56 protein-coding genes and 2 pseudogenes (1 of these 58 running past the window's edge) are annotated in these 55,037 nt (G+C 65.9%); 32 read left to right on the forward strand and 26 right to left on the reverse strand.

Annotated features, from left to right (window positions below):
- From ACT6UX_RS22655 to ACT6UX_RS22680, 6 genes are all read right to left on the reverse strand, one after another.
- Positions 1–729: translation initiation factor IF-2 associated domain-containing protein (locus ACT6UX_RS22655; RefSeq protein WP_444777416.1), on the reverse strand; the 729-nt coding region annotated here is incomplete at its 3' end.
- Between the two features lie 32 nt (positions 730–761).
- Entirely contained in the window at positions 762–1,388 is a 627-nt protein-coding gene (locus tag ACT6UX_RS22660) for an RNA-binding protein (protein ID WP_444777417.1), read from the reverse strand.
- A gap of 16 nt (positions 1,389–1,404) precedes the next feature.
- The gene (gene nusA / locus ACT6UX_RS22665; protein ID WP_444777418.1) at positions 1,405–2,943 is read right to left on the reverse strand and encodes a transcription termination factor NusA; all 1,539 of its coding nucleotides are present in this window, start codon (positions 2,941–2,943) and stop codon (positions 1,405–1,407) included.
- Positions 2,944–2,979: 36 nt separating this feature from the next.
- Entirely contained in the window at positions 2,980–3,489 is a 510-nt protein-coding gene (gene rimP, locus ACT6UX_RS22670; protein ID WP_444777419.1) for a ribosome maturation factor RimP, read from the reverse strand.
- A 206-nt stretch (positions 3,490–3,695) separates the two neighbouring features.
- Positions 3,696–4,424 carry a tRNA (guanosine(46)-N7)-methyltransferase TrmB gene (trmB, locus tag ACT6UX_RS22675; RefSeq protein ID WP_444777420.1) on the reverse strand — a complete coding sequence of 243 codons (729 nt, stop codon included), beginning with the start codon at positions 4,422–4,424 and terminating at the stop codon, positions 3,696–3,698.
- 19 nt (positions 4,425–4,443) lie between these two features.
- On the reverse strand, positions 4,444–5,988 hold the full coding sequence (locus ACT6UX_RS22680) for an acetolactate synthase large subunit (RefSeq protein ID WP_444777421.1): 1,545 nt from the start codon (positions 5,986–5,988) through the stop codon (positions 4,444–4,446).
- Between the two features lie 181 nt (positions 5,989–6,169).
- Here ACT6UX_RS22680 and ACT6UX_RS22685 point away from each other — a divergent pair, with 181 nt between their 5' ends.
- Positions 6,170–6,598: a hypothetical protein gene (locus tag ACT6UX_RS22685; RefSeq protein WP_444777422.1), complete on the forward strand. Its 429-nt coding sequence runs from the start codon at positions 6,170–6,172 to the stop codon at positions 6,596–6,598.
- Positions 6,599–6,628: 30 nt separating this feature from the next.
- On the opposite strand, the gene ACT6UX_RS22690 is transcribed toward ACT6UX_RS22685, so the two are convergent.
- Positions 6,629–7,822, reverse strand: coding sequence for a M20 aminoacylase family protein (locus tag ACT6UX_RS22690; RefSeq protein WP_444777423.1), 1,194 nt, complete (start codon positions 7,820–7,822; stop codon positions 6,629–6,631).
- Between the two features lie 114 nt (positions 7,823–7,936).
- Here ACT6UX_RS22690 and ACT6UX_RS22695 point away from each other — a divergent pair, with 114 nt between their 5' ends.
- The 4 genes from ACT6UX_RS22695 to ACT6UX_RS22710 all read left to right on the forward strand — a co-directional run bounded on the left by ACT6UX_RS22695 (position 7,937) and on the right by ACT6UX_RS22710 (position 10,781).
- Complete coding sequence (locus tag ACT6UX_RS22695) at positions 7,937–8,743, forward strand: glutathione S-transferase family protein (RefSeq protein WP_444777424.1); 807 nt, start codon at positions 7,937–7,939, stop codon at positions 8,741–8,743.
- Positions 8,744–8,815: 72 nt separating this feature from the next.
- Positions 8,816–9,544 carry a 1-(5-phosphoribosyl)-5-[(5-phosphoribosylamino)methylideneamino]imidazole-4-carboxamide isomerase gene (gene hisA, locus ACT6UX_RS22700; protein WP_444777425.1) on the forward strand — a complete coding sequence of 243 codons (729 nt, stop codon included), beginning with the start codon at positions 8,816–8,818 and terminating at the stop codon, positions 9,542–9,544.
- Between the two features lie 7 nt (positions 9,545–9,551).
- Positions 9,552–10,325 carry an imidazole glycerol phosphate synthase subunit HisF gene (gene hisF, locus ACT6UX_RS22705; RefSeq protein WP_444777426.1) on the forward strand — a complete coding sequence of 258 codons (774 nt, stop codon included), beginning with the start codon at positions 9,552–9,554 and terminating at the stop codon, positions 10,323–10,325.
- An 84-nt stretch (positions 10,326–10,409) separates the two neighbouring features.
- Positions 10,410–10,781 carry a phosphoribosyl-ATP diphosphatase gene (locus ACT6UX_RS22710; RefSeq protein ID WP_444777427.1) on the forward strand — a complete coding sequence of 124 codons (372 nt, stop codon included), beginning with the start codon at positions 10,410–10,412 and terminating at the stop codon, positions 10,779–10,781.
- Here ACT6UX_RS22710 and ACT6UX_RS22715 read toward each other — a convergent pair.
- The 4 genes from ACT6UX_RS22715 to ACT6UX_RS22730 are packed head-to-tail and all read right to left on the reverse strand — an operon-like array spanning position 10,778 to position 15,338.
- On the reverse strand, positions 10,778–11,629 hold the full coding sequence (locus tag ACT6UX_RS22715; RefSeq protein ID WP_444777428.1) for a hypothetical protein: 852 nt from the start codon (positions 11,627–11,629) through the stop codon (positions 10,778–10,780). The genes ACT6UX_RS22710 and ACT6UX_RS22715 overlap by 4 nt on opposite strands.
- Positions 11,626–12,291 (reverse strand): ABC transporter ATP-binding protein, encoded by a 666-nt coding sequence (locus tag ACT6UX_RS22720; RefSeq protein WP_444777429.1) that lies wholly within the window; start codon positions 12,289–12,291, stop codon positions 11,626–11,628. Before ACT6UX_RS22720 ends, ACT6UX_RS22715 begins: the two co-directional genes overlap by 4 nt.
- 3 nt (positions 12,292–12,294) lie before the next feature.
- Positions 12,295–13,506, reverse strand: coding sequence for an ABC transporter permease (locus ACT6UX_RS22725; protein ID WP_444777430.1), 1,212 nt, complete (start codon positions 13,504–13,506; stop codon positions 12,295–12,297).
- On the reverse strand, positions 13,503–15,338 hold the full coding sequence (locus ACT6UX_RS22730; protein WP_444777431.1) for a YncE family protein: 1,836 nt from the start codon (positions 15,336–15,338) through the stop codon (positions 13,503–13,505). Before ACT6UX_RS22730 ends, ACT6UX_RS22725 begins: the two co-directional genes overlap by 4 nt.
- 132 nt (positions 15,339–15,470) lie before the next feature.
- Here ACT6UX_RS22730 and ACT6UX_RS22735 point away from each other — a divergent pair, with 132 nt between their 5' ends.
- Positions 15,471–16,163 carry a hypothetical protein gene (locus ACT6UX_RS22735; protein ID WP_444777432.1) on the forward strand — a complete coding sequence of 231 codons (693 nt, stop codon included), beginning with the start codon at positions 15,471–15,473 and terminating at the stop codon, positions 16,161–16,163.
- A gap of 11 nt (positions 16,164–16,174) precedes the next feature.
- On the opposite strand, the gene ACT6UX_RS22740 is transcribed toward ACT6UX_RS22735, so the two are convergent.
- Entirely contained in the window at positions 16,175–16,483 is a 309-nt protein-coding gene (locus ACT6UX_RS22740) for a hypothetical protein (protein ID WP_444777433.1), read from the reverse strand.
- A 118-nt stretch (positions 16,484–16,601) separates the two neighbouring features.
- Between ACT6UX_RS22740 and ACT6UX_RS22745 the strand changes: the two genes are divergently transcribed.
- From ACT6UX_RS22745 to ACT6UX_RS22760, 4 genes are read left to right on the forward strand one after another with little or no spacing between them, the layout of a single operon-like run.
- A complete protein-coding gene (locus ACT6UX_RS22745) occupies positions 16,602–17,003 on the forward strand; it encodes a histidine triad nucleotide-binding protein (RefSeq protein WP_444777434.1) in 402 nt (133 codons plus the stop codon).
- Positions 17,000–18,052 (forward strand): alpha/beta hydrolase, encoded by a 1,053-nt coding sequence (locus ACT6UX_RS22750; RefSeq protein ID WP_444777435.1) that lies wholly within the window; start codon positions 17,000–17,002, stop codon positions 18,050–18,052. The genes ACT6UX_RS22745 and ACT6UX_RS22750 overlap by 4 nt, the downstream gene beginning before the upstream one ends.
- Positions 18,053–18,102: 50 nt before the next feature.
- Positions 18,103–18,969, forward strand: coding sequence for a TauD/TfdA dioxygenase family protein (locus ACT6UX_RS22755; RefSeq protein WP_444777436.1), 867 nt, complete (start codon positions 18,103–18,105; stop codon positions 18,967–18,969).
- A 26-nt stretch (positions 18,970–18,995) separates the two neighbouring features.
- Positions 18,996–20,588 (forward strand): FAD-binding oxidoreductase, encoded by a 1,593-nt coding sequence (locus tag ACT6UX_RS22760; protein ID WP_444777437.1) that lies wholly within the window; start codon positions 18,996–18,998, stop codon positions 20,586–20,588.
- A 10-nt stretch (positions 20,589–20,598) separates the two neighbouring features.
- On the opposite strand, the gene ACT6UX_RS22765 is transcribed toward ACT6UX_RS22760, so the two are convergent.
- The gene (locus ACT6UX_RS22765) at positions 20,599–21,090 is read right to left on the reverse strand and encodes a hypothetical protein (protein ID WP_444777438.1); all 492 of its coding nucleotides are present in this window, start codon (positions 21,088–21,090) and stop codon (positions 20,599–20,601) included.
- 137 nt (positions 21,091–21,227) lie between these two features.
- On the opposite strand from ACT6UX_RS22765, the gene ACT6UX_RS22770 reads away from it, so the two are divergent.
- The gene (locus tag ACT6UX_RS22770) at positions 21,228–22,019 is read left to right on the forward strand and encodes a bestrophin-like domain (protein WP_444777439.1); all 792 of its coding nucleotides are present in this window, start codon (positions 21,228–21,230) and stop codon (positions 22,017–22,019) included.
- Between the two features lie 3 nt (positions 22,020–22,022).
- Here the strand turns inward: ACT6UX_RS22770 and ACT6UX_RS22775 are convergent.
- Positions 22,023–22,988: pseudogene (locus ACT6UX_RS22775) on the reverse strand (YifB family Mg chelatase-like AAA ATPase); the annotation flags it as partial.
- Between the two features lie 277 nt (positions 22,989–23,265).
- Here ACT6UX_RS22775 and ACT6UX_RS22780 point away from each other — a divergent pair.
- From ACT6UX_RS22780 to ACT6UX_RS22795, 4 genes are all read left to right on the forward strand, one after another.
- Entirely contained in the window at positions 23,266–23,643 is a 378-nt protein-coding gene (locus tag ACT6UX_RS22780) for a hypothetical protein (protein WP_444777440.1), read from the forward strand.
- Positions 23,644–23,710: 67 nt separating this feature from the next.
- A complete protein-coding gene (locus ACT6UX_RS22785; protein WP_444777441.1) occupies positions 23,711–23,881 on the forward strand; it encodes a hypothetical protein in 171 nt (56 codons plus the stop codon).
- 114 nt (positions 23,882–23,995) lie between these two features.
- The gene (locus ACT6UX_RS22790; protein ID WP_444777442.1) at positions 23,996–25,396 is read left to right on the forward strand and encodes a hypothetical protein; all 1,401 of its coding nucleotides are present in this window, start codon (positions 23,996–23,998) and stop codon (positions 25,394–25,396) included.
- A 1,188-nt stretch (positions 25,397–26,584) separates the two neighbouring features.
- Entirely contained in the window at positions 26,585–27,265 is a 681-nt protein-coding gene (locus tag ACT6UX_RS22795; RefSeq protein WP_444777443.1) for a recombinase family protein, read from the forward strand.
- 2 nt (positions 27,266–27,267) lie between these two features.
- Here the strand turns inward: ACT6UX_RS22795 and ACT6UX_RS22800 are convergent, their stop codons facing one another.
- The gene (locus ACT6UX_RS22800) at positions 27,268–27,762 is read right to left on the reverse strand and encodes a hypothetical protein (protein WP_444777444.1); all 495 of its coding nucleotides are present in this window, start codon (positions 27,760–27,762) and stop codon (positions 27,268–27,270) included.
- Between the two features lie 562 nt (positions 27,763–28,324).
- Here ACT6UX_RS22800 and ACT6UX_RS22805 point away from each other — a divergent pair.
- The 7 genes from ACT6UX_RS22805 to ACT6UX_RS22835 all read left to right on the forward strand — a co-directional run bounded on the left by ACT6UX_RS22805 (position 28,325) and on the right by ACT6UX_RS22835 (position 33,686).
- Positions 28,325–28,522 (forward strand): hypothetical protein, encoded by a 198-nt coding sequence (locus ACT6UX_RS22805; RefSeq protein WP_444777445.1) that lies wholly within the window; start codon positions 28,325–28,327, stop codon positions 28,520–28,522.
- Positions 28,519–28,884, forward strand: a complete 366-nt coding sequence (locus ACT6UX_RS22810; RefSeq protein ID WP_444777446.1) for a hypothetical protein — start codon at positions 28,519–28,521, stop codon at positions 28,882–28,884. The genes ACT6UX_RS22805 and ACT6UX_RS22810 overlap by 4 nt, the downstream gene beginning before the upstream one ends.
- A 32-nt stretch (positions 28,885–28,916) precedes the next feature.
- The gene (locus ACT6UX_RS22815; RefSeq protein ID WP_444777447.1) at positions 28,917–30,860 is read left to right on the forward strand and encodes a hypothetical protein; all 1,944 of its coding nucleotides are present in this window, start codon (positions 28,917–28,919) and stop codon (positions 30,858–30,860) included.
- A gap of 368 nt (positions 30,861–31,228) precedes the next feature.
- Positions 31,229–31,756 (forward strand): hypothetical protein, encoded by a 528-nt coding sequence (locus tag ACT6UX_RS22820; protein ID WP_444777448.1) that lies wholly within the window; start codon positions 31,229–31,231, stop codon positions 31,754–31,756.
- Entirely contained in the window at positions 31,753–32,121 is a 369-nt protein-coding gene (locus tag ACT6UX_RS22825) for a hypothetical protein (RefSeq protein ID WP_444777449.1), read from the forward strand. The genes ACT6UX_RS22820 and ACT6UX_RS22825 overlap by 4 nt, the downstream gene beginning before the upstream one ends.
- Before the next feature lie 28 nt (positions 32,122–32,149).
- Positions 32,150–32,668: a virion core protein, T7 gp14 family gene (locus tag ACT6UX_RS22830; protein ID WP_444777450.1), complete on the forward strand. Its 519-nt coding sequence runs from the start codon at positions 32,150–32,152 to the stop codon at positions 32,666–32,668.
- 568 nt (positions 32,669–33,236) lie between these two features.
- On the forward strand, positions 33,237–33,686 hold the full coding sequence (locus ACT6UX_RS22835; protein ID WP_444777451.1) for a DpnI domain-containing protein: 450 nt from the start codon (positions 33,237–33,239) through the stop codon (positions 33,684–33,686).
- 1,232 nt (positions 33,687–34,918) lie between these two features.
- On the opposite strand, the gene ACT6UX_RS22840 is transcribed toward ACT6UX_RS22835, so the two are convergent.
- The 3 genes and pseudogenes from ACT6UX_RS22840 to ACT6UX_RS22850 form a co-directional block, all read right to left on the reverse strand.
- Positions 34,919–36,025, reverse strand: a complete 1,107-nt coding sequence (locus ACT6UX_RS22840) for a recombinase family protein (RefSeq protein WP_444777497.1) — start codon at positions 36,023–36,025, stop codon at positions 34,919–34,921.
- Positions 36,014–36,373, reverse strand: a pseudogene (locus ACT6UX_RS22845) (recombinase family protein); the annotation flags it as partial. The gene ACT6UX_RS22840 and the pseudogene ACT6UX_RS22845, both read right to left, overlap by 12 nt.
- Positions 36,331–37,176, reverse strand: a complete 846-nt coding sequence (locus ACT6UX_RS22850; RefSeq protein ID WP_444777452.1) for a magnesium chelatase domain-containing protein — start codon at positions 37,174–37,176, stop codon at positions 36,331–36,333. The pseudogene ACT6UX_RS22845 and the gene ACT6UX_RS22850, both read right to left, overlap by 43 nt.
- A 98-nt stretch (positions 37,177–37,274) precedes the next feature.
- On the opposite strand from ACT6UX_RS22850, the gene ACT6UX_RS22855 reads away from it, so the two are divergent.
- Together ACT6UX_RS22855 and ACT6UX_RS22860 are read left to right on the forward strand one after the other, a co-directional pair.
- Positions 37,275–38,219 carry an IS1595 family transposase gene (locus ACT6UX_RS22855; protein WP_444777453.1) on the forward strand — a complete coding sequence of 315 codons (945 nt, stop codon included), beginning with the start codon at positions 37,275–37,277 and terminating at the stop codon, positions 38,217–38,219.
- A gap of 58 nt (positions 38,220–38,277) precedes the next feature.
- Complete coding sequence (locus ACT6UX_RS22860; protein WP_444777454.1) at positions 38,278–38,439, forward strand: hypothetical protein; 162 nt, start codon at positions 38,278–38,280, stop codon at positions 38,437–38,439.
- A 7-nt stretch (positions 38,440–38,446) separates the two neighbouring features.
- On the opposite strand, the gene ACT6UX_RS22865 is transcribed toward ACT6UX_RS22860, so the two are convergent.
- On the reverse strand, positions 38,447–39,223 hold the full coding sequence (locus tag ACT6UX_RS22865) for a hypothetical protein (RefSeq protein WP_444777455.1): 777 nt from the start codon (positions 39,221–39,223) through the stop codon (positions 38,447–38,449).
- 262 nt (positions 39,224–39,485) lie between these two features.
- Here ACT6UX_RS22865 and ACT6UX_RS22870 point away from each other — a divergent pair, with 262 nt between their 5' ends.
- Genes ACT6UX_RS22870 through ACT6UX_RS22880 form a run of 3 tightly spaced genes read left to right on the forward strand, consistent with a single transcriptional unit; the run spans position 39,486 to position 42,994 of the window.
- Positions 39,486–40,685: an acyl-CoA dehydrogenase family protein gene (locus tag ACT6UX_RS22870; RefSeq protein ID WP_444777456.1), complete on the forward strand. Its 1,200-nt coding sequence runs from the start codon at positions 39,486–39,488 to the stop codon at positions 40,683–40,685.
- A 10-nt stretch (positions 40,686–40,695) separates the two neighbouring features.
- A complete protein-coding gene (locus ACT6UX_RS22875) occupies positions 40,696–41,985 on the forward strand; it encodes an aspartate aminotransferase family protein (RefSeq protein ID WP_444777457.1) in 1,290 nt (429 codons plus the stop codon).
- Positions 41,986–41,992: 7 nt separating this feature from the next.
- Positions 41,993–42,994, forward strand: coding sequence for a phosphotransferase enzyme family protein (locus ACT6UX_RS22880; RefSeq protein WP_444777458.1), 1,002 nt, complete (start codon positions 41,993–41,995; stop codon positions 42,992–42,994).
- 106 nt (positions 42,995–43,100) lie between these two features.
- Here ACT6UX_RS22880 and ACT6UX_RS22885 read toward each other — a convergent pair whose 3' ends face one another.
- From ACT6UX_RS22885 to ACT6UX_RS22910, 6 genes are all read right to left on the reverse strand, one after another.
- Entirely contained in the window at positions 43,101–44,108 is a 1,008-nt protein-coding gene (locus ACT6UX_RS22885; RefSeq protein WP_444777459.1) for an ABC transporter ATP-binding protein, read from the reverse strand.
- Positions 44,089–45,072: an ABC transporter ATP-binding protein gene (locus ACT6UX_RS22890; RefSeq protein ID WP_444777460.1), complete on the reverse strand. Its 984-nt coding sequence runs from the start codon at positions 45,070–45,072 to the stop codon at positions 44,089–44,091. The genes ACT6UX_RS22885 and ACT6UX_RS22890 overlap by 20 nt, the downstream gene beginning before the upstream one ends.
- Before the next feature lie 10 nt (positions 45,073–45,082).
- On the reverse strand, positions 45,083–46,780 hold the full coding sequence (locus tag ACT6UX_RS22895; protein WP_444777461.1) for an ABC transporter substrate-binding protein: 1,698 nt from the start codon (positions 46,778–46,780) through the stop codon (positions 45,083–45,085).
- Positions 46,781–46,812: 32 nt separating this feature from the next.
- Positions 46,813–47,712, reverse strand: coding sequence for an ABC transporter permease (locus ACT6UX_RS22900; protein WP_444777462.1), 900 nt, complete (start codon positions 47,710–47,712; stop codon positions 46,813–46,815).
- A complete protein-coding gene (locus tag ACT6UX_RS22905) occupies positions 47,712–48,668 on the reverse strand; it encodes an ABC transporter permease (RefSeq protein WP_444777463.1) in 957 nt (318 codons plus the stop codon). The genes ACT6UX_RS22900 and ACT6UX_RS22905 overlap by 1 nt, the downstream gene beginning before the upstream one ends.
- Before the next feature lie 224 nt (positions 48,669–48,892).
- Entirely contained in the window at positions 48,893–50,071 is a 1,179-nt protein-coding gene (locus ACT6UX_RS22910; RefSeq protein WP_444777464.1) for a hypothetical protein, read from the reverse strand.
- 59 nt (positions 50,072–50,130) lie between these two features.
- On the opposite strand from ACT6UX_RS22910, the gene ACT6UX_RS22915 reads away from it, so the two are divergent.
- The 5 genes from ACT6UX_RS22915 (at position 50,131) to ACT6UX_RS22935 (ending at position 54,592) form a co-directional block, all read left to right on the forward strand.
- A complete protein-coding gene (locus ACT6UX_RS22915; RefSeq protein ID WP_444777465.1) occupies positions 50,131–51,342 on the forward strand; it encodes a CaiB/BaiF CoA transferase family protein in 1,212 nt (403 codons plus the stop codon).
- Positions 51,343–51,446: 104 nt separating this feature from the next.
- The gene (locus ACT6UX_RS22920) at positions 51,447–51,836 is read left to right on the forward strand and encodes a DUF2946 family protein (RefSeq protein WP_444777466.1); all 390 of its coding nucleotides are present in this window, start codon (positions 51,447–51,449) and stop codon (positions 51,834–51,836) included.
- A 137-nt stretch (positions 51,837–51,973) separates the two neighbouring features.
- Positions 51,974–52,540: a hypothetical protein gene (locus tag ACT6UX_RS22925; protein ID WP_444777467.1), complete on the forward strand. Its 567-nt coding sequence runs from the start codon at positions 51,974–51,976 to the stop codon at positions 52,538–52,540.
- Positions 52,541–52,560: 20 nt separating this feature from the next.
- On the forward strand, positions 52,561–53,478 hold the full coding sequence (locus ACT6UX_RS22930; RefSeq protein WP_444777468.1) for an MbnP family copper-binding protein: 918 nt from the start codon (positions 52,561–52,563) through the stop codon (positions 53,476–53,478).
- A gap of 4 nt (positions 53,479–53,482) precedes the next feature.
- Positions 53,483–54,592 carry an MbnH family di-heme enzyme gene (locus ACT6UX_RS22935; RefSeq protein ID WP_444777469.1) on the forward strand — a complete coding sequence of 370 codons (1,110 nt, stop codon included), beginning with the start codon at positions 53,483–53,485 and terminating at the stop codon, positions 54,590–54,592.
- A gap of 12 nt (positions 54,593–54,604) precedes the next feature.
- Here ACT6UX_RS22935 and ACT6UX_RS22940 read toward each other — a convergent pair whose 3' ends face one another.
- Positions 54,605–55,037: the 3' portion of a response regulator transcription factor gene (locus ACT6UX_RS22940; protein WP_444777470.1), read on the reverse strand. Its footprint extends 101 nt past the window's final position; only the last 433 of its 534 coding nucleotides appear in the window; its start codon lies off the right edge, out of view; the stop codon is at positions 54,605–54,607.

Genomic DNA, 55,037 nt, shown 5'->3' on the forward strand with positions numbered 1-55,037 from the left:
GCGCACGGGGGCGGCCGGCGCCGTGGAGGTCGGGCCGGACGGACGGGCATCGCCCGTCTGCGCCGGACGTGCGGCAGGGGCAGCCGGCGGGGCGGCGGACGGCGGCGTCTGGTCGAGACGCTTCTGCACGAGCGCGTCGGCCTTGCGCTTGACCTCTTCCTCCGCCTTCTTGCGCGCCTCTTCCTCGGCGAGGCGCTTGCGATGCTCCTCCTCCGACTTCTTGCGCGCCTCTTCCTCGATCGCGCGGCGCTTGGCGTCCTCTTCGGCGCGCTTGCGCGCGATTTCGGCATCGCGGTTGGCGTCGACGAGGGCGCGGGCGCGCGCTTCCTTCTCTTCCTCGGTCAGCGTGCGCAGCACGATCCCGCGGCCACCCGGCTGCCGGGTCGGGGCCGGCGCGCGGTTGGCGGGAGGCGCGGACGGATGGCCACCGCCGCTGCCGCCGAGCTTCAGGGTCCGCCCAGCGGGCGGCGGGGCAACCTTCGGTGCCTCGCGAGCGGGAGCCGGCGCAGGCGCGGGCGCCGCAGGCTGAGGTGCGGGAGCGGCCGTCGCCGCGGGAGCGGTCGTCGCCCGCTTCACCGGCTTCTTGACCTCGACCGTCACCGCGCGCGTACGCCCATGCGAAAACTTCTGTCGCACCTGGGTCGCGTCTGACTTCGACGCTGCGCCCGTGCGCGTCGTCGAGAGGGTCAGCGGCTTGGTCGTCTTGTTCTGTTCGTTCTGTTCCGTCATGTCGGCTGTTGTCCTTGGTCCGCTCCGGCCCGTCAACCGGCGCCGTTCAGCCGGAACCCGCGCCAACGCGCCGCCCCGACAGAAATTCGTTCAATGAAGGCGCCGCCCGCATCATCGCGAGCGATCGCCACGTAGACCGCCTGTTCGCGGCCGAAGATTCCGCCCAGCGCGGTCGCATCGCCCAGCCGCTCCAGCGGCAGTCCGGTCGCCCGCAACTTCTGTAGCCCGTCGCCGTCCGCATCCTCGGCGACGACGAGAAGTCCCGCCTGGTGACGGCCGATCATCTGTTCGACCTTCACGAAGCCCGCCACCGCGCGGCCCGCGCGGCGTGCCCGGCCAAGATCGGCCAGTCCTCTTTCGAGGAGCAGCCGCTCGACCCGGTCGACGAGTTCCGCCGAAGCCTTCACCGGCGCGCGTGCCGCTCTGGAGAACAGCTTCTTCTCGACCGCCCGTTCGAGTGCGGCCCGCTCGGCCCGCACCCACATGCCGCGCCCCGGCAACCGCCGCGCCAGATCCGGCACGACCTCGCCGTCCGGACCCACGACGAACCGGATCATCGTCTCTGGCGCGCCTTCGACGCCGGTGGCGATGCAGGTGCGCATCGGACCGACGGAAGGAGCCGAGAGATGGGGTTCGTTCATGGCGAAGGCAAGGGCCAAGCGCGTCTTCCTCCGGTCAGGCCTTGGCCGCTTCGTCGGCCGGAGCGGCCTCGTCGTCGAACCAATGCTCACGTGCCTTCATGATGATCGCGTTGGCGGCGTCGTTATCCATGGCGCTCTCGCCCACGATCTCGCGCAGCTCGTCGGAGGCCAGATCGGCCAGGTCGTCGAGCGTCTTCACGCCGGCTTCGCCCAGCGCGACCACCATCGGCAGGGTCAGCCCCTCGGCGTTGGCCACGTCCTCGGAGACGCCCAGCGACGCCAGGCGCTCGGCCAGCTCGGCATCGCGCTTCTCGAGATATTCGCGGCCGCGGCGCTGCAGCTCGGTGGCGATCTCCTCGTCGAAGCCCTCGACCGTGGCCAGGTCTTCGACCGCGGCCTCGGAAACGTCCTCGACCGAGGCGTAGCCTTCGGCGACCAGCAGGTGGGCGATCACATCGTCGACGTCGAGCGTGGCCTTGAAGAGTTCGGTGCGCTCGCGCGTGTCCTTCTGGCGGCGCTCGCTCTCCTCGGACTCGGTCATGATGTCGATCTCCCAGCCGGTGAGCTGGGACGCGAGCTTGACGTTCTGGCCGCGGCGGCCGATCGCCAGGCTGAGCTGGTCGTCGGGGACGACGACCTCGGTCTTGTTCTTCTCCTCGTCCATCAACACCTTGCTGACCTCCGCGGGCGCCAGCGCGTTGACGATGAAGTTGGCCGTGTCGTTAGACCACGGGATGATGTCGACCTTCTCGCCCTGCAGCTCCTGCACGACGGCCTGCACGCGGCTGCCACGCATGCCGACGCAGGCACCGATCGGGTCGATCGAGCTGTCGTGGCTGAGCACCGCGATCTTGGCGCGGCTGCCGGGATCGCGGGCCACTGCCTTGATCTCGATGATGTTGTCGTAGATTTCCGGCACTTCCTGCGTGAACAGCTTGGCCATGAACTGCGGATGGCTGCGCGACAAAAAGATCTGCGGGCCGCGCGGCTCTTCGCGCACGTCGAAGATGTAGGCGCGCACGCGGTCGTTGACGCGCAGCGACTCGCGCGGAATCGTCTCGTCGCGACGGATCACGCCCTCGGCGCGCTGCAGGTCGACGGTGATGTTGCCGTAGTCGACGCGCTTGACGACGCCCGACACGATCTCGCCGATACGGTCCTTGAACTCCTCGTACTGGCGCTTGCGCTCGCTCTCACGCATGCGCTGCGTGATGACCTGCTTGGCGGTCTGGGCGGCAACGCGGCCGAAGTCGATCGGCGGCAGCTCGTCGGTCAGGAAGTCGCCGACCTGCGCCTCCGGATTGCGGCGCTGCGCGTCGGCCAGCGACACCTGGGTATTCTCGTTCTCGATGACGTCGGAGACCTGCATGTAGCGCAGCAGCTTGATCTCGCCGGTCTTGCGATCGATCTCGGCGCGGATGTCGTGCTCCAGACCGTACTTGGCACGGCCGGACTTCTGGATGGCCTGCTCCATCGCCTCGAGCACTTCCTCGCGCTCGATGCCCTTTTCGCGGGCGACCATGTCGGCCACCTGCAGCATTTCGAGGCGCGGGATATCGGCTGTCGTCGCCATGTCTCTTCCCTCTTCCTTAAGCTTTAGCCAGTCCGTTCAGTGGGTCTGCCCGGCCGCCCCTTCGGCAGCCAGACGGTGTTCTTCGATCAGGCGATCGGTCAGTTCGAGCTTGGCGCGGGTGATGGCGTCGAGCGGCACCGCCGCTTCCTTGCCGTCGTCGAGGCGCAGCCGGACCAGATCGCCTTCCAGCCCAACCAGCGTCCCCTTGAAGCGGCGCCGTCCCTCCACCGGGAGAGCGGTCTCGAGGCGGGCGATGTGACCCGCCCAGCGCACATAATCCTTTGGCCGGGTCAGGGGCCGGTCGATGCCGGGCGAACTCACTTCCAGCGTGTAATTACCGGGGATCGGGTCCTCGACGTCCAGCACGGCCGAAACCGCGCGCGACACGGTCGCACAATCCTCGACGTCGAGCGGCCGGCCGTCGGCGGGCTCGATCATGAGCTGCAGGGTCCCGCCCTTACTCAGGGCCACGCGAACCAGCTCGAAGCCCATGCCGACGATGGTCGGGGCAACGATGTCTTCGATTCGACGCAGCAGATCGGTCACGCGGGCGGCACTTCTCGATGATTTGGGCGGTTGAGATGGGGCCAAATGAAAAGAGCGGGTTTTCGGCCCACTCTTTTTCTTTGGTTCATCCCGTGAACCCGATGAGGATGGCGCGGATATAGGCCTCTGCCTGACGACTGGCAAGGGATTCCAGCACCCTCTATGGGGGGACCTGACGCACCCCCTATATATAGTGGCGGCATTCTCTAGAGGCGACGGAGGCGCAGGAAGACCGGCTTGTGGCCGGCCAGCATTTTCTGTTCGTAGCGGGTGCCGGGCCAGTCGGCGGGACGGCCGCGCCAGTCCGCCGGGCTTTCGGCCAGCCACTCGAAGTCGGGATGCCGACAGGCATGCTCGACCATCCACGGCAGGTAGCTCGGATCGTCGGTCGCCAGGCGTAGCTCGGCGCCGGGCTTCATCAACCGGGCCAGCACGTCGAGGTTGGAACGCTGCACGAAGCGGCGCTTGTGGTGGCGCGTCTTGGGCCACGGGTCGGGAAACAGCACGAAGGCGCGCGACAGGGACTGCGGCGGCAGCGCCTGCATCACGAAGCGCGCATCGTCGGTGAACAGCCGGACGTTGGACACGCCCGTGCGCTCGATATGCGCCAGGCACTTGGCGACGCCGTTGACGTAGGGCTCGCAGCCGATCAACCCGACCGACGGATGATTTTCGGCCTGCCAGACGAGATGCTCGCCGGCGCCGAAGCCCACCTCCAGCCACACGCCGTCCGCCGGCAGCGTGCCCCCGAAAGCCTGCGCGAGATCGATCTTCGCGGCGCTCTCGGCGACTTCGTTGTCGGGCGTGACGATGGGTTCGGTGGGCAGGGCGATGGCGAGACGAGGCAGCAGCGTGTCGAGCAGCGACTGCTGCCCGGCCCGCAGTTTCTTGCCCCGTCGACGGCCATGCAGCGTGCGTCGGCGGGCTTCTTCCATGATGCTTTCCCGGCGATCCCTACATGATCACGTCGATGAGGTACGGGCCCTTGTGCGCCATGGCGTAGGTGAGCTGCTTGGTGAGCTCGTCCAGGTTGGCCGCCTTGCCGCTGGCCACGCCCATGCCCTTCGCCAGATCGGTGAACTGCAGGGTCGGCCGGTCGAGGGTCAGCATGTCGATGGCGCGCGGGCCGGGATTGGCGGCGCCGACATCGGCCAGCTGGCTGTAGAGGATGTTGTAGGAGCGATTCGAGAAGATCATCACGCAGACGTCGAGATTCTCGCGCGCCATCGTCCACAGCGACTGGATCGTGTACATCGCCGAGCCGTCGCCGATCATGCAGATGACCTTGCGATCCGGGCACGCGACGGCCGCACCGACCGCGACGGGACCGCCGAAGCCGATCGAGCCGCCCATGTTGTTCAGCCAGTCATGCGGCGGCGCACCGGCGCTGAACGGGAAGAAGCCGCGGCCCGTCGTCACCGATTCGTCGACCACGATGGCGCCTTCCGGCATCGTCGCCCCCAGCGCCTGGCCCAGACCATCGAGCGTGAACTTGCCGGTCGGACGCTCCGGCCGGCTCGGCTGGGCAATGCCCTCCGGCTTCACGTTCATGGCGTCGAGTTCCATCGCCAGCGCCTCGAGCGAGCCGATCGGATCGCCCTCGACCGGGCAGAGCGTGCTGATCTCGCAATCGTCCGGCGACAGGACCGACGGCTTGCCGGGATAGGCGAAGAAGGCGAACGGCGCCTTGGCGCCGCACAGCACCATCTGCTTGGTGCCCTTGAGCTGGGCCAGCGCGTTCTCGACCACGAAGTGCAGGCGCAGCACCGGAACACGGCCGGCGCCGCGCTCGATACGCGCCGTGCCGCCGGCCCCCTGGACCTTGCAGCCCGTCTTGGCGGCGATCTTGCCGGCCAGTTCGAGGCCACGGGCGCGCAGGGCGCGGCCGCCGATGAACAGCATGGCGCCCGGCATCTTGAGCGCCTTGGCGGCAGCCACGACCGTCTCCTGGGAGGGCTTGTCCGGCGCCGGGGCGGCCGGCGTTTCGGCCGGGCCATCGGCTTCGCCCCAGGCGGTGTCGGCCGGCAGGATCAGGGTCGCGATCTGGCCCGGCGCCACATTGGCAGCCTGGATCGCCAGCGCGCCGTCGCCGGCCACCGTCTTGGAGGTCGGCGAGGTCTTCACCCAGTGCGAGAAGGGACGCGCGATGCCCTCGATGTCGGCGGTCAGCGGCGTGTCGTACTTGATGTGATAGAGCGCGTGCTCGCCCACGATATTGACGACACCCGAGCCCGCCTTCTTGGCGTTGTGCAGGTTGGCCGCCGCATTGGCGAGGCCGGGACCGAGATGCAGCAGGGTCGAAGCCGGCTTGTCGGTCATGCGGTAATAGCCGTCGGCCGCGCCGGAACAGACGCCTTCGAACAGGCCGAGCACGCAGCGCATGCCCTCGACCCGGTCGAGCGCGCCGACGAAATGCATTTCCGAGGTGCCGGGGTTGGCGAAGCAGACCTCGACGCCGCCCTTCACCAAAGTGCGGACCAGACTTTCAGCTCCGTTCATCGACTCCCCCAAAACGCGGATGATTTCAAATTCGCCGGCACCCTAGGCCAGTCGCGACGCGAACCCAAGGCTTTGCGATTGCGAAGAGTTTCGCTTTTCGAACGTTCCCCCTTCATTCTCAGGGGCTTGTTCGCTATATTTGGAGCATTATTTGAATTTCTTAAGAACGAAAGACTTTTCGATGAGCCATTCGGACCCCTCCGAGAGCTCGGCCGACCCGCTTTTTCTCGTCGGTACGGATCTCGTCCAATTCGACCGTAGCGACCTTCCGATCTACGCCACGCCTGCCTCGCGCTGGGCGGAAGCCGGCGTGGAAGCCGTTTCGTACGGGGCGCCGCTCGACCGCCTGTTCGGAGAGCCCGGCGAAATCTTCGTCGACGGCGTCGCGGGTGCGGCCCCCGATACCCTGGCCCCGGTCGGCGACGATGCGTTGGTCGTGCTGAGCGACCTGTCCGACGGCGTGATGCTCCCCGCGGCCGACCTGTCTCCCGCCATGCACGAGAGCGCGGCGGTCTACGATTTTACCGCCGACGCCCATGTCGTCCTGCATGTCCAGGACGGGTCGAACTGGGACCAGGCCGACGCCGGATGGTCTTTCGACCACCACTAGGCCGAGCGAAGCTCGGCCTGCGAGCCCCCTCTATGCCGCGTCGCCCAGTTCGAGCTGGACGAGGTTCATCCAGTAGGCCGCGCCGGTCGTCAGGATCTGGTCGTTGAAGTCGTAGAGCGGCGAATGCACGTTCTGGCAGCCGCCCTCGCCCACACCGCCGTTGCCGATCATGATGTAGGCGCCCGGCTTCTTCTCGAGCATGAAGGCGAAGTCCTCGGCGCCCGCCAGCGGTGAGGTGTTCGCCTCGACATGCTCGCGCCCGACGGTCAGGGCCGCGGCCTCGACGGCGACCGCGGTCTGCTCGGCGGCGTTGACCAGCGCAGGATAGCGCCGGTGATACTTGGAGATCGCCTCGCAGCCACCGGCCTGGGCGATTCCCGACGCGACCTCGGCCAGCCGCCGCTCCAGCAGGTTGCGCACGTCGGCCGAGAAGCTGCGGGCGGTGCCCTTCACCAGCACGTCCGACGGGATGACGTTGGGCGAACCGGGCGTACCGGCCGCGATATGGCCGACGCTCAGCACCGCGGCCTGGCTCGACGGCACGTTGCGGCCGACGATGCCCTGTATCGCGACGATGAACTGTGCCGCCACGAAGGTCGGATCGGTGCCGCGGTCGGGCATCGCGCCGTGGCCGCCGGTGCCCTTGAAGGTGACCTCCCAGCTGTCGGACGAGGCCAGCATCGCGCCGGTGCGGATGGCAAAGTGGCCGACCGGGAACCCCGGCATGTTGTGCATGCCGTAGACCACGTCGCAGGGAAACTTCTCGAACAGGCCTTCCTCGATCATCACGCGGGCGCCACCGAGACCTTCCTCGGCCGGCTGGAAAATGAAATGCACCGTGCCGGCGAAGTCGGGCGCCGCCGCGAGCCGCTGCGCCGCGCCCAGCAGCATCGTCGTATGCCCGTCATGGCCGCAGGCATGCATCTTGTTCGGGATCGCCGAGGCGTAGTCGAAGTCGTTCTTCTCCTGCAGGTGCAGCGCATCCATGTCGGCGCGCAACCCGATCGTCTTCTGGCCCGGCCGGTTGCCCTTCAGGGTGCCGACGACGCCGGTCGTGGCGAGGCCGCGATGGACCTTGATTCCCCACGAGGTGAGCTTGTCGGCCACGATCTGGGCGGTACGCTCTTCCTCGAAGGCGGTTTCGGGATGACGATGGATGTCGCGACGGATGGCCGTCAGGTCGGCTAGGTCGTCGGCGAGAAGGTCGGGGGTGTAACGGGTCATGGCCGAAGATTAGCTTGAGCGGCCGAGGCCCGTCGAGCCGCGAAGCATCGCCACCGGCTTGTGTGCGCCGCATGTATCCTGCACAGTTCGCCATCCCTCATTCAATGGACGGCCATGACAGAGTCGGCCCACCTCTCCGGATCCAAACCACGCCTCTATCAAACGCCGTCCTCCTATTATTCGATGATCGCCCGCCTCGCGCTCGCCGAGGGCGGCGTCGCCTATGAGCGCGTCTTCGTCGACATTCACTACAGGCTGAGCCAGCAGCAGCCGGACTATGTGCGGCTCAATCCCGGCATGACGGTGCCGACGCTGGTGCTGGCCGATCGCGTCCTGGTCGAGAGCCGCGACATCGCCGAATATGCGCTCGGCGCCGCGGCCGACGCCGAGACGAGAGCCTGGATCGACCTTCACTACTCCTATCCGATCGAGGAACTGACCTTCGGCGGCATCCTCGCCCGCAATCCCCTCGCGCGAATCATGATCCCGAAGCGGCTCGAAGCGATCCGCCGCCAGCTTCTGAGCCTCGCCGCCCGAAATCCTGACCTCGCTTCCATCTACAAGGCGCGCGCCGCGGTCTTTGCCGCGCGCATCGAAGCCTTCGAGCCGGACGCCGTTGTGGCGCTTTCGCAGCGGCGTCGCGCTGAAGCCATCGGATTCATGGACCGGCTCGAGCAGACGCTGGCCGACGGCCGGCCGGTGCTGGTACCGCCGGCCTATGGCGTCGCCGACGTGGTCTGGACCGTGTTCCTCGGACGCATGGAATTTGTCGGTCTCGGGGCGGAAATCCCGAAGCGCCCGGCGCTTGCACGCTATTGGACCGCCCTGCAGGCGCGTCCCAGCTTCGCCGCGGCCGACATCTGGACGAAGTTCCATATCGGCCGCCTGATCGGCGGGATTCTGGGCATCGGCAGAGGCTGACGGCGCGGATCGTCCAGGCAAGCAGGCCAGGGGGTGGCGTCCCTGCCCACAACGCGCTAAAGCCGCGCCGCCATGATCCTTTTTCCCGCGATCGACCTCAAGGACGGCAAGTGCGTGCGCCTTCTCCGCGGCGACATGCAGCGTGCCACCGTCTTCAACGACAGCCCGGCCGCCCAAGCCAAGGCCTTTGCCAATGCCGGCTGCGAGTGGCTGCATCTGGTCGACCTCAACGGCGCGGTCGAGGGCCATCCGGTCAACCGCGCGGCGGTCGAGAGCATCCTGAAGGACGTCGAGGTGCCGACCCAGCTGGGCGGCGGCATCCGCACCATCGAGAGCATCTCGCAGTGGTTCGATGCCGGGGTGAAGCGGATCATCCTGGGCACGATCGCGGTCAAGGAGCCGGGCCTGGTAAAGGCTGCCTGCAAGCAGTGGCCGGGCCGCATCGCCGTCGGCATCGATGCTCGCGACGGCGTGGTCGCGGTCGACGGGTGGACGCGGCAGAGCACGGTGCGGGCGCTCGATCTCGCGCTGCGGTTCGAGGATGCCGGGGTCGCCGCCATCATCTACACCGACATCGACCGTGACGGCGCCATGGGCGGCGTCAATGTCGATGCGACGGTCACGCTCGCCCAGCATCTCACCACGCCGGTCATTGCGTCGGGCGGCGTCAGCTCGCTCGACGACCTGCGCGAACTGCGCCCGACCGAGGAGTTCGGCATCGTCGGCGCCATCGTCGGCCGCGCGCTCTATGACGGACGCGTGACGGTGCCCGATGCCATCCAGGTTCTGAAGGGCGAGTAGCAGCGCCATGCTGAAGGTCCGAATCATTCCCTGCCTCGACGTGAAGGACGGCAGGGTCGTGAAGGGCGTGCAGTTCGTGGGGCTGCGCGATGCCGGCGACCCGGTCGAACAGGCCCGCGTCTATGACGCCGCCGGCGCCGACGAGCTCACCTTCCTCGACATCACCGCAAGCCACGAGAACCGCGACACCATCCTGGACGTCGTCCGCCGCACCGCAGAGCAGTGCTTCATGCCGCTGACGGTGGGCGGTGGCGTGCGCCAGGTCGAGGATATCCGCCGCCTGCTGCTGGCCGGCGCCGACAAGGTCTCGATCAATTCGGCCGCGGTGGCGCGGCCCGAGTTCGTGCGCGAAGCGGCCGAGAAATACGGCGACCAGTGCATCGTCGTGGCGATCGACGCGCGCAGCAGCGGTCCCGGCAAGTGGGAAGTCTTCACCCATGGTGGCCGCAAGGGCACCGGCCTCGACGCCGTCGAGTGGGCACGGCGCATGGCGGAGTCGGGCGCGGGCGAGATCCTGCTTACCTCGATGGATCGCGACGGCACCAAGTCGGGCTTCGACCTCGAGCTGACACGCGCGGTTTCGGATGCCGTCCCGGTGCCGGTCGTGGCCTCGGGCGGTGTCGGCACGCTCGATCACTTCGTCGACGGCGTGATCAAGGGTGGCGCTTCGGCGGTACTCGCGGCCTCGATCTTCCACTTCGGCGAATTCACCATCGCGCAGGCGAAGGAACATCTCGCGCGCGCCGGCGTTCCGGTGCGACAAGTGTCGCGTGCCGCGTGATTTTCGCGTAATGTTCCGGACGCCCGATCAAGAGGCGCGTTCAAGTGTTCGATCGCCTGTCCCCCGAGGCGACGGAGTTCCCGGATGGCGAAAAAGAAGAAACCCAAGAAGGCCCAGCGACCGAACATCGTGACGATCGATGAGCACGTGCTCGACCGTCTGTATCTCGTCATCGACAGCCGCAAGGGCGCCGATCCCGAGACCTCCTACACCGCGCGCCTGTTCAGCCGCGGCCGCCAGCAGATCGCCAAGAAACTGGGCGAGGAAGCGGTCGAGGCGCTGATCGAAGGCATCAGTGGCGACAAGCCCAAACTCATCGCCGAGAGCGCCGACATGCTCTACCACCTGCTCACCCTGTGGGCGGCGGTGGGTGTGAAGCCCAAGTCGGTGTGGGACGAGCTCGCCCGCCGCGAGGGCCTGTCCGGCATCGCCGAGAAGGCGTCGCGCAAGCGTTAGTGCGGCGGCATGGGGATGAAGATCGGCGGCGTGCGGGTCGACTTGCTGCGCGCCTTGATCTCCTCGTCGTTGGCGCCATGCGGCTTCAGATACACGTAGTAGGGCGTACGCCGCTCCACGACGTCGTTCCCCGGCTGGGCCTTTTCGCTCACCAGCAGGTCCGACTGGATGCGGACATGCATGTAGCCCGGGATCAGCTCGGCCCAGTTCGCCACGTCCGGCGTGAAGATGACGTCGAACGTGTAGCCATCCACGACCTTCACGACGCCCCAGCTCACGCCCTCGGCCGGCCGTGACGGCACCTGTTGCCAGACCATGCCGGCCTGCACGTAGACGCCCACCGCGTTCAGCATGACGTAGAGCGGGCCCGCGGGACTGACGTTCTGCAGGAACAGCGTCATCCGGTACGATTTGCCGTCGGGCTCGTAGGAAATCCCCTTCAGCTCGACATAGAGCGAACGCGTCGCGGTGTTTTCGAGCAGCAGCCTGGCCTGCCGTGCCTCGCGCAGCGCGCGGGCCTGGTAGAGGCCGACGCCGGCATCGATGGCGAAGCCCGTCAGCAGCAGCATGACCAGCCCGACCAGCACCGGCGAGCGCCAGAGATCGAAGCGGCGACCGAGTTTTACCGCGACACTGGCCGGCGTGTCGGTCTTGCGCGGCGCTGCTTCGCGCAGCTCGTTCAGCAGGCCGCCCAGCGCCTGCGGAGTCTCGACCGGCGTCGCCGTGCCCAGGCGCCGGCGCAGCACGCGGATCTCGGACTGGGCGGCGCCGAGTTCACGGCGCAGGTCGGCGATCAGCGCGTCCTTGTCCGGCCCGGGCGCCCCGGGATCGGTGGGAGCATCGCTCATGGCACGATGGCGCCGTGGGCGATGTGCACGATCTGCTCGGCCTGTTCGGCCAGCGCCAGATTGTGCGTGACGAGGATCAGGGTCGTGCCGCGCTCGCGGTTGACCGCCAGCAGCTCGTCCATGATCTCGATCTCGGTCTGCTCGTCGAGGTCCGAGGTCGGCTCGTCGGCCAGGATCAGCGCCGGTTCGTTGATCAGCGCGCGCGCGATCACCGCCCGGCGCTGCTCGCCGGCCGAGACCTCCGACGGGTAGGCGTCGAGATGGTCACCCAACCCCATCTGCCCCAGCAGCGCCGCCGCCCGGGCATAAGGGGCGGAGGATCTGGCGCCGCCCAGCATCGCGGGCAGCGCGACATTGTCGACCAGCCGCAGCGTCGGCAGCAGGCTGGCAAACTGAAAGACGTAGCCGATGCGTTTGTTGCGAAACGCCGCCAGCGCGTTCTCCGACAGGCTCCAGATGTCGGTGCCGTCGACCGATACCTGTCCCCGCGAGGGCCGGCTGAGGCCGCCGATCATCGCCATCAGCGACGACTTGCCCGAGCCGGAACGGCCGATGATCGCGGCGTAACGGCCGGCTGCGATCTCGAGGTCGATGCCGGCGACCGCCGCCACCTGGCCGCGTTCGGTGACATAGTCCTTGCGCAGGCTGCGGCAGGTGAGCATCGCCTAGCCCTCCCCGCGCACGAGATCGTAGGGATCGCGGCGGCTGGCACGCCAAGCCGGATAGAGCGAGCCCAAGGCGCCGATGATCGAGGCCATCACGACCGCCGCCACCGCGACGATCACGATGCGCGGCCCATCGAGCCAGACGAAGGGCACGCCGATATTTTCGAGGTAGTAGACCAGCGAACGCTCGTAGAGACGCATCACCAGGACGCCCAGCGCGACCCCCAGCAGGCCGCCGGCGCCGGTGGCGATCACCGCTTCGATGACCATCATGCCGACGATCTGGCCGCGCCGCGCACCGATCGCCTTGAGCAGACCGAGTTCCCCGCGCCGTTCGGTGACGATCGCCGAGAAGAGAACGCTCACCATCAGGGCGGTGCTGGCGAACATCAGCACCATCAGCGCGAGGATGCCGTTCAGCAGCGCGGCCAGCCCCTGCCGGATGCCGCTCATGGTCGAATCGCCGCTCACGACCTTGACCCCCTTGAGGGTCGAGAGGATGGCGAAGCGCGCCTGCAGCGGCGTGGCGCCCGGCGCCAGCTCGACGAGGAAGCCGCTGACCTTGCCCTTCTGCAGGACGGCGGGTGGCCTGCCGCCATGGCCGTGGACGGAGCCCGCCAGGGCCTCGAGCGTGTCGAACGTCATGAAGACGCCGCGCTCGTGCGTGCCGACGCCGGTCTTGCCCAGCCGCCCATAGACCGTGTGCGGCTTGCCGAAGATCAGCAGCTCGGAGCCGAGCGGTGCATCGCGCGCGGCCCCCAGGATGACGTCGCCGGGCCTCATGTCGCGGTTGATCTTCTCGACCAGCCAGGGGCGCACCGTGAAGTCCAGAGCGGGATCGAAGCCGATGAGATCGACCGAATCGTGATGGCTGCCGATCCCCGAATGCTCGACCCGCGCGATCTTCTGCGGGGCGGCGCGGCTCACGCTGGCGATGCCGGCTCTGGCGAACAGGTCCCGGTCGAGCACGAAGTCGGTGGGCTCGACGGTGAGCAGCGCCGCGGTGATGTTGGTCAACGCGCCTTCGGGCACCGCCATCATGTCGGCACCCAGGCGGGTGAATCCCACCGCCATGCTGCTGTCGATGCTGCGCATCAGGGTCGCGCCGGTAAAGACGACCCCGCTGGCCACGGCGACCGCCATGATCAGGAGGAGGCTGCGCGCCTTGCGGCGCCCGAGATTCTGCAGCGCCAGGCTGGCGAGCAGCCTCAAAGCGTGCAGGACCGCGTGTGCTTCATGTGCTCCAGCTTGGTCGGGATGATCACGCAGTCATGATGACCGCCGTTGCTCGGCAGGATGCCGATCAGCGTGTCGGTGGAGGTATCGATGACCGAGATGCCGCTCGACTGGCGCTGGAAGCCGCTGAACGGCGTCAGCACATACTTGCCGTCGTAGGTGATGGCCGGCGTCTGCAGGTCGGGACCGATGCCCTGGATCTCCTTCAGGATCGTCCAGGTCTTGGTGTCGATCACCATGATGCCGCTATAGGCCGGCGAGGGATGGAGGATGGACAGATAGAGCTTCGAGCTGTCCATCGAGAAGACCATGTGGAACGGGTTGGGGTACTTGCCGCGCCACAGCGGATCCTCGACATGCGCGATCTTGCGCCACTGGGTCGGGTCGGGATCGCTGCAGGAGAAGATCGAGCAGTTGTTTTCCCGCAGGTTGTTCATCATCACGAGGAACTTGCCGTCCGGCGAGAAGCCGATCTCGTGGCCCGGCGAGTGGATCTTGTCGAACACGACCTGCCAGGTGTCCTTGTCGATCTGCTCGACCTTGTACTGGTCCTGCGAATCCTTGTTGAACTGCAGGAAGGCGGCCGGCTCGAAGTTCTTTTCGGGATCGAGGATGCAGATGCCGCCGCACAGGCGCACGACCGTCGCCGCCCAGCGGCCTTCCGGATGCCAGACCGTGCCGTCGGCGCCGGTCAGCGTCAGAGGCGCTTCGCCGGGCAGCGAGCCTTCCTCGACGAACAGCTCGCCCATGGGCACCATTTCCCAGTCGATCTTGTTGCCCTTGGTGCCGCGAAGATTGTAGAGGCCGGTCTTCTCGTCAGGATAGATCTTCTTGATGGTGAGCGTGCCGCCCTTGATCCAGGCCTCGCGCAGCTCCGGCACGTTCGGCGTCCAGTCGAACCGCAGCGCCGCCTTCACCTTCGAGGTGGTGCGATCGAAACAGGCGGCGATGTCCTTTTGCCCATCGGTCACGAAATAGGACTGGGCGTCCTTCGGGTTGACCGTGACGTGCACGCCAAGGCCGAGGCCGGTCGTCTCCGACACGTTCTCGACCATCTGCATCTGCGTGCCGTCGTAGCGCACGCGATAGATGTTGGTGCCACCCGGCACGTTCTCTGCCGTAACGTTCGTCGGAATGCCGTAGATCAGCGAGTTCTGGCCGCCCTGCGTCGAGTTCACGAATTCGAATCCGTGGGTCGGGTCGGAACTCGGAAAGGCGCAAAGATGATGACTGATCGGATTGTAGTCGCCGTAGTTCCAGTACCAGATCGAGCCGAGCACGCGATTTGAGTTGAGGTCGATCGCATAGGTGCCACCGCCCAATTTGGTCGGCAGCAGCGCCACCCAGTTGCCGAGGCTCTGCCCCCTGATGTCGGCGCTCGAATCGACGATCTCACGGGTGATCGGCGACTGCTGCGCCCCATTGCCGGCCGCGCGGATGATGCCATTGTCCGAAGACGAGCCGCCGTTCATCGCGCTGTAGCCGAGCACGGCCACTTCGGCCGCAGCCGCGGTGCCGACGGCGACGTTCAGCATCGTGCGCCGGCTCACCTTCGTCTTGACCTTGGGCTTGGCCGCCTCGTCGCGGGCCTTGCGCGTCGCCTGCTCGTGCTTGGCCACGAGATAGGCCTGGAATTCCTCGCGATCCCCCGCGAGGACCTCTTCGTTGCGCCTCAGGAATTCGTCGATAGGACTTTTGGCGGTCGTTAGGTTCGATTCCGTACCTTGTTCGAGCGGGGTGATGAGGGGCGGGACGCTTGCGTCGGGAGAAACCGTGGTGGTCGGTGTTTCTCGGGTGGGCTCAGTCATCGGCTGGTCTCCCCTTTTTCTTGATGCACGGAGTCTAAGCACGACTTTCTCGCAAACGCATTCGCAATTTGCAGTCGAGGTCGCTGATTTCGTTTCGCGTTAAGAGTAGGCTCTCCGCGAAGGAGTTGTTCGATGGATTACGCCGTCATCATCAGCGCCATCGTGCTCGGTCTCTCCGTGCTCGCCACGGCGGCGAAGTTCCTCGACTGGTTTCTCCATTCCGATCCCAAGACGATGGTGCGCACCCTGCGATGGATGGCGCTGCTGCTCGTGATCGTGGCGATCCCGCTCCTCGTGATGATGATCATGCGCGAGCAGTATGCCGGCGCGATGTTGCTCGGCGCGGCGATGATCCTCGTGCCGACGTTCCTGAAATGGCGCGCGATTCTCGTTCCGCTGCGGGCTGCGTTTGCACAGCTCCGGCCGAAACCCGCACCCTTCGAGATGCCGCCCGTATGGCAAGACCCTGCGCCGACGGATCCGCGTGCAGTGCAGCATGCTGCGGCCCTTCTCGAAGCCTATCTCCAGCGCGCCGGGCCGGTTGCTTCAGCGCAACGGCAGATATCTGCCCTTACAGACGACGATGACAGTGTGGGGATGTCGGTGAAGGAAGCGCTCGACGTGCTCGGCCTGCCAGAGGGCGCCGATCTCGCCAGCGTCCACACCGCGCATCGTCGCCTGATGCGCGGCGCGGATCCCGATGCCGGCGGCTCGCCTTATCTCGCCGCCAGGATCGACGAGGCTCGAGACGTCCTTGTCGGTGTCCTGCGACGACGTGTGAAGTCTGTCGAACACCCGGGACGTCCGCGACTGCTCAAAGGCTGAACGGCGCTTCGCTAGTCGCGGAAGACGGCGAGGTGAAAGGGGCGCTTCGCCGGCTTGCCGGCGACATCGTAGGTATGGACGGTCATCTTCATCGCGTCGGCCATCAGTCCGACGGTGCAGAAGCCGGGCTCCACCGCTTCCTGCTCCGTGCTGCCGATCACGCAGGAGAAGTTGGTCTTCGCTTCCTTCTGCAACGGCACCTTCCAGGTGATTACGTACTGGTTGGCGCCCACCAGCTCGCACTTGTCGATCATGTAGCCGCGCGCGATCGAGCCGTCGGCGGCGATCACACAGGCGAGACGCTTTTCGAATTCCGTCATGTGTCGAACCCTCCCTATAGTGCCGCTTCGCATTCAGTGGCGAGGCGCGCCATGCGATTAACACGCTCGCCGCGTAGCGTCATTGCAGCAAGCACCCAGAGCTTCCCGGAGTCTCTCTATGTCCGACACGATGATTCCCGCCTACGACCGCACCAACGTCTTCGCCCGCATCCTGCGCGGCGAACTGCCGTGCAAGAAGGTCCATGAGGACCAGTTTGCGCTGGCCTTCCACGACATCGCGCCGCTGGCGCCGATCCATGTGCTGGTGATCCCGAAAGGCGACTACATCAGCCAGGCCGATTTCGGCGCCAAGGCACCGCCCGAGATGATCGTCGGCTTCTGGCGCGCCGTTTCGAAGGTCGCGCGCGATCTCGGTCTCGATACGGAAGGCTACCGTATCGTGGCCAATCATGGCCCCAATGGCGGCCAGCTCGTGTTCCACTTCCATGTCCATATCTTCGGCGGCCGCACCATGAGCCACGCCATGGGCAGCATGCCCAGCCCGGACCAGGAAGGTTGATCCGCCGCCGCACCCTGTTGGCCGCTGGCCTTCTCGCGCCCGGCGCGGCTTGGGCGCAGAAGCCACCGCAACGGTCGCCGGCGGAAAGCGGCTGGTATGCGAAGGGCAAGACCAAGGAACGTGCGGTGCGGTTCACCGGCACCGGCGGCGTCAGCCTCGCCGGCACCCTGCTGATGCCGCTGTTCAGCGAGATCCAGTACGTGCCGGGCATCGTGCTGGTCGCCGGCAGCGGCCCCACCGACCGCAACGGCAACAACCCGCTGGCGCCGGACCGCATCGACCTCTTGAAGGACATCGCCGAGCTGCTGGCACGCAACGGCATCGCCTCGCTGCGCTACGACAAGCGCGGGATCGGCCAGTCGACGCCGCGGCCGCGCGGCTCGCTGGAGGAGCAGGAGTCGTTCTTCGCCTGGGACAATTTCGTCGGCGACGTCGAGGCCGCGCATGGCGAGCTGCTGCGCCACGACGAGATCAAGCCCTACGCCACCGCCCTGCTGGGCCACAGCGAGGGCGGGTTGCTGGCGTTGGCCGCAAGCGCGACCCTCTCGACGAAGAAGAAGCTGCACGCGCTGGTGCTGGCGGCCACACCGGGCCGCCGGCTCGACGTGATCCTCCGTGAGCAGATTGCGCGCAACGCGCCGCCCTCGCTGCGTCTGCCAACCGACCGGGCGATCGCCGCCATCCTCGAAACGGGGCGCGTGCCGGGCAACCTTCCGCCCGAACTGCAACTGCTGTTCCCGCTCTATGCCGGGCCGTTCCTGCAGAAGCTCCTGTCCTTCGATCCCGCGTCCGCGCTCGCCGACAGCCGCACGCCCTGCCTCCTCCTGCAGGGCGGCGCCGACCGCCAGGTCGTACCCATGGACGACGTCCAGCCGCTGATCGACGCACTGCGGACCCGTGGCGTGTCAGGCGAGGCCGTGGTGATCCCGCAGGTCAGCCACAATCTGAAAGCCGTGACGGGTCCGCTCGATCCGGGTTTCGCCGGGCCGCTCTCGCCTGCGGTCGCCGAGGTCCTGCTGAAGTGGCTGGTGCCGGCGCTGGGTGCTTGATCGTCCCTGCCGGCCGGCCGATCATCGGGCCGAGACACGGAGGCAACGAAATGAGCGTGACAGTGCGGCCGGTGACCGAGTCGGTCGGGGCGGAAATCATCGGCGTCGATCTGCGCAACTTCAGCGACGAGGAGTTCGCAGCGATCGAGCGCGCCTGGTACGCGCATTCGATGATCCTGCTGCGCGGCCAGCAGCTCAGCGACGATCATCTCCTGGCCTTCAGTCGTCGCTTTGGCGAACTCGATCCGCCGCCCAACCAGGAACGCGGCCGCATCAGTCCGCCGGGCTATCCCGACATCTATGTCGTGTCGAACGTGCTCGACACCAAAGGCGATCCGATCGGCGCATTGGGCGACGGCGAAGCAGTCTGGCACACCGACATGAGCTATCTCGACGTGCCGCCCGACGCCTCGATGCTCTATTCGCTGGAGATCCCGTCGACCGGCGGCAACACCTGGTTCACCAGCATGCAGGCGGCCTGCGACGCCCTGTCCGCCGACCTGCGCGCGAGGATCGAGGGCCGCCGGGTCAAGCACGACGGCACCTACAATTCCGGCGGCTTCCTGAGGAAGGGGGTGACGCCGACCGACGATCCCATGGTCGCGCCCGGCGCCTGGCATCCGGCGATCCTGCGCCACCCGGTCAATGGCCGAGCCACGCTCTATCTCGGGCGCAGGCGCAATTCCTTCGTCGAGGGCTACACGAAGGAGGAATCCGACGCGCTGCTGGAAGAGCTGTGGGCGCACGTCACCCAGCCGCGCTTCATCTACCAGCATGTCTGGAAGCTGGGCGACCTCGTGATGTGGGACAATCGCTCGACCATGCATCGCCGCGATCCGTTCGACAAATCGGCGCGCCGCATCATGCATCGCACGCAGATCAAGGGGACGACGAAGCCGATCGCCTTCGCGGCCTGAACAATGAAAAAGACACCGGAGGAAACATGCGGCGGCAGAAGAAGTTCTATGCCTGGGGTTACGCTGACGAGGACCTGACCCAAGACGAAATCCGGCCGTGGGAGGCGGAGATCGCCCAGCGCTACGGCCTCTCCGGCTTCGACGTGAAGCCGCCGCCCAAGGCGGACGAGATCGAATTGCGCAAGAGCCGGGTCGATGTCCCCGCCGCGCTGCAGGCGATGGTGCGCACCGATCACCTGACGCGGTTGGAACACAGCTACGGCAAGGCCGGCTTCGACACGCTGCGCATGTTCATGCGGTCCGTGCCCAACCCGCCCGATGCGGTGGCTTTCCCCGAGACGGAAGAGGACATCGTGAAAGTCCTCGACTGGTGCGACCGTATCGGCGCCAAGGCGATCCCCTATGGCGGCGGCTCGTCGGTGGTGAAGGGCATCGAGCCCTCGGCCGCGTTCGACAAGGTCGTGACGATCTCGACCCGCCACATGGACAGGGTGCTGGAGGTCGATGCGGTGAGCCAGGCCGCGCGCATCCAGGGCGGCATCTACGGGCCGGCGATCGAGGATGCGCTGCGCGACACGCCCTTCACCATGCGCCACTACATGCAGGCCTATCGCTGCTCGACCCTGGGCGGCTGGATCGCCACGCGCTCGGGCGGCCACTACGCCACGCTCTACACCCATATCGACGATTTCGTGGAGAGCACGCGCGTCGTGACGCCCGAAGGCACGCTGGAGACGCGGCGCCTGCCCGGCTCCGGCGCCGGGCCCAGCCCGGACCGCCTGTTCATCGGCTCCGAGGGAATTCTCGGCATCATCACCGAGGCGTGGGTGCGCCTGCGCAGGAAGCCGACCTTCCGCACCTCGGCCAGCGTGCGCTTCCGCGACTTTTATGCCGGCGCCGACGCCGTGCGCGACATCACGCAGGCCGGCCTCTATCCCGCCAACTGCCGCCTGCTCGAGGCGCGCGAGGCGCTGCCCGGTATCCCGTGGAGCAACGAGGAGGCCGTGCTGGTGCTCGCCTTCGAATCGCCCGACCATCCGCTCGACGCCTGGATGCAGCGCGCGCTCGAGATCTGTGCCGCGCATGGCGGCGTGGCCGACCAAAGCGGCGACGACGAGAACGCCCATCGTTCCGGCGCCGCCGGTGCCTGGCGCAATAAATTCATCCGCGCGCCGCATTATGGCGAGCATGCGGTGGCGCGCGGCATCCTGTCCTCGACCTTCGAGACCTCGATGACGTGGGAGCGCACCCGCGACTTCCACACGAAGATCACGAAGATCGCCAAGGACACGATCAGGTCCGTGACCGGCCGCGAGGGCACGGTCACCTGCCGCTTCACCCACGTCTATCCCGACGGGCCGTGCCTCTACTTCACCTTCGGCGGCCTGTTCGACCCGAAGAAGGACGCGCTGGCGCAGTTCATGGAAGTGCTGTCGACCTGCACGGCGGCAACCGTGGAGCATGGCGGGACGACCACACACCATCACGCGGTGGGCCGCTTCCATCGGCCGTTCTACGACAGGCAGCGGCCCGAGCTCTTCGCCCGCGCTTTGCGTGGTGCCAAGCGCGAGCTGGATCCGAAGGGGATGATGAATCCCGGTGTGCTGATCGATCCCTGACGCAGGGACGTCAGTGCACGACCGCGACCGATCGCGGCAGGAAGAAGAACATGACAAGCACGTGACGGACGAGCAGCAGCGCGCCCACGCCCACGAAGACCAGGCCGGCGGCCACGAGATAGTCGTCGACCTCACCCGTGTAGATGATCGTGTTGGGAATCTTGATCAGCTCGATGCAGATCTCGGCCATCAGGCCGATGGAGAGCTGGCCCACGCCGTAATTGTGACAGACGTGATCGATCGCCACCTGCCACTGTTCGTTCTGGACTTCCAGCAGACCGAAGATCTCGCGCAGCGTCTTCCGTTCTTCGAGAAGGACGCCCCAGCCAATCATGATGACGCCGATGCCGGTAACGATATCCATTTCTTCATGGAGGTCAGGCTTCAACCACAACGACTTGGGAATTTCAGTCAATGTGATGATCATGGGGATGCAGATCAGCACGGAGATCAGGCCAATTGCATAGTGCGACAGAACAACACGCATCAAGGGACGCATCATCACAAACTCTTTTCTTTCTGTTGCCTCGGGCAGGCATGCCCGCGGCGATGCGACCCTAGTCGAGCGGCCGATCGGGGATCAATCTCGGCAAGCATCATCGACTCCATACTGACGCCTCTCCTCGCTAGAACAGGCCCATGATCGACTGGCTTTATTCGCTTCCCGAGATCCTCATCCTGGTGGCCGGCGCCCTCGTGATGGCCGGCGCGATCCTCGCCCTGCCGTCGCTGGTCCACCGGCTGCCCTACCTGCGGACCAGCAACGAGAACAACGACTTCGTCCTGCGCATGCAGGCCACGCTGTTCACCATGACGAGCCTGGTGCTGGCCTTCACCCTGGTCGAGGCGGAGAGCAATTTCCGCAAAGTCGACTCGCTACTGGCGACCGAGGCCTCGCAGATCAACCGACTCGACCGGCTGCTCAACCGCTATGGCGAGGAGCAGGTCACGGGGCTGCGGCGCAGTCTGATGGCCTATGCGAAGGCGATCGTCGACGATGAATGGCCGGCGATGCTGCGCGGCGAGGCCAGCGGCAAAGTGCGCCTCGCCTTCGCGTCCCTCTCGCGCGGCATCTTCGAGATCGAGCCGCGGTCCGCCCGCGAGACGACGATCTATGCCGAGATCCTGAGTTCCTTCGACTCGATCGCCGAGTGGCGTGACGCAAGGCTCAAAGCCGTCACGATAGCCCTGCCCGAGCGCTACTGGCAGGTCATACTGTTCGCCGTCCTCATGGTGCTGTTCATCACCAGCACCATGGGGCGCAGCGCCTTCCGCGCCTACGTGCTCTCGGCCCAGATGGCTGTCATGGGCGTCTTCATCGGATTCGTCTTCATCATGGACCAGCCCTTCAAGGGCCAGACCGCCGTGGACGCCGACCAGCTTCGGAAAGCGATCGTCCTGATGGAAAACCGGGATCGGCGGGACCGGTAGCATTCACGCCGCGAGCATCGGGCGTGTCTGCGGCCGCCGATAGCTCAGCGCCTCGGCGATGTGCAGGCGGCGTACGGCGTCCGAGCCGTCGAGATCGGCGAGCGTGCGAGCTACCCTGAGCGTGCGGTGCCAGGCGCGGGCGGAGAGTCCGAGGCGTTCGGCGGCGCGGGCGAGCAGCGCCCGGCCCTCGGCGTCGGGTTCGGCGATGGCGGCCAGCAGGGCACCGTCGGTATCGGCGTTGCAGCGCGGCTTGGACCAGTTGCGGGCGCGGTCGGCCAGAAGACCGGCGGCCGGATCGGCTTCGACGGCGGACAGCTTCCCCTTGGCATCGAGTTCGGCCAGCCGCTCGCGCTGGACGGTGCGGGCGGCGGCGACGCGGGCGGCGATGTCGGCCGAGCTTTCGGCCGGCGGCGGCAAAGCGAGATCGGCGGCGGCGACGGCGGGCACGTCGATGGTCAGGTCGATGCGGTCGAGCAGCGGGCCAGAGAGCTTGGCCTGATAGTCGGCGCCGCAGCGCGGGGCGCGGCCGCACGACCGCCCGGGCTCCATCAGATGGCCGCAGCGGCAGGGATTCATGGCAGCGACCAGCTGGAAGCGCGCCGGATAGGTGACGTGCGCATTGGCGCGCGCCACCGTCACGCGGCCGCTCTCGAGCGGCTGGCGCAGGGCCTCGAGCGTGGCGCGGTTGAACTCCGGCAGCTCGTCGAGGAAAAGCACGCCGTGATGGGCGAGCGACACCTCGCCAGGCTTGGGTCGCGCGCCGCCGCCGATCAGCGCCTGCAGGGTCGCCGAATGGTGAGGGTCGCGGAAGGTGCGGCGGCGGCTCAAGCGGCCCTCCCCCAGGTCGCCGGCCAGCGAGCGCACCATCGAGGCCTCCAGCGCCTCCTCCGGATCGAGCGGCGGCAGCAGGCCGGGCAGGCGTGCCGCCAGCATCGACTTGCCCGAGCCCGGCGGGCCGATCATCAGCATATCGGCACAACAGACCCATGGTTCGCGGAGGTCACTTTGATATTGACCTGCGATAACGTTATCAGCAGTATACCCACGCTGGCTTACCGGCCCTAGCACTTCCACACCGCCGGAGAAGCGGGAAGCGCAAGAAGGCGAGCCAGTGATGCGGCGAGACGAAGGCTGCCAGGCCTCCTTGAGCCGCATTCCTCACCACGGAGTAACGACGAGGGAGTCGGAAGATGACGAATAGGCTCACACAAAATTTTTTACGGCGGCCACCACGGAGGAGGCTGAGGTGAACGAAGGGGCGGCAACGAAGCCCCTCCAGCACTTCGAGTTCCAGCTGTTGCTGGCCGTCGAAGCTCTCGGAACTGAGGCCTTTCCTGCTGAACTGGCACGGCGATTGACCCACCATTTGGGTCGGCATGTGTCGCTCGCGCAGGTCTTCGTCGCGCTGGAGCGCCTCGAAGATAAAGGCTGCGTCTCGTCCGAGACCGTTATCCCTGATCCGCCTGTAAGAGGTGGTCGTCGTCGTCGAGTGTTCCGCGTGGAGCCAAACGGTGCGAAGGCGATCAGGGTTACCACGACTACCTATGACCGTGCGGCCCCCGCTGCGAAGGCGGAGACTGCGTATGAAGAGAGAAGAAGAAGGCGGGAGCCCGCCACCGCATAGGTGGGCAAAGGTCGTTTACCGGCTCCTTGCAGCCGGTCGATATGCGGCATTGTGGATGCCGGAGCTGATGCGCCTGTACTCATGGTACGTCAGCGAGAACGGCAAGGAAGCGGCGGACGCTTGGTTGATGGTCGAACTCCTCCATTCGGTGGGTCCGAGTCTCAGCGGGCGTGTGTACCGGGTCCTGCGGGCGCTGTACGCGACCTGGCAGGTCTACAAGAAGTTGGCGGGCGACTAGCAATACGGACAATCCAGCGAGCGAGCGGCATGATTGGGGCTGATCATGGGATCGGCCCCCTTCAGCGCAGACCCGAGTGCAATTGGACCGTGCTTTGGGCTGGCGGAGAATGTCATGCAGGAAGGCAGCCATCGGACGTTCCTGGCGGAGATCGCTCCATGGCGGGACGCGTATGAGATCATGCTCGTCACGTATGTTGCTATCCGCGATACCGCGGGATGGACGGTCGCTCTGAGCCGCGCAGACCTCCTTGTGTCTTGGGCGCAGGCCCCCGCCGACCAGCGGTTCGAGAACAAACAGATTCTCGCGGAGAGATTTCGGATTGAGTTATCCACCCCAGAAGGGTGGCGCCAAGCAGAGGATGTGCTCGAAGCCATTGCTGGTGGCACGCTGAAGACGCCTTCCGGACCACTGCCTCTCTACAACAGATCCATGAACTCCCTCGTTGGCACGACGTGGATTCCGACCAATGATCAATGGCGCCGTGACGTGGTCTATCGCGTCCACCGGAACGAACTGGATTCGCCCCTGCTGAACAACGAGCTTCTCGACTGGGAGCTGAAGGGCGGACTTACTCCGTATGATGGCGTTGCAGATCTCGTAGATGACTTTGGTTTGAGCGCCCAGCACTTGGCTCACGTGCGGCTGGAAGTCGTGGCATGGCATGCTGCAGAGGTCGATGCTGAGACCGTGGTGGGTGACAGCGACGCCCAACTGGCGTGTTTGGTGGCGGGCGGCGTGAACCCCGCTAACGTTGCGCTCGGCTACCGCGTTCGCCTCAATGGGAAGACGATAGCGAGAGGATCGCTACATGGTGAGGCCCTGTCTTGGGAGCAGCGTGCCGGCCGCCAGCGAGCGGTGGGCCGTATCGAAATCCCTATGGGCGCTGTGATCCAGTGTCTGGCAACGATCAACGGCCATGCGCATCACCAGTTCTGGGTAGCCAACCCAAGGACGCTGCAGAACGCTAAGCACGCTGCATTCAGGGAATACGACCAAGACCTGCACACCCTCCGCGACTACCTGTTTGGCTCGGGAAAGAGAGGGCAAGAGGCGCGAGACCTGGAGTTTGGTGTCTCGTGGCTCTTGTGGATGTTCGGCTTCCTCCCCGCCACCTTCGGCCCCAATAAGAGACTGGAGAATGCCCCCGATGTACTCGCGACGTCGCCGAGCGGCCATTTCATCGTGGTCGAGTGCACGACGGGGGGTCTGAAGTCGGACCACAAGCTCTCGAAGCTGCACGAGCGGTCGGTGGCGCTTCGCCGCCGCCTGAATGAGGGTGGACACAGTCATCTCCGAGTACTGCCGCTAATCGTAACCTCGCTACGGCGCGATGAGGTCCAGGCCGACATTGAGCAGGCGGAAAAGCTCGGCATCCTCGTCGGCACCAGAGAAGACCTTGAACTGGCGATCGAGCGGTCCGGACACTTCGCGAACCCTGAGATGCTGTATGCCGAAGCCGAGAAGGCCACTCAAGAAAAGCGGCAACAGCAGGAATCTGAGACAAAGAAGTAGGGTGATCGCCCAGGCAGGGCCGATGCGCAGCTGTTTTGGGAGAAAAATCTCTGCCCCCTCCCAACGCCATCGGCGCACTGCATACCCCCGGTGGGGTGCCCGCTGGCCCGACGCGCGTGCCTTTTTGCATGCGCCGAAGTGGCCGCCTTTCGATCCTCGCGCCGCGTGGCCCATGGCGAGCCGGCCCGACACACGGCATTCCACAACGACAGAGGGCCCCGGCGTCACCACCGAGGACCCAGGTCGCACTGCTGTCGCGCCCTAGCGCAGCCGAGAGGGTGCCGGCGTGACCCACCACTCGTGCCTACCGCAGCGCGTGACGACGCAGCCATCAGAGAAGGTGTGGGATCGCCCGTCGGCCAGCCCAGCGGGGCACTCGGACCAGACCGTGGGATCGTAAGGCCGCACCTCCAACTCGCTCTTGTCGTCAAGGATCACCCGCACGCTCTCGCTGGTCGCAAAAAACTGTAGCACTAGACTTCTCCCGCTCTCTTGATGGCGTCGCCATTCACCAGCGGCGCGAGAGAATCATGAACCCGTCGACGTGCGTTGTCTGGAATGCGCCACTAGTGGAGCGATCCGGGCTGCATGCTCCACTAGTGGAGCAACTTTCTTTGTGACGCAGATGCAGCCGGGCTCGCGGCCTCCTGCCTTTGCTCCCCTAGTGCAGAGGTCGAGGAACGCCTGTGGTTATTGAGTCAATCCGCCGCACGAGACAGGGGCCTATCTGCATTGGTTCCCTTGGAAGCTGAACCCGGTCACCGTGCCCTGCTGCACCGTGAACGTCGTCTTGCATCGCCCCGTCAACGTCACGCCCTCCGCATTGTACTTCCGCTCCGTCGAGTAGGTCAGGAGCTTTGTCCCGTCATCAGCGCGGTAGCTTGTGTCAGGCGCACCCCACTTCGCGACTAAGCCGGCCTCGGATGTCCCGACCCATGTCTGAAGAGTGTCGCGGTATCGCTCTGGAGAAGCACAGCCCACCACCAGCATCGCAACAGCAACAGTAGCCCACCTCATCACGACCTCCTGCGTTAACTGAAGGAGAAGTTGTGGCACGCGCACCGCCTCAACCGTCCCTGAGTCACTTTGACTCGGCGACCATGCTGGCTGATCCGTCGTATCAATCCGCGCAACGTTCGTTAGGCGGTTTGGTAAGGTCGGGAGATCGAGATGCGAGAGACGAAGTGGGTGAGCTACTTGCGAGTGTCGACGGGCAGGCAGGGCCGCGAGGGCCTCGGCATTGCTGCGCAGCGTGACGCCGTGGCGGCGCTAGTGCGGGCCCAGGGCGGCCGGATGCTTGACGAGTTCGTCGAGGTGGAGAGCGGCGGTAACAACGAACGGCCCGAGCTGCAGCGAGCGATCCGCCGCGCCAAGGTGAGTGGCGCTCGGTTGGTGATCGCGAAGCTGGATCGCCTCTCCCGCTCTGCGTCGTTCCTCCTCCATCTCCGCGACAGCGGCGTCCGCTTCGTCGCGGCCGATCTCCCCACGGCGGACGAGACGGTGGTCGGCATCATGGCCGTGATCGCCCAGCGGGAGCGCGAGGTGATCGCCCAGCGCACCAAGGATGCCCTCGCGGTGGCCCGCCGCCGGCTCGCCCAGGAGGGCCGCAGGCTGGGCAACCCAAACGGCGCAGCGGCGCTCCGGAGAGCCGCCAAGGGGAATCACGCGGCCATCGCGGCAGTATCAGCGGGAGCTGAGCGCCGGGCGGAGGAGCTGCGGGAGACGCTGGCCGATGTCGTGGCGAGCGGCGCGGTGTCCCTGTCGGCCATAGCTGCAGAGCTGAACCGGCGTGAGATCGAGTCGCCTAGAGGCGGTCAGTGGTATCCTGCGGGCGTTGCCCGGCTGCGCGAAAGGCTCGCCAAGGACTAGAGTCACTCGCCGCGCTTGAATATGACTTCACGCTCTCCGGAAGGGAGACCGCGGACGATCCGCCATCGATCAACTGCAAATTTCGGCCCCAGACCGGGCTTCGTCATCAGGCCAGAGGCCAGGTCGAAGGATGCTCGGCCGCGCACAGCACTCCCGATCATTAGATAGGCGCTGTCCCCAGAAACGACCACGCGCCACGCTTTGTGGTCAACATCTCCTAACGTGATTTGAACTGCGTCGGAAGCATCGTAGTCGATGAAGTATTCGTGGCCGTAGTGAAGCGCACAATGTGCGTCTGGATCATCGACGCGCTGGAGAGCAGGGCTATCAAAACCAGTGTCATCGAGCGGCGACAGCTCTAGCATCTCGAACTGCTGGCTTGAAGCCAAGCTTACGCGGACACCCAGGCAGCGCGTCCCATTACAATCCCAATAGGCCAGCCCCCCAAGAGGCACACTTGGCAGGCCAACCGGAGTTACGATTCTCTCAACAATCATTGATGAACCTCCTTTGTGACGTTTCAACCTACGGGATGCTTGCGGGAGCGCCTAGAGGAGCTTCGCGCGGCGGCCTCAGTTCCCTGTCGCTAATGGGGACCCGCGGACGGTCTAGATAGCGGGCGCGTCCGTCGCCATCGCAGACGTTCAACAATCCTCTGCGCACGCCAAAAACGGGGCCAGGAAGCCCACCAGAGCGCGTCCGTCACAGGCCGTAGCACGCCAGCGGGTCCGCTGGAGGGCATCTGGCGAGTCTCTAATGGCCGCTGAGGGCCATCAGAATTAGGTCGCCCCTTCGCACAAACTGAACCTCTGGCGGACCGGCCATCTCGGCACATGCGCTGTGCCACAAAATCTAGTGCAGCGGCCTACGCGCCCCATCCCTTTTTTCGCAAACGACTCCAACAACTGAGCCATCACCATGAACGAACTCACGCAGCCGTCAGCACCCGCCGACGCAGAGCTGGACTGCGAAGCCATCGCCGCCGGCATCCGAGGGCTGACGCAGACCGCGCGACTCTCAAGCCACAAGAACGCCAACTCCATCAGGAGCCAATTCCACATGACTGGCACCCAGGCCGCCCTCTTCAAGCTCACCACTCTCGCCGTCTCGGTCGTGGCCCGAAGGCCGGTTGCGGGGGCTACGGTGCTGCGGCTGGCCCTCGTCCGCCTTGCCCGTGACGTGAACGCCGCCCTGAAGGATGAGGCCCTAGCGGCGGAGATACGCCGCGACATGGCGGTCGCGCGGGGTGCCAAGTGATCCCCGAGAATGCCGGCGCACAGCCAGAGACGCCCCAGGAGATCAAAGCCCGCCTAGCGCAGGCCCTTGAGAAGCTCTTGCTGAAGACTGTTGAGGGTGCGCTCGCCGCCGTGAGTGTCGAGAAGCCAACGGCTAGTTCCCTGCAGGCGGCTCGATCCATCCTCAGCGAAAACGACATCAACCTGAAGACGCTGGCTTCCCTGCGGGGTGGCCGGAACCCCCTCGGCGCTCTGGCCAACTCCCTGCCGACGTTCACCGACGAACCGGACGAGGTGTCCCGCGGCGGGCAGCCGCAATCAGAAGACGCCCTCCGCAACGTGCCGCCGTTCGCCGCCGAGCCGACCGAAGACGACGCCGACTAGCCTCGGCCCAACCCACGATCACAGGAACCACCATGAACCGACACCAGCGCCGGGCGATGAAGCACGACCTCTCGCGTGCCGGCTACGAACAGTCCATCAACGGCCTCTCACATCTCGGCCTCACGGACCCCGCCTTTGAGCGCCTGTGCAAGACGCTTACGGACAACAACAACACCCTGAGCGACGAGCACAAGGCGGCGCTGTATGCCCTCTGCGGCCTCTTCACGGAGAGCGCACAGGGACGTCGGCCGGGCCGCTGGGCGTTCCCCCTCCCCACTGGCATGGGCAAGACGTCAGCCGTGGTCGCGTGGTGCTCCACCCTCGCCCAGCGTGGGCACGATCACGTCGCGGTCGCCGCCTCCGCCAGCAAGGTCGAGGCGCTGGTAGAGCTCAAGCTCGCTATGATGGCCCAAGGTGTCCCCGAGGCGAGCATTGGCCTGCTCTACGTCCCTAACGGGAACCCCTATGCCCTGCCTCCGACCGCCGCCAACGATGACCGGCAGATCATGCTCGTTGCCCACAATCGCGTTCGCATGAAGGACGGGCACGACCTCTTCATGAGCTACCGGGGCAAGCGGCGCGATCTCCTGATTTGGGACGAGAGCCTTATCGCCAGCGACGCCTACGGCATCAGCGTTCGCGAGCTGAGCGGAGCCATTGGCTACCTCGAAGGGGTGTCACGCGGACGCGATGACGAGAGCGGCCGGTTGATCGCCTGGCTGAAGGCCGCCCGAGACAGCATCGAGACAGCACTCTCATCGCCGAGCCGTTCGGCCACGACGCTCACTCTTCCGAGCTTGGAGGATGCAGAGCTGACCGCGTTCCGCGCAATGCTCCCGTGCCGGCCCGTGACCGCTCCCGTGGTCGATCTCCTAGAGTGCTGCCGCGAGGAGCTACGGGCGATTCCCACGGGCGACAACGGGGCAGTCTGGTACCAGCTCGCCGTGCCGCGCGAGATCGGCAACATCATCGTTCTGGACGCCAGCTACCCTATCCGGCGGCTGGTGCAGGCCGACGCCTCGATCAACGACGCCGAAAGGCACCTAGAGCCCATCAAGCGCATCGGGAACCGCCTATCGCAGCTCAAGGACTATCGCGACGTCACCTTGCACCAGCTCTTTGCAGGCAGCGGGCGGGACACCATGCACCGGGACTTCGCCTCGGTCAGCGAGAGGAGGGCTGTGCGCGAGGTAGTCGACGTGGTGAAGGCGGTGCCGGACGACGAGGCCGTGCTGATCTTCGTCTTCAAGGACCGAAGCGGCGAGGAGATCAACTACAGGTCCGCCATGCTGCGCGGCCTCGCGGCAGCCGGCATCGACACGCGGGCCAAGATGACCACCACCATCAACGGGAAGCCCGCAGCGGTGGACCGCATCAATGTGGCGACGTGGGGACAGGAGACCAGCCTCAACCGCTGGGCCCACTGTACCAACGTCGTGCTCTGCGGCGTGCTGCAGCGGTCGTCGCTCGACCTAGCCGCGTCCTTCATCGGCCAGTCTGACAACCTCCGCGAGGAGCTGTCGACCACTACCGTTAAGGGGTTGGCGCGAAGTGAGGTCGCTCACGTTGTCTATCAGGCGCTCAGCCGTGGTAGCTGCCGTGTCATGTCGGACGGGCGGGCCAAGCCGATGAAGGGTTGGATCATCCACCGCGACGTTGGCATCCAGCCCGCCTTGTCGGAAGTCATGCCCGGCGTCCGGTGGGCAGAGTGGAAAGCAAGGCACCTTGCCTCCGCCGACGGCCGGCAGCCCGGCGTCACTGCCTCAACGACCGTCCGCATCGTCGACCACCTGAAGGGGCTACCAGAGAGCGTGGACCGGGTCTCGACCAGAGCCCTTAAGGACGCCGCGGGGCTGCGGGCGGTCGCGGCGCGGACCTTCACGGACGCTGCACGGAACGTATCCGACCATGTTCCGTGGATCCTCTCGGGTCGGTCTTTCCAGCGGATATGCCCGTCGGTCGGGTCACAGGGTTAAGTGTGGTCTCCCTAATACTAAAGGGAAGCCGCGCTTAACTTGGGCCGCTCCGCCGGGAAGCACGGGGGGGGGGGGCTGGTCGGGCCATCTCGACCGCCTCGCAGCCTCCCCTTCCACCCCTTCACACCTTAGGACACCGCCACATGGCCCATTCTCACTGGTGCCAGCGCCGAGCCGCCGACGGCCGGCCAGAGAGGACCCACCGCAAGCGGGTCCAGATAAACAGCGACCTCCCGTGCGACGTCGCGGGCTGTAGCCAGCGCCGGAGGCAGCTCGGTCGGTTCTGCGATCAGCACCGAAAGCGCCTCGAGATGTACGGCTGCCCCCGTGCCCAGGCCGGCCTATCGCGGGCCGACTGGAAACCCCATGTGGAGGCGGCGGCGGCATTCGTCGATCAGCAGCTCAGGGCCTGCCATCCTTCCATAGCCGCCATGGCCGCATGGTGTGAGCGCGAGGTCGCCCTGAGCAATCGGCCGCTCGGACCGCCCAGCGCCGGGAAGGATATAGACCGCGCGGCAGACTACTCGGGGCGGCTGCGCCGTGTGGTCGAGCGCGGACTGGAAGGCCGCGAACTCGCAGCCCGCTTCGTGGCTGCCTACCTCGCCGACGATCGCGGCCACGACAGCCGGCCGGCTTTCACCAGCGACGAGAACTTTCGACACCAAGCGGCGCGGCTCGTCATGCATCGCGCCTTGATTGGTCGCCTGCCCTGGCCGCGGTCCCGCAAGGGCCCGGCACCGCTCCCCACCCTCCACACCCAGTATCACGACCCCTGTGCAGGCACGCGTCGCTTCGTGTTCGACAGATTCAATCGGGCGCTGGGGATCGTGGCTCACCGTGCCGCCGATGAGATCAGGCGGCGACACCCCCGATACCACCATGAAAGCACACCATGACCGAACTAGATGCGGGCGACAGGCCCGCGACACCACTCACCGCCGAACTTCTCGCCGACGCCCTTGCGGCGCTGGCGGCCGATGCAATGGCCGGGCGGCTGTGTGCCAACATCTCTTCTCCGCCGCTAACCTCCCAAGCATTCGGGGAGCGGCGTCTCATCTACAGCGCCGTGGCTCTGGACTGGTCGACAAAGTGGCCAATGGTCCAGCTCGCGGACGAAGCAGCGCCTATAGTTGGACGACTGCAGTTCCTTGCCCGCCTCGGGCTGCGCGAGCGCGACCCCGCCCTCCTCTCCCTCGGGGACACCTACGTCCGCCGACGGGCCAGCCTAACCCCATCTCAGGATTCCATTCATGTGCGTTGATCCAGCCACCATCGGGGCCGTTGCCTCCGTGGCCGGTGCCGGCCTGAGCACCGTCGGCCAGATGGCCAAGTATCAGGACAACTCCGCCCTCTACATCCAGAACGCCGAGGCCGCGAACGTGGCGCTGGCGAACACCTACAACGCGAACCAGACGCGTGCGATCCAAGAGGGCGACAAGGCGGCCACCGAGTCCTTTGACGTCGTGCGCGGACTCGCAGAGGCGAAGGGAAAGTCCGCTGCTGCGGCCGGCGAGGCTGGGGTCGAGGGCGTGTCCTTCGCGAACATCCTGAGCGACCATGAGGCGAAGCTGGGCAGAGCCCGCGGCAACATCGACGCGAACTATCAAATGGCCGCAGGGCAAATCCAGAACGACAACGAGGCGGCCAGGAGCCGCGCAAAGGGCCAGATCAACTCCGTGGCCCAGCCGTCAGAGACCGGCCTGTACGCAGGCGTCGGCGCTGACCTCTTCAAGGCGGGCCTGAAGATCTACGATGCGTTCACGCCCGAGAAGGGTAAGACGAAGTCGGGAACAGTCGAGGGTAGGTGAACTGATACCTCGGCAGCGAAAAAGGAAGGGGCACAAGGAATAACCCTTGTGCCCCCGTCGCGATGGCTCATCGCCAAATATGGAGAGAGGGGGAGGAATTTTACCTCCCGCGGCTACCTCAGTCCGCCCGTTCCTTTTACGCCCGATCTATCAACGACGTGGCTCAGCTCCCGTCTAGGGCCTCTCGCAACCGCCAGCTTCACCAACATCACAACCGTAAGGTCGACATGAACTACAAGTGCCATATTGATCTCCATGAAGAAGTTGCTGTTGATACAGACACCACCCAAGAAGACCCCGACGACGCTGAGCCACGCCCCGATAGTCCCGTGCGCGGCCAGAACAAGCGTTACGACCGAGCTCGATAACGAAACCAATGTGTGTCTCATGCTTCGATGGGTCAAGGTCCCAACCTTGAGTTGATCCTCTTCCCACCGCGACCGTCTCCAGTGACCTCTTCGACTTCAGTGAGCAGGACGGCGCGTTGGAAGGGGCGCTTCTCTGGGCGCGACGCCGCCTAGCCTCGCTCGACGTGCTGACGTACGTTCGCGAGTCGGGGGAGGAACAGATGGCCCGCACGCTGCGACAGCAACTCGGCGATTTCGGAGAGAGCCTTGTCGTTCGACGCCGCGACTGTCCCCGGTGCAAACGCATCAAGCCTCTGAAGAGGCTCCCCATTAACTTTCGATGCGCCGATGTGATCTGTGATTTTTGCGGCTACCTCGCCCAGGTCAAGGCAGTCACGGTGAGACGGGTCGACGTTCCCCCGCCTCGCGTGTTGGGTGCAGCTTGGGGGCCACAAGAAGAGCGCATGAAAGCCGGCATCTACTTCCCGATGTTCCTCGTGCTGCGGCGTGATCGAGAGCACTCCATTTGGTATCTATCGGCCGATCTTCAGGTCGAGGAGATGTTCGAACCTCGGAAGCCACTCAGTGCCGCTGCTAGGCGAGCGAACTGGCAGGGCTTCATCTACCGCCTCGACCGTCTGAAAGGCGGGGGCCTTGTCCGTCTTGAGTGAAGCAAGGACGCGTGACCAACGCCCGGAGCCCCGGTTATCTCCCTTCACTTGGCGGCGGAGCAACGGCCGGTGTTCCCATAGGACCTAGCGTAGGCTGGTCAATAGGCCCCGAATTGCTCGCAGATGTTGACGACAGCTGTTCGACAACTGCGCCTTCCTGCGGAAGCTCTGAAGACGCGACGCTAGGAGCTGGCGGCGGTGGCGGTGGCGGTGGCGGTGATGGAGCCGCCTCTTCTCCCATCATATCGCCTGCACCAACGTCATACGCCGTTTCGGTGAGAGCGGCATAATCGGCTTGTTGAAGTCCGCTAGTGCCCTGCGACCGATGGTATCTCACGGCCATATGAGGATTGTAGATCAGCGCGTAGGTGAACTCTCCTTGGCGACCCGGCTGGATATCGATGAACCGCAGCTGCTGCAGCGTCCGCATACGAGCCTGCCAAGTTCGCTCGGCCCGCTGCCCGCCGAATCCAGCAGCAAAGGCCAAGTCTCTCGGCTTCAGGGCGACGAAGGAATTGTCCCATGTTGCGCACCAGAGCGCGAAGTAGGTGCTTGAGACAGGCGCCCCCTTCGGTGCCATGGAGTCCATGATCTTCAGCAACAGGGGCATCGTTTTGGGGACCGTCGTGAAGCCCTTATGGCTTGTTCGATGCCAGAGGTACGGAGTCACACCGGGCCAAAGTTCGTCCCGAATTTTCTGATGCTTCTTCGCGATTGCTCCGATGGTCCGTACGGAGGCGGGGGCTACCGGCATGTTTTGCTCCAAGTGGGGTAGAACCGGCCGATGGCTCTGAACCATCGGCCGGCCCGGGCGTAAGACAGGGTTGGAGGCTGTCCCAGTCTGAGGGCGGCTGCCGGTTTGGACCCGGCCGCCCCTGATTGAGACAGGGTTGGAAGCTGCCTCGATTTTCGCCAACTACCGGTTTGGACCCCAGTCGTCGTTTGGTGCGAACAACGAGAATATAGGAATAAAATTCAATGATATCAAAGACTTAAGTATGTTCTCGCCATGGATGAGAGCGCAGAGACATGTCAGCTGAGATAGTGACTATGACTCCTATGTGGTTCACTGGAATCTTGAGATGGCCGTGTTCGTTCCTGACCGGATGGCTTTTATGCTGCAAAATCAATGAGTTACAGACTTGGGAGCAGTACTCCGTGTCCTCACGTGCTCCGTATGCTCCTTAGTCCTCACCAGTGCTCCCGGGGAGTGCAGAGGGGGATGGGGCAGGCTAGGCGTCCAGCTTCGGCATGGCGAAGACGAGGTGGCTCTCGCCGCCGTGCCGCCATTGGAAAACCAGTCGGCCATTGGTGTGGTCGATGACGACCGCACGGACCATCTGCCGGAGAAGTGCGTTCACGCGGCCCCGGTCTGGCGTTGGCCGCGCTATCTCCTTCTCCAGCTCCAATACCTTAAGGTCGAGCATCGGCGCGTCTTCGTTCGCGGCGATCAGTTGGCGCTGCTCGGCCTCTAGCTTCGCCATCTCGGCCTCAATTGTGTTGAGCTGAGCACCAAGGACACCGGTCGTCCCTCTCGCGGCGATTGCGGCGGCGACGTTCGACGCTTGGTCCCGCAAGACGCCCAAACTGACCTCGATCTCGTTGAGCCGCGTATCTGTCTCCGCATTTCCGGTCGGCATCCCGCCCAGCACCGCCTCCATGTTTGTGAGAACGGCCGCCTCCACGTTCTCCATGCGGATGTTGCGGTACTTGCAGCCGGCCCCCAGCTTCGCCCTGGCGCAGGTGAGATAGGCATACCCACCAGTCGGCCCCTTGCTGACGCGAGTCATCGTGCCGCCACAGGTGGGACACTTCGCGAGCCCCGCGAGGATGTTCTGGAGGACTGCACCGCCCTTCGGTGCCCGAGCGCGGACGACAGCGGCGTTCCCCTCTCTCATCGACGCCACGCGCTTCCAGTCCGCCTCTGACACGACGGCCGGAAAGTGGTTGGGCACCTCGACTGCCGGCTTCCGGACCTTCCGCCCCTTCTCGTGCTCGACGCGGTACGCGATGAGCGTTCCCATCACCGCGGGGTTCTCAAGGAGCTTCTTCACGTAGCTGCGGTGCCACAGACTCGCTTGGAACGGCTTCACCTTCTCGCGGTTCAGCGTCTCGGCAATCGCGTGCTGACCAACGCCGGAGAGCGTGAGCTTGAAGATGCGCCGAACGATAGCCGCCCGCCGGGGCTCAATCCGCAGCTTCCCGTTGGCACCCAGGACGAGCCAACCAGGTGTCCGCTTCGTCAGCGGAGTGCCCTCAGCGACCGCGCGGTTCCGCTTGTTGTCCCACGCCGCCCGGATGCGGCGGCCCTTGGTCAACGACTCCTCATGCGCCCGCATGAACGTGAAGAGCGCCATCGTGAGGGCGAGCGGATCTTCGTCCAACGTCTTCTCAGTGTACCGCCGACCATCAGACAATGTGACGAGAGTGATGCCTGATTCAACGATCTCCTCGAGCGTCCGGAGTGCTTTCCGAGCCGCCTGCCGCGAAATGCGGTCGAGGTTCTCGACCAGCAGATACGACCCTTGGGGGACGACTCCGGCTTCGACCGCCTTGAGGAACTCCCCCAATCGGCCGATCTCCATGTTCCGACCGCGATACGCTGATACGCCCGTGTCTTGGAACGTCAGCGTCTCATCAAGGTCTAGGTCATGCCGCCGGGCGTATTCTTCGGCGGCTGCCATCTGGCGACGTGCGCTGTCGCCCTTGGCTTGCTCGGGGGTGGAGAAGCGGACGTAGGAGTATGCTTTGGTTCGACGGGCGGGCATGGATGCTCTCGATGTGATCCGCAGGTCCGGAACGGTCTTGGGTCCATCGTATCATAGTTAAGGAGGTTGTGGCCCCCGGCCGCCGCGATCTCGAGCACCCGCTTGGCGCTCTCCTGCCCCTTGATCTCCGAAAGGTCGGGATAGGTCGCGCGATCGTCGGCCATCAGCGCCTCGGGCGCCGGCAGCGTCTGCTGGCCGCGCAGATGGTTGATCAGGGACAACAGCGAAGGCGCGGCGATGATCGGCGGCCGGTCGCTGTCGGGCAGGGAGTCGAAGCCACCCCACGCGGCCTCGCCGCCGCACACCGCCGGGCAGATCACGCCGCGCCCCGCCGCTTGGGCGGCGATTGCCGCCGGCAGCACGCCGGGCACCCGGCAGAGCGAACCGTCGAGCGCCAGTTCGCCCAGCACCACGAAGCCCTCGACGCTCTCGCGCGGCAGCACACCCAGCGCCGCCAGCAGCCCCAGCGCGATCGGCAGGTCGTAGTGGCTGCCCTCCTTGGCGAGGTCGGCCGGCGACAGGTTGACCGTGATGCGCTGCGGCGGCAGGGCCAGCCCCAGCGCCCGGAAGCAGGCCCGCACCCGCTCGCGGCTCTCGCCCACCGCCTTGTCCGCCAGCCCGACCACCGCGAAGGCGATGGTGCCCGGCGCCACCAACACCTGCACGTCCACCGGCAGGACATCGATCCCCTGGAACGCCACCGTCCGAACCGTCGCCTGCATGCAATGCTCCCGTCCTGCGCCGGGAACAATTAAAGAGGGAACGTTACACTTGCCATACCCATCCGCTTAATGTAGAAGATGGGCAAGGAGCAAGGGCAATGGCTAATTCGGTTCTTTCCGCACCACATTTTCAGGATGAGGGCGCCGCTTTCGATTACGTCGAGGCGCACCTGTGGCCGCGTGGCCCGGTCTGCCCGCACTGCGGCGAGAAGGAGCGGATCGGCCGCCTGAACGGGAAGACCACGCGGCCCGGCCTGCGCAAGTGCTACGCCTGCCGCAAGCCCTTCACCGTTCGCATCGGCACCATCTTCGAGGACAGCAAGCTCGCCCTGCACCTGTGGCTGCAGGTCATCCACCTCATGTGCGCCAGCAAGAAGGGTATCAGCACCCGCCAGATACAGCGGATGCTCCAGTGCAGCATGAAGACCGCTTGGCACCTGACCCACCGCATCCGCCACGCCATGGCAGACGGCGGCATGGGGCCGCTCGGCGGCGAGGGCAAGGTCGTGGAAGCCGATGAAACCTATTTCGGCAAGCTGCCTCCCGAGAAGGCTCCGATCCGCACCAACCCGAACCGTCCGAAGTTCGGCCCGCATCATCACCGCGCAATCGTCTCCCTCGTGGAGCGTGGCGGCGAAGTGCGGTCCTTCTATGCGGAGCGCGCCAAGGTCGAAACTGTCGCCAAGCTCGTGCGCGAGAACGTGGCGAAGGAAAGCCGCCTGCATACCGACACGTCGAGCATCTACAAGAACGTCGGCAAGGAGTTCGCGGCGCACGAGAAGGTCAACCACTTCGAGAAAGAATACGCTCGCGGCGACGTGACCACGAACACTATTGAGGGCTTCTTCTCGATCTTCAAGCGCGGCATGCGCGGCGTCTATCAGCAGTGCGACGAGAAGCACCTGCACCGCTATCTCGCGGAGTTCGACTTCCGCTACAACGCGCGCCAGTCCCTTGGCGTCAACGACCAGCAGCGCACCGCTCGCGCCGTCATGGGCGCCAAGGGCAAGCGCCTCACCTATGAAACAACTCGTGGCGCGTAATCGGCGACGTCCCAGGCTGCCGCGCCTCCTGCGGCTTCTCCTAGATGACGAGGCTTGAATGGCACAGAAACCAACGGCCAAGCCGAAGGGCAAGCTAACCGACGCGGAGCGCCACGAGCGCTTCGTCGAGATGGCGCGCGAGGTCGGGGCGAGTGAGTCGTCGCGCGCGTTTGACAGGGCGTTCAAGAAAGTTGCCACGCCCAAGAAGAGACCGGGTTGACTGCGTTTTACCGAAGGGACGCCAAGTTGGTCATGAAGGCGCGAACGGCTTCGTAGACCTCCCGAGCCTCAGACTGGGTGTAAGTCTTCTTGGGGTGCATGGTGCTATTGCGCCACGCCTGCCCAACATGATGCAGGTTAGAGGCCACGCCAGACCACGCGTCTTTCTTGCGCTTCTTCGCCGCCGTGTTGTCCGGCATGGCCCGAATCTTTGGGTCCATCCGGCCAACGATCAACCCCCAGCTATCTTTTGGATGGATGGTTATGCCGAGACGCGTAGCGAGTACGCGCACCGCAACTTCCATAGCTCGCATCAGATGGAAGACGCTGGCGGTAGACTGTTCCAAGGCGAGGCAATTGCCGGCGTTTTCAAGATCTTCGCTCGCGTCCGGAAAACGCTTTGCCACATGAGGACCAAAGGGCTCTTTCTGCCCGTAGTATCCGGCCAACTCCGGGGAGACGTACTTGAACTGGTGGCTTCGCAGCTCGTTACTGAAGCGCTGCCCGATATTGCCCAGAGTGTACTCAAGACGATCAGCTAGCGCGCCGCCATGCGCGTGATGAGAGATTGCGGCGTCAATCTCCTTTGGCAGTGTGCCAAGCGGAAGCTTGCGGCATATCGCTTTTGCAAACTCCAGGTGCTGAATTGAAATCTCGTGCGCTGATTCAGCGTCGGAAATGAACAGCTCATCCGGATGATCGTCGCGCCAGCGCTGAATGTCGCGCGTGGCCGATCTAAGATATTGGCCAACCAAAAAGAACAACCATGCGTAGGTATCCAGCATGTCCCACAGGCTCCACAAGCGCGGCGGCCAGCAAAATGGGTTTCCGGAAATATCTGGCCGCTTGAAGGGCTCGGAGGTCATTTAAGCCCCCACTCGCCGCCTCTACCCATAGCACATGGGTACGCGAAGTGTATCGTTCCCTTAAAGAACGCATAGAGGTTTAGTAAAGCACGCAACGGTTGCATATTGCTCTGCGGCGTCCCCGGCCTCCAGCCAGACGCGACCCCGTGCTAGGTTCCGGCCGCAAACGCGGGAGAGTTTCGTGACGGCCAAGCACAAGATCGACGACCTCAATTTCACGCCGCCGACGGCGATCACCGACCTCGCCGCCAAGGTGAAGGACTTCGTCAAAGAGAAGATCATTCCGTTCGAGACCGACCCACGGTGGACGGCGCACGGGCCGACCGACGAGTTGCGGATCGAGATGAACGAGCTGGCGAAGGCAGCCGGCGTGTTCGCGCCGCAGGTGCCCAAGGAATATGGCGGCCAGGCGCTGAGCCAGGTCGGCCGCGCCCATGTCTTCGAGGCGGCGGGCTATTCGATCCTGGGGCCGACGGCCATCCATTGCGCCTCGCCCGACGAGGGCAACATCCACCTGCTCGACGTCGTGGCCCGGCCCGACCAGCGCGCGCATTTCCTGAAGCGCATGGCGACGGGCGAGATCCGCTCGATCTTCTGCATGACCGAGCCCGGCGGCGCCGGCTCCGACCCCAGCCTGATGACCACGACGGCGCGGCTGGAGGGCAACGAGTGGGTGATCAACGGCCGCAAGTGGCTGATCACCGGTGCCGACGGCGCGGGCTGCGCCATCATCATGGCCAAGAACGAGGGTGGCCCGATGGACGGCCACGCCACCATGTTCCTGGCCGACCTGCCCGATCCCGCGATCCGCCTCGAGCGCACGCTCGACACGATGGATTCGAGCTTCACCGGCGGCCATGGCGTGATCGAGATCAAGAACCTGCGCCTGCCGGCCGACGCCGTGCTGGGCGAGATCGGCAAGGGCTTCCGCTACGCCCAGGTCCGGCTGGCCCCGGCCCGCCTCAGCCACTGCATGCGCTGGCTGGGCGCGGCGGTGCGCGCGCAGGACATCGCCACGGAGTATGCGCGCCATCGTGTCGCCTTCGGCAAGACGCTGGGCGAGCATCAGGGCGTGTCGTTCATGCTGGCCGACAATCTGATGGACATGAACCAGGCTCGGCTGTCGATCTGGCACACCGCCTGGCTGCTCGACCAGGGCGAGCGCGCCTCGAACGAAAGCTCGATGTCCAAGGTGATCTGCTCGGAAGCCTATTTCCGCGTCGCCGACCGCTGCATGCAGATCCTGGGCGGCCTCGGCATCACCCGCGACACTGTGGTCGAGCGCTTCTTCCGCGACTCCCGCGCCTTCCGCATCTACGATGGCCCGTCCGAGGTCCATCGCTGGGCGCTGGGCGCACGCATCGTTTCGGGGAAGATGTAGGACGGAGATCATGAACGCGACGACTGAATCACTGGCAGCCCGTCGCGACCGCGCTTTCGGCGCCGGCGCCCCGCTCTTCTACAACACGCCCCTGCACATCGTGCGGGGCCAGGGGGTCGAACTGTTCGACCCCGAGGGCCGGCGCTACGTCGACATGTACAACAACGTGCCCTGCGTCGGTCACGCCAATCCCCACGTCGCCGAGGCGATGGCGCGCCAGCAGTCGACCCTCAACGTCCACAGCCGCTACCTGCATGAAGGCATCGTGGCCTTCGCCGAGCGGCTGGCGGCGCTGCACGGGCCCGAGATCGAGAGCGTGATCTTCTCCTGCTCCGGCACCGAGGCCAACGAGGTGGCGCTGCGCATGGCGCGCATGGCCACCGGCAAGGCCGGCATCGTCTGCACCAACGCGACCTATCACGGCAACAGCGAGGCGGTCGGCAAGATGACGCGCATCGGCCCCGGCCAGAACACCGCCGGCGACGTGCGCGCGATCCCCTTCCCCGAGATGCTGCGGCCGCTGGTGCCCGGCGCCGCTGAGGACGAATTGTGCGAGGCCTATCTCGACCGGCTGCGCCAGGTCATTCGCACCTTCGAGGAAGACGGAACGGGCTTCGCGGGCCTGATCGTCTGCTCGATCTTCGCCAACGAGGGCCTGCCCGACGTGCCGCGCGGTTTCATGGCGCGCGCCACCGAGATCGTGCACGAGGCGGGCGGCCTGGTGATCGCCGACGAGGTCCAGGCCGGCTACTGCCGCAGCGGCGTCTGGTGGGGCTACGACGTGCTGGGCTTCAAGCCCGACATCGTGGTCACCGGCAAGCCGATGGGCAACGGCCTGCCGCTGGCCGCCACCGCCGCGAGCCGCACGCTGGTCGAGACCTTCCGGGCGGCGACGCGCTACTTCAACACCTTCGCGTCGAGCCCGCTGCAGGCCGCGGTCGGCATGGCGGTGATCGACGTCATCGAGCGCGACAAGCTCGCCGAGAACGTCGCCACCGTGGGCGCGTTCCTGAAGTCGGCGCTGGCAGAACGCAAGGGCCGCTTCGGATCGATCGCCGACGTGCGCGGCCACGGGCTGTTCATCGGTGTCGAGATCGCCGGGACCGATGCCGCGCGCGAGCCGGACATGGACAAGGCCGTCGACATCATCAATCGCCTCAAGGATCGCGGCTTCCTCACGAGCAATGCCGGCGCCTACAGGAACGTCGTGAAGATCCGGCCGCCGCTGGTCTTCCAGAAGAGCCATGCCGAAGAATTCCTCACCGCCTTCGACGCCACGATGGCGGAAGTCGACGGCTGAGCCTTCGATGGACGACGAGACCGTCGAGCGGACCTACGGGCCGGCCGCCCGGGCCGCGCTGGAGGCCTTCCCGATCGATGGCAGGGACCTCACCCTGGTGTCGCTCTCCGAGAACGTCACGTTCCGGGTGACCGACGGCCGGGACGGGCGGGCCTACGTCTTTCGCCTCCATCGGCCGGGCTATCACACGCTCGACGAGCTGGTCTCCGAGCGGGCCTGGATCCGGGCGCTGGCCGAGGCCGGCATCGATGTCCCCGAGGCCGTTCTCACGCGCGACGGCCAGGACTATGTCCCGGTGACGATCCAGGCGACCGGCGAGCAGCGCTTCGCCGGTCTGGCGAGCTGGACCGAGGGCCGCCTGCTCTCCGATGTGCTGGCCGAAACCTCAGACCAGAGGCGCATCGAGGACTCCTTCGAGCAGCTTGGCGCCATCACGGCGGCGATGCACAACCAGGCCAGCGCTTGGCAGCCGCCGTCCAGCTTCAGGCGCCATTCCCTCGACAGCGACGGGCTGATGGGAATGACGCCGCACTGGGGCGAGTTCTGGGAGCATCGCTCGCTCTCAGCCGGCGAACGCAGCCTTCTCCTCGACGTTCGGCAGCGCCTCCACGACATGCTGCGCGGCCTCAGCCAGAGCCCGTCCGTCTACGGTATGATCCACGCCGACATGCATCCGGGAAATATCGTCGTCGACGGCGACCGGCTGACGGTCATCGATTTCGACGACGCGGGCTATGGCTGGCACCAGTACGATATCGCCACCGCGCTCACGCACTGGCAGACCAAGCCCAATGCCGCCGAGATCGAAAGTGCTTTTCTGGCCGGCTACCGCGCCACCCGCCCCGTCCCCGACGAAGCCTTGAGCCTGATCCCGGATTTCCGGCTGATCCGTTGGATGGCCACGATCGGCTGGTTCCACCAGCGCCCCGAACTCAACCGCCCGCCGGCAATCTTCGAGGAGAGGAAGGCCTGGGTGCTCGACCAATGCGCGGCGCTGCAGCGCTCCTAGAATCCTTGCTGGGAGCGCGCCACTCCAGTGGCGCTCTTGAATCGCCGCAACATGGTCGGCGTCAGATCCTGAATAAGATTATGAGCGCCACTGGAGTGGCGCGCTCCTATGAGTGCAGGTGACACGCCACCGCGCGGCCGTCGTCCATCTCTTTCAGCGGCGGGTCGACCGCCTTGCAGACATCCATCGCCTTGGGACAACGCGTGTGGAAGCGGCAGCCGGGCGGCGGGCGCATGGCGCTGGGGATCTCGCCAGCGATGATATCGGCGCCACGGGCCGCTTCCAGCTCGGGATCGGCGATCGGCACGGCGGCCAGCAGCGCCTGCGTATAGGGATGCAGCGGATCCTTGTAGAGCTGCACCCTCGTCGCGATCTCGGCGACGCGGCCGAGATACATCACCGCGATGCGGTCGCTGATGTGGCGCACGACGCTGAGATCGTGGGCGATGAAGATGTAGGTGAGGCCGAGCCGCTCCTGCAGCTCCATGAACAGGTTCACCACCTGGGCCTGGATCGACACGTCGAGCGCCGACACCGGCTCGTCGCAGATCAAAAGCGTGGGTTCCAAGGCCAGCGCGCGGGCGATGCCGATGCGCTGGCGCTGGCCACCGGAGAATTCGTGCGGATAGCGCTCCGCCATGTCGGGCAGCAGGCCGACCATGCGCAGAAGATCGGCGACGCGGGCGCGATACTTGTCCTGGTCCGACGCCATGCCATGGACGACCAGCGGCTCGCCCACGATGTCGGCCACCTTCATGCGCGGGTTCAGCGAGCCGTAGGGATCCTGATAGACCATCTGCATGCGCCGCCGGATCGGGCGCATGCGCTTGCGGTCGTAGCGCGTGATGTCCTCGCCCTCGAATTCGATCCTGCCCTCGGTCACGTCGAGCATGCGCAGGATGGCGAGACCGGTCGTGGACTTGCCGCAGCCCGACTCGCCCACCAGGCCCAGCGTCTCGCCGCGCGCCACGCTGAAGCTCACGCCATCGACGGCCTTCACCGTGCCGACCTGCTTGCGCAGGATCGCGCCCGCCGTGATCGGGAAGTGGATCTTCAGGCCTTCGACCCTCAGGACCGTATCGGGGCGGACGGGATCAGGCGGCGAGGCGGTCATGGAAGAAGCACGCTGAGAAATGATGGGGGGCGCTCTCGACCAGCGGCGGCCGCTCGCTGCGGCAGCGGTCGGTCGCATCCTTGCAGCGCGGGGCGAAGGCGCAGCCCGGCGGCAGGGTGGCGAGATCGGGCGGCTGGCCCTCGATCGGGACCAGCGGCCGGTCGGTGTCGCCGTCGAGGCGCGGCACCGAGGCCATGAGGCCGCGTGTATAGGGATGGCGCGGCGTCTTGTAGAGCAGGCGGGCCGGCGCCGTCTCGACGATGCGGCCGCCATACATCACCACGACCCGATCGGCATAGCGTGCCACGACGCCGAGATCGTGGGTGATCAGGATCATCGCCGAGTTGGCTTCGCGCGTCAGTTCCTTGAGCAGCGCCAGGATCTGCGCCTGCACCGTGACGTCGAGCGCCGTCGTCGGCTCGTCGGCAATGATGAGCTGCGGCTGGCAGGCCAGCGCCATGGCGATCATGACCCTCTGGCGCATGCCGCCGGAATACTGGTGCGGGTAGGAGGAGAGCCGGCTGCGCCCGTCCGGAATGCGCACCTTGCCCAAAAGCTCGGCGGCCTTGTCGAGCGCCTTCGCCCACACCGTCTTGCGGTGCAGGTTGATCGGCTCGCCGACCTGCATGCCAACGGTGAGTGCCGGATTGAGCGAGCTCATCGGCTCCTGGAAGATCATGGCGATGCGATCGCCGCGGATCGCGCGGATGCCGGCATCGTCGAGCTTGAGAAGATCACGGCCCTCGAAGAGGATTTCGCCCTCCTCGATCTTGCCGGGTGGATCGGGGATCAGGCGCAGGATCGAGAGCGCGGTCACGCTCTTGCCCGAACCCGATTCCCCCACGATCGCCAGCGTCTCGCCGGCGGCGACGTCGAACGACACGCCGTCGACCGCCCGCACCGTCCCGCGTTCGGTGCGGAAGCGCGTCGACAGGTTGCGGACACTGAGAAGCGGAGCGCTCATGGGCTGAGAATCACTTGCCCATCTTCTTCTTGAGGTCCTGGTCCACCCACATGCGAGCGTAGATCGGGCCGGGACGCACCGCGCCGGCGCGCAGCTCGCCGTTGTAACCCTTCACCCACGGCCACCACGCCGTATAGATGTAGGGCGTCGGCAGCCAGATGTACGGGGTCTTCTCCAGGATCTCGCGCGTGAGCGCCTTGATCATGACCTGGCGCTTGGCCTCGTCCCGTTCGAGATACATGTCGGCCACCTTCTTGTCGAAGGCCGGGTCGGAATACTGCGACGGGTTCCACACTTCCTTGGTGACGAAGCTCTTGCGGATCGTCGTCGTCGGGTTGGTGTGGCCGTTGTTCATGAAGTAGCCTGGCGCGTTGGTCTTGGTCGTCATCGCCGAGAGGAAGGCCGCATATTCCATCGGCTGGATCTCGAGCTTGACGCCGACCGCCTCGAGATAGGCCGAGACCAGCGGCAGCAGGTCCATGTGGTCGGGATTGCAGGAGCAGACCTGGACCTTGAAGCTGAAGCCCTTCGGAAAGCCCGCCTCGGCCAGCAGCTTCTTCGCCTTGTCGGGATTGTACGTGTACAGCTCCCTCACAGACTCCGGCATCGCCTCCAGCGGTTCGAAGTAACCGAGATAGTCGGGATGCTGCGGATAGGCGAAGAGCTCGGCATTGCCGCCGTAATAAGCCTTCACGATCTCCTGCTTGTTGACCGCCATGTTGAGCGCGCGACGCACGCGGATGTCGTCGAACGGCTTGGTATCGACCCGCATCGCCAGGAACTGGCCGCTCATGCTCAGCCAGCGCGACCATTTGAGCTGCGGCGTCGTCTTCTTCAGGTCGTCGGCGGCGCTCCAGCGGATGTTCTCCAGCAGGTCGAGCTTGGCCGTGCGTAGCGCCGTCAGGTAGGTCGCCTCGTCCTTGATCGTGCGATAGACGACCTTGTCGAGGAACGGCAGCTTGTACTCGACGCCGTCGATCTTCTCCTTGTCCCAGTAGATCGGGTTCTTGGAGTAGGTGTTGGAGCTGCCCTGGACGAAGTCGCTCAGCGTGAACGGGCCGGTGCCGTTCACGTTCTTCCAGTTGGTCGCGCCGGCATCGGCGACTTCCTTGGGCGTGATGGTCGAGTAGTAGCCCCAGCCGAAGCGATAATCCCATTCGGCGTTGAAGTACTTGAAGGTGAAGACGACCGTGTACTTGCCGGTCGCCTCGACCTTCTCGACATGGTCGAAGTAGCCCGCGATCTTCTTGGGGCTGTTGACGAGGCGATTGAAGGCGAAGACCACGTCCTCGGCGGTCAGTTCACGCTCCTTCATGACGCCCGGCTTCTCCGGGAACATCACGCCCTTGCGCAGGTCGATCGTGAGCTTCAGGGGATTGTCGCTCCACACCCACTTCTCGGCCAGCTCGCCGCGGATCGCGTCGGAGGGCAGCCAGGCATCGGCATAGAAGGGATACTTGCCGCCATTGCGCTTGCTCTGGGAGAGGTCGGCGGCAAAGAGCTGTTCGTAGAACTGGCCGGTATCGTGGTTCAGCTTCCAGTTCCAATCGGCGGGATCGAAGGATAAGGCCGACAGCGTCACATAGACGGTGCCGACTTCCAGCGTGCCGCCATATTGCGGCTTCTCCTGTTGCGCGTGCGCCGTTCCGGCGAGTGCCAGTCCCAGCGCACCGGATAGGAGCCCCCTGGCCCACTTCTTCATCGTCATCGTTTCCTCCGCGTTTCTTTTCGTTGGTTTCGTCAGCGTGAACCCCGCATGCGCGGATCCAGAAGATCGCGCAGGGCGTCGCCGAACATGTTGGTGGCATAGACCACGATGGTCAGACAGAGGCCCGGCGCGAGCGCGAGCCACGGCCCCTGCAGCATGAAGGTGCGACCGCTGCCCGACAGCAGGCCGCCCCAGGTCGGCGCCGGCGGCGGCACGCCGAGGCCGAGGAACGACAGGCCAGATTCGGCCAGGATCACGGTGCCCACGCGCGTCGTGAACAGCACGATAACCGGCGCCATGACGTTGGGCAGGATGTGCCGCCACAGGATGCGGAAGGTCGAGGCGCCAGTCGATTGCGCGGCATGGACGTACATGTTCTCCCGCACCGAGACGACGGCGCCGCGAATGATGCGCGAGCCCGCGATGCCGAGAAGCAGCCCGAGCGTCACGATGATCTGCGGCATGCCGGGGCCGACCACCGACACGACCACGATCAGGATGATGAGGTCGGGAAAGCTCATCCAGGCGTCGACGAAACGCTGCAGCACGAGGTCGAACTTGCCGCCGAGATAGCCCGAGACGATGCCGAGGAAGACCGAGATGACCGTGGCGATGCCGGCGGCGCAGAAGCCGATGATGACCGAGAGCTGGGCGCCGTAGAGGCAGCGCGAGAGCATGTCGCGACCGAGATTATCGGTGCCGAAGGGAAACGCCCAGGACGGCGGCTTCAGCCGGTTGAGCGGCGCGATCTGGTTCATGCCGTAGGGTGCCAGCGCGTCGGCGAAGATCCCGCAGAACAGGAACAGCATGAACACGACCGCACCGGCGGCGCCGAGCGGCTTCTCGCGGAAGAGGCGGCCGATGAAGTGCAATACCGGGCCGCGCTTGCGGCGCGGCGGGATGGCGACGGTGGTTTCCGCGACGGAGGCCATCAGCGGTACCTCACCTTGGGATCGAGCAGGCCGTAGCTCAGGTCGACGATCAGATTGATGACCATCACCGCGACGCCGACGATCAGGAACACGCCCGTGATGACGGGATAGTCGCGCTGGCTCACCGCGTCGAGCAGCAGCAGCCCCATGCCGGGAATGACGAAGATCTGCTCCATGATCACCGCGCCGCCGATCAGCAGCGGCGCCTGCAGGCCGATCAGAGTCACCACGGGGATCAAGGCGTTGCGCAGCGCATGGCGCGCCACAACCAGCCTTTCGCCGAGACCCTTGGCCCAGGCGGTGCGGATGAAGTCCTGACGCAGGACCTCGAGCATCATGGTGCGCGTCAGACGCATGGTGATGGCCGACAGCGCGCAGCCCAGGATGATCGACGGGATGATCATCTGGCTGAGGTTGCCCCAGGGATCCTTCGAGAAGGGCACGAACTGGATGGGCGGCGACCAGCCCCACCAGATCGACGGGAAGACCATCACCATGGTGCCCAGCCAGAAGCTCGGCACCGCCAGCATCAGGATCGAAAAGGAACGCGCCACATAGTCGCCCGGCGTATCCTGCCGTATTGCCGAATAGACGCCGATGGGAATGGCGACCGAGAGACCCACGATCAGCGCCATCAGACCGAGTTCGAAGGTGACGGGCAGGCGCTGCAGGAGCTGCTCGCTCACCGGCGTGTTCTGCCAGAGCGAGCGGCCGAAATCGCCGTGGAAGAGGATGGCCCCGACCCAGCGTCCGTACTGCAGCCACATCGGCTGGTCGAGGCCGAGCGCCTGCTCGAGCTGCTCACGGCCCATCTTCGAGGCCCCGATGTCGTTCTGGCTCAGCATCAGATCGATAACGTCGCCAGGGATCATGCGCACGGTCACGAAGACGATGAGGCTGGCAAAGAAGAGCGTCGGGATGAGCGCCAGAACGCGGCGCACGATGTAAGCCTGCATCAAGCCTTCCCGTCAGACGCGCCGGGAAACTCGGCCGAAACTGTCGGAATGGCCCGATCAGGCACGCGCACGGGTGTGAAAGGTCTCACCCTGTTGATCCTCCCGCAAAGACGCTTCCTCGGCAGCCCGTTCGTGCGGGCCTTCCTATTGCCGACAGGCTGCCGGGATTGCAGGTGAACTGTCAATTGAAACGGGCGATGCGATGCGGCCCGCTCAGGATGCCGCTAGGGTCCTTGCGATCCCTGTAGAACTTTCTTCACGGCGGCGGCGATGAGGTCCGTGGTGAGGACGGAGGGATGACCGTCATGCGGGATGGCCAGCGTCTTGGGGTCCCTGCCGAAGGTCGTGGCAGACTCGCCCACCATCGGCGCGCCGAGCTTGCGCAGGCGTACGAGCGTGTCGACGAGCAAGGGCTGCGCCACTTTCGAATCGCCGTAGCGATGCCGGGTCTGCTCGTCGGGCCAGGAATAGACGATGACGAGGGGCGCGCCGAACTTCTCGCGTGCCTCCGCCTGCAGCTTCGCCATCATCGCGAGAAACAGCTCGATCTGCACCTCCTGGCGTTGCCGCTGGCCGATCGCGTCGATGAAGGCGAAATGCTGGCCGAGCAGGTAGTGCAGGCCGGCAACGGGATCGCGCCAGCGATGCTCGTTGAAGGTGCCGGTGTAGCGCAGCTTGCCGTTCTCCAGCACGTAGCGCGGCGAGGAACCGAGCCAGGAGCCATCCCCCGTCACCCGCTGCAGATGCGCCGGGATGATCCAGGTCACCACCGCCTTCACCTTGCGGTCGGTGTAGCGGTCGAGGAGTCCGGCTTCGAAGGCCCGGACGAGATGGTTGGGTCCGTAGCCCGGCACGCCGAGATTCACGCTCCGCGCGGCCGGCGCATTCTGCTTCGTGAACTGCGACGGCATCGTCTCGTCGTCGCTCAACCCCTGCCCGAAGATGAAAGAATCGCCGATGAACAGGTAGGTGTCGGTCGCATCCGGGGCTGGCGGCGTCACCCGCGCCGCGGCGGAGTCGAAATGATAGGTCTGGCGATAGACCAGTTCGGAGCCCCACGTGGCGGTGGCGATGGCTTCGCTGTCGGGCTTGGGCCGGAACCCCAGGATCGGGTCGGGCGGCGGCCACCATTGCGGAATTGTGCGGGTCACGACCCCCATGTTCATGGCTTTCGGCGAGAGCAGGCCGGCGAAAAGGTCGAGCGCCACCAGGCTGAGCGCCAGCGCGGTCGCCAGGAGCGCGCCGCTGCGCCAGCGATTGCCGCGCAACGTGACGACGCCCACGATGCCGAGCAGGGCAGCGGCGACGCAAGCCCACAGGGCCGACTGCAGGGCGAGCCCGATCGCCAGGATCACGAGCAGAAAGGCGCCTACCAGCCAGAAATTGCGAAACCTGCCGGCCATTGACCTGAAAGCCTTCTCCCCGGATAGGCTGGGTGTAGGCGTTCGAAAGGAAAAACTCAATGAGCGGACCATTGCCGTTGCAGGGCCTGAGGGTCCTCGACCTGGCCAGCTTCATCGCCGCCCCCGTCGCTACGACGGTGATGGGAGACTACGGCGCCGAAGTGATCAAGATCGAGCCACCCGGCGAGGGCGATCCCCAGCGCAAGCTCGGGCAGGCCCATTCGATTCCGCAGCATCCGGTCAACTTCTGCTGGCACATGACCAACCGAAACAAGCGATCGGTCGTGCTAGACCTCAAGAACCCTCTGGGGCGCGAGGCGTTCGACCGTCTGGTGGCCACGGCCGACGTGATGGTGGTCAACTTCCCGCTCAAGGTCCGCGAGCGGCTGCGCATGCGTTACGCCGACGTGAAGCCCGCCAATCCGCGCCTGATCTACGCCGCCCTGACCGGCTACGGCGAGCAGGGCCCGGACGCCGACCAGCCCGGCTTCGATTCGACCGCCTTCTTCGCCCGCTCCGGCCTGCTCGACGCCCTGACCTACGAAGGCGGGCCGCCCGCTTTCTCCCTGCCCGCGCAGGGCGACCAGATGGCCGGCATGAACCTCTTTGCCGCCATTTCGATGGCGCTGCTCCACCGCGAGCGCACGGGTGAAGGCAGCGAGGTCGGCACGTCGCTGCATGCGAGCGGCCTGTGGTCGAACGCCATCCTGGCCCAGGGCGCCCTGCTCGGCGCCTATGTCGCGCCGCGCCCGCCGCGCACCAAGCCCCGCAGCGCGCTCGCCAACCAGTATCGCACCGCCGACGGCCGCTGGATCCAGCTCACGATCGTGCGCGAGGACAAGCTCTGGCCCGAACTCTGCCAGGCGCTGGAACGCACCGACCTGATGGACGACCCGCGCTTCGAGACGACAGAGAAACGGCGCGCCCACGCCCCCGACCTGGCGGCGATCCTCGATCCCGTCTTTGCGGGCCGTCCCTGGCTCGAGTGGAAGGACCGGTTGCGCCGGCATGAGATCACCTTCGGTCTGCTCGGCGTCCTGCGCGACGTGCCCGACGACGAGCAGGCGGTGGCCAACGGCGCGGTGATCCCGACACGCCAGGAGGACATGCCGCACACGATCTCCGCCCCGATCCGCCTGTCCTTCGCTGCCGAACCGGCGGCGCCCGGCGCCGGGCCGGAGCACGGCGCCCACACCGATGAGGTGCTGCGCGAACTGGGCTATGACCAGCAGGGTCTCGACCGGCTGCGCAGCGCCGGCGCGCTGGGCTGAAGGCCCGGGGCACGCCAACTCGGCTGCGGCCGACACGACCCTGCGACATTGCGCGGGGCGCGCCCGCTTGAGAGGCCGGGCGGGCGGCCTCTAGTATGGGCGTCATGGATCGTACGGGCCCCGTTACCGGCAGGCACGCGGTCGCGTTCGCCGCGGCCCTGTTCGCGATCACGCTCAATTTCCTACAGCCGCTCGCCCATGCCGCCTTGTTGCGGGACGGCGGGCCGATGGAAGCGGCCCGCGTCTGGGGCGTCCTCTGCCTGCCGGCCACCGAGGATGAGAGCGGCAAGGGGTCGATCCCGGATGCCGGGAAGATCCATGAATGCTGCCTCGGCCTGGCCCACGCGACGGCGATGGCCGGCCCTTCGGTAATCTTCACGGTCGAGCCGCCGGTCGTCCGGACGGGCGCCGTCAGGGCCGCCGCCGCCGCTGGCGGCACCGCCGGCATTCGCGATGGCCCTCTTCAGGCGCGCGCACCTCCTGCCATCGCCTGATCCCGTCGCGGGCCGCCTTCGCGCGCCCGCGCTGCTGCCTGCGCCACCACCACGGCCTCACCGACGCTAACCGGTCTACGGACCTGGTTGATCGATGCCGTGTCCTTCCTTCATTCGAAGTCTCTCGAGGAGAACCCATGTCCCCCTTCGACCGCTATCGCGGTGCCGCTTTCGGCATCACCGTCGCCATCAACACCGGCTTCTGCATCCTGATCGGCTTTCTGGTCGGCGGGTTGCGCGGCGCCCAGATCGGCGTGCTGGTCGGCATCGGCATCGGCGTGTTGCCGTCCGCCCTGCGCACCGCCGGCCGCCTGCTCGCCGATCCCCACGGCCTGCCGCGCCTCGCGGGGCAGGCCATCGCCACCGCGGCCATCGCGGCTGGCGCCACTTTGGTGCGCCTGCTCGGTGGCGTAACGACGCCCATCGCCGCACTGCTGCGCTGGCCGCTGCTCCTCGTGCGCTTCGCCGTCGAAATCGCCGCGGGTGTCCTGGGGCGGGTATTGGCTGCCCTCGGCCGCATCGTCGGCACCCCGCTCGGCCTCGCCAACATCGCGGCGCTGGCCGTGATCGCCGTCAACGTCGCCGGCCTCGAATTCGCGGGCCCCATCGCCTTCCTCGGGCTCGGCATGCTGATCCTCGTCCTCATGGTCAGCGAGAGCGAGGCCGAGTTGGAGAGACAAGACCCGAGAATGAAGCAGTCATGACAAACCCGAGGAAACAGCCGATGACACCTCTCACGACGACACACGGGCTGGCGATCGCCAGCCTCGCCCTCATGGTGCTCGGCGGCACCGCGCCGCCGGCGGCTGCCCAGCAGGACCGCAAGGTGACGATCCGCTTTGCCGCCCAGGTGGGCGACAAGCAGTTCGCGTGCGGTGCCAGCTATGACGGCATCGGCGCGACCGGGTCGCGCGTGACACCTTCCGATTTCCGCTTCTACGTCTCCAACGTGCAGCTCGTGGACGCGGCCGGCAAGGCCGTGCCACTCAAGCTCGACCAGGACGGCCGCTGGCAGCACGCCAACGTCGCCCTGCTCGATTTCGAGAACCACACCGGCCCCTGCCTCACCGGCACGGACGAGACTCGCGACATCGTTGTCGGAACGGTGCCGGGCGGCGACTATCGTGGCCTGCGCTTCACCCTCGGCGTGCCCTTCGATCTCAACCATGCCGATTCGACGATCGCGCCCTCGCCCCTCAACCTGACGTCGCTCTTCTGGAACTGGCAGGCGGGCTACAAGTTCCTGCGGATCGACCTCGCGACCAGTGCCCGACCGCAGGACATCAGGCCAGGCGACATGCCGCGTTTCGGCGATCGTGCCGGCAGCAACCGGCTGGGCTTCGCGATCCATCTCGGCAGCACCCAGTGCGCCGCCGAGGGCGGCAACAAGGCGCCGTCGGCCTGCGCCAATCCCAACCGACCGACCATCGAGTTCGCGTCGTTCGACCCGGCGCGCAACGTCGTGATCGCCGATCTGAAGTCGGTGCTGGAAGGTGTCGATGTCGACACCAACCAGGCCGACAGCCCCGCTGGCTGCATGTCGACGCCGACCGACGGCGACTGCAATCCGCTGATGCGCAACTTCGGGCTGACCTTCGCCGGCACGGGCGGCAGCCAGAAGTTCTTCCGCGTCGGCCCTTGAGCGGATGCGCCGGGCTCTCGGCCTCCTGCTGACCACTGCAGCGACCTTTCTCCTGGTCGCCGCGGCGGCGCGCACCGAGCAGGGCTACCAGTGGCACATCCCGTCCTGGCTGCCTCCGCCCGTGGTTCCCGCCGACAATCCGATGTCGGAGGCCAAGGTCGAGCTGGGGCGCCGCCTGTTCTACGATCCGCGCCTGTCGGCGGACGGCACGATGTCCTGCGCATCCTGCCACGAACAGGCACGGGCCTTCGCCGATGCGCGCCCGACGCCCAGCGGCGTGACGGGCGAGGCGCACCCGCGCAATGCCATGTCGCTCGCCAATGCGGGCTACCTGCCCGTGCTGACCTGGGCCAACCCGCTGCAGACGCGGCTGGAGCAGCAGGCGCTGGTGCCGATGTTCGGCGAAAGCCCGGTCGAGATGGGCATGGCGGGACGCGAGCAGGCGATGTTCGACCGCCTGCGCCGCGAGCCGGTCTATCCGCCGCTCTTCCGTGCGGCTTTTCCCGAGCGCGAGGGCGTCATCGATCTCGGCACGATCACGAAGGCCCTCGCCGCCTTCCAGCGCGCCCTCGTCTCCGCGGGCTCGCCCTATGACCGCTACCGTTACGGCGGCGAGCCGAATGCGATCTCCGACTCCGCGAAGCGCGGCGAGGCGCTGTTCTTCAGCGAGCGGCTGGAGTGCTTCCACTGCCATGGCGGCGTGCACCTGACCGACAGCCTGGTACATTCGCGCAAGCCGTTCGCCGAGTATGCCTTCCACAATACCGGGCTCTACGACCGTGACGGCAAGGGCGCCTACCCCCCGGACAATACCGGCCTGCTTGAACAGTCGGGCCGGGCCGACGACATGGGCCGGTTCCGCACCCCCAGCCTGCGCAACGTCGAGCTGACCGCGCCCTACATGCACGACGGCGGCATCGCCACCCTGGAGGAGGTCATCGCCCACTACGAAGCGGGCGGACGGGCGCGCGGTCCAAACACGAGCCCGTTCCTGCCAGGCTTCCATCTTTCGGGCGAGGAGAAGCAGGATCTCGTCGCGTTCCTCAAGTCCCTGACCGACCGCGACTTCGTCAACGACCCGCGCTTCGCCGATCCATGGAAGGCCAGCCCCTGACGATGTGCCGGGTCAGGTGACCCGTCGCTTGGCGAGCTTGCGGGCCAGTGTGCGGCGGTGCAGGCCGAGGCGGCGCGCCGTTTCGGAGACGTTGAAGTCGGTCTCGGCCAGCATCTCGTGGATACGCTCCCATTCCAGCGTCTTGAGCGAGGTCGGGCGCGTGCCGAGCGGCACGGCGGCATCGCCATCGGCCCGTGCAAAGGCCGCCTCGATGTCGTCGGCATTGGACGGCTTGGCGAGATAGTGGCAGGCGCCGAGCTTGATCGCCTCGACGGCGGTCGAAATGCTCGCGAACCCCGTCAGCACGACGATGCGCATGGAAGGGTCGAGGGCCGCGAGACGACGGACGCAATGAAGGCCGGAATCCCCACCGAGCTTGAGGTCGACGATGGCGAAGCCCGGCCGGAAGTCGCGCAGCGCATCGTCGAGTGCCTCCGACGTCGCA

This window comes from Reyranella sp. (assembly GCF_052439685.1).
In the GTDB taxonomy this organism is placed as follows: Bacteria; Pseudomonadota; Alphaproteobacteria; order Reyranellales; family Reyranellaceae; genus Reyranella.

Coding starts and splice junctions, on each gene's coding strand:
- ACT6UX_RS22815 (WP_444777447.1), top strand. CDS start 28,917: ATGAACCGACACCAGCGCCGGGCGATGAAGCACGACCTCTCGCGTGCC.
- ACT6UX_RS22680 (WP_444777421.1), bottom strand. CDS start 5,988: ATGAACGGAGCTGAAAGTCTGGTCCGCACTTTGGTGAAGGGCGGCGTC.
- ACT6UX_RS22800 (WP_444777444.1), bottom strand. CDS start 27,762: ATGATTGTTGAGAGAATCGTAACTCCGGTTGGCCTGCCAAGTGTGCCT.
- ACT6UX_RS22825 (WP_444777449.1), top strand. CDS start 31,753: ATGACCGAACTAGATGCGGGCGACAGGCCCGCGACACCACTCACCGCC.
- ACT6UX_RS22740 (WP_444777433.1), bottom strand. CDS start 16,483: ATGACGGAATTCGAAAAGCGTCTCGCCTGTGTGATCGCCGCCGACGGC.
- ACT6UX_RS22770 (WP_444777439.1), top strand. CDS start 21,228: ATGATCGACTGGCTTTATTCGCTTCCCGAGATCCTCATCCTGGTGGCC.
- ACT6UX_RS22690 (WP_444777423.1), bottom strand. CDS start 7,822: ATGACCCGTTACACCCCCGACCTTCTCGCCGACGACCTAGCCGACCTG.
- ACT6UX_RS22760 (WP_444777437.1), top strand. CDS start 18,996: ATGCGGCGGCAGAAGAAGTTCTATGCCTGGGGTTACGCTGACGAGGAC.
- ACT6UX_RS22875 (WP_444777457.1), top strand. CDS start 40,696: ATGAACGCGACGACTGAATCACTGGCAGCCCGTCGCGACCGCGCTTTC.
- ACT6UX_RS22890 (WP_444777460.1), bottom strand. CDS start 45,072: ATGAGCGCTCCGCTTCTCAGTGTCCGCAACCTGTCGACGCGCTTCCGC.
- ACT6UX_RS22685 (WP_444777422.1), top strand. CDS start 6,170: ATGAGCCATTCGGACCCCTCCGAGAGCTCGGCCGACCCGCTTTTTCTC.
- ACT6UX_RS22710 (WP_444777427.1), top strand. CDS start 10,410: ATGGCGAAAAAGAAGAAACCCAAGAAGGCCCAGCGACCGAACATCGTG.
- ACT6UX_RS22695 (WP_444777424.1), top strand. CDS start 7,937: ATGACAGAGTCGGCCCACCTCTCCGGATCCAAACCACGCCTCTATCAA.
- ACT6UX_RS22805 (WP_444777445.1), top strand. CDS start 28,325: ATGACTGGCACCCAGGCCGCCCTCTTCAAGCTCACCACTCTCGCCGTC.
- ACT6UX_RS22765 (WP_444777438.1), bottom strand. CDS start 21,090: ATGATGCGTCCCTTGATGCGTGTTGTTCTGTCGCACTATGCAATTGGC.
- hisA (WP_444777425.1), top strand. CDS start 8,816: ATGATCCTTTTTCCCGCGATCGACCTCAAGGACGGCAAGTGCGTGCGC.
- ACT6UX_RS22755 (WP_444777436.1), top strand. CDS start 18,103: ATGAGCGTGACAGTGCGGCCGGTGACCGAGTCGGTCGGGGCGGAAATC.
- ACT6UX_RS22935 (WP_444777469.1), top strand. CDS start 53,483: ATGCGCCGGGCTCTCGGCCTCCTGCTGACCACTGCAGCGACCTTTCTC.
- ACT6UX_RS22910 (WP_444777464.1), bottom strand. CDS start 50,071: ATGGCCGGCAGGTTTCGCAATTTCTGGCTGGTAGGCGCCTTTCTGCTC.
- trmB (WP_444777420.1), bottom strand. CDS start 4,424: ATGGAAGAAGCCCGCCGACGCACGCTGCATGGCCGTCGACGGGGCAAG.
- ACT6UX_RS22735 (WP_444777432.1), top strand. CDS start 15,471: ATGGATTACGCCGTCATCATCAGCGCCATCGTGCTCGGTCTCTCCGTG.
- ACT6UX_RS22850 (WP_444777452.1), bottom strand. CDS start 37,176: ATGCAGGCGACGGTTCGGACGGTGGCGTTCCAGGGGATCGATGTCCTG.
- hisF (WP_444777426.1), top strand. CDS start 9,552: ATGCTGAAGGTCCGAATCATTCCCTGCCTCGACGTGAAGGACGGCAGG.
- nusA (WP_444777418.1), bottom strand. CDS start 2,943: ATGGCGACGACAGCCGATATCCCGCGCCTCGAAATGCTGCAGGTGGCC.
- ACT6UX_RS22880 (WP_444777458.1), top strand. CDS start 41,993: ATGGACGACGAGACCGTCGAGCGGACCTACGGGCCGGCCGCCCGGGCC.
- ACT6UX_RS22785 (WP_444777441.1), top strand. CDS start 23,711: ATGCGCCTGTACTCATGGTACGTCAGCGAGAACGGCAAGGAAGCGGCG.
- ACT6UX_RS22900 (WP_444777462.1), bottom strand. CDS start 47,712: ATGGCCTCCGTCGCGGAAACCACCGTCGCCATCCCGCCGCGCCGCAAG.
- ACT6UX_RS22745 (WP_444777434.1), top strand. CDS start 16,602: ATGTCCGACACGATGATTCCCGCCTACGACCGCACCAACGTCTTCGCC.
- ACT6UX_RS22905 (WP_444777463.1), bottom strand. CDS start 48,668: ATGCAGGCTTACATCGTGCGCCGCGTTCTGGCGCTCATCCCGACGCTC.
- ACT6UX_RS22930 (WP_444777468.1), top strand. CDS start 52,561: ATGACACCTCTCACGACGACACACGGGCTGGCGATCGCCAGCCTCGCC.
- ACT6UX_RS22895 (WP_444777461.1), bottom strand. CDS start 46,780: ATGACGATGAAGAAGTGGGCCAGGGGGCTCCTATCCGGTGCGCTGGGA.
- ACT6UX_RS22835 (WP_444777451.1), top strand. CDS start 33,237: ATGGCCCGCACGCTGCGACAGCAACTCGGCGATTTCGGAGAGAGCCTT.
- ACT6UX_RS22855 (WP_444777453.1), top strand. CDS start 37,275: ATGGCTAATTCGGTTCTTTCCGCACCACATTTTCAGGATGAGGGCGCC.
- ACT6UX_RS22860 (WP_444777454.1), top strand. CDS start 38,278: ATGGCACAGAAACCAACGGCCAAGCCGAAGGGCAAGCTAACCGACGCG.
- ACT6UX_RS22840 (WP_444777497.1), bottom strand. CDS start 36,025: ATGCGGGCGCATGAGGAGTCGTTGACCAAGGGCCGCCGCATCCGGGCG.
- ACT6UX_RS22730 (WP_444777431.1), bottom strand. CDS start 15,338: ATGACTGAGCCCACCCGAGAAACACCGACCACCACGGTTTCTCCCGAC.
- ACT6UX_RS22715 (WP_444777428.1), bottom strand. CDS start 11,629: ATGAGCGATGCTCCCACCGATCCCGGGGCGCCCGGGCCGGACAAGGAC.
- ACT6UX_RS22915 (WP_444777465.1), top strand. CDS start 50,131: ATGAGCGGACCATTGCCGTTGCAGGGCCTGAGGGTCCTCGACCTGGCC.
- ACT6UX_RS22865 (WP_444777455.1), bottom strand. CDS start 39,223: ATGCTGGATACCTACGCATGGTTGTTCTTTTTGGTTGGCCAATATCTT.
- ACT6UX_RS22920 (WP_444777466.1), top strand. CDS start 51,447: ATGGATCGTACGGGCCCCGTTACCGGCAGGCACGCGGTCGCGTTCGCC.
- ACT6UX_RS22790 (WP_444777442.1), top strand. CDS start 23,996: ATGCAGGAAGGCAGCCATCGGACGTTCCTGGCGGAGATCGCTCCATGG.
- ACT6UX_RS22885 (WP_444777459.1), bottom strand. CDS start 44,108: ATGACCGCCTCGCCGCCTGATCCCGTCCGCCCCGATACGGTCCTGAGG.
- ACT6UX_RS22925 (WP_444777467.1), top strand. CDS start 51,974: ATGTCCCCCTTCGACCGCTATCGCGGTGCCGCTTTCGGCATCACCGTC.
- ACT6UX_RS22720 (WP_444777429.1), bottom strand. CDS start 12,291: ATGCTCACCTGCCGCAGCCTGCGCAAGGACTATGTCACCGAACGCGGC.